Source organism: Nitrosomonas sp., from assembly GCF_022842015.1.
In the GTDB taxonomy this organism is placed as follows: domain Bacteria; phylum Pseudomonadota; class Gammaproteobacteria; order Burkholderiales; family Nitrosomonadaceae; genus Nitrosomonas.
The window spans coordinates 1-46,510 of record NZ_JALHQJ010000014.1 but is presented as its reverse complement, the minus strand read 5'-3'; the positions used below and the strand labels follow the sequence as shown (position 1 = coordinate 46,510).

Annotated in this window: 54 protein-coding genes and 1 pseudogene; 17 read left to right on the top strand and 38 right to left on the bottom strand. The window is 43.5% G+C overall.

The annotated features are described in order from the left end of the window. Positions 1-342 precede the first annotated feature (342 nt). Positions 343-1,059, bottom strand: a complete 717-nt coding sequence (locus Q0C11_RS04180; protein WP_293006012.1) for a hypothetical protein — start codon at positions 1,057-1,059, stop codon at positions 343-345. Positions 1,060-1,436: 377 nt separating this feature from the next. Between Q0C11_RS04180 and gpmA the strand changes: the two genes are divergently transcribed. The 4 genes from gpmA to Q0C11_RS04160 all read left to right on the top strand — a co-directional run bounded on the left by gpmA (position 1,437) and on the right by Q0C11_RS04160 (position 5,739). Continuing rightward, entirely contained in the window at positions 1,437-2,186 is a 750-nt protein-coding gene (gene gpmA / locus Q0C11_RS04175; protein ID WP_293006010.1) for a 2,3-diphosphoglycerate-dependent phosphoglycerate mutase, read from the top strand. Positions 2,187-2,375: 189 nt separating this feature from the next. Continuing rightward, entirely contained in the window at positions 2,376-3,461 is a 1,086-nt protein-coding gene (locus Q0C11_RS04170; protein ID WP_293006008.1) for a peptidoglycan DD-metalloendopeptidase family protein, read from the top strand. 47 nt (positions 3,462-3,508) lie between these two features. Further along, the gene (locus tag Q0C11_RS04165) at positions 3,509-4,936 is read left to right on the top strand and encodes a S41 family peptidase (protein ID WP_293006006.1); all 1,428 of its coding nucleotides are present in this window, start codon (positions 3,509-3,511) and stop codon (positions 4,934-4,936) included. A 20-nt stretch (positions 4,937-4,956) separates the two neighbouring features. Next, the gene (locus Q0C11_RS04160) at positions 4,957-5,739 is read left to right on the top strand and encodes a molybdopterin-synthase adenylyltransferase MoeB (RefSeq protein WP_293006004.1); all 783 of its coding nucleotides are present in this window, start codon (positions 4,957-4,959) and stop codon (positions 5,737-5,739) included. A 10-nt stretch (positions 5,740-5,749) separates the two neighbouring features. Here Q0C11_RS04160 and slmA read toward each other — a convergent pair whose 3' ends face one another. Then, on the bottom strand, positions 5,750-6,355 hold the full coding sequence (gene slmA, locus Q0C11_RS04155) for a nucleoid occlusion factor SlmA (protein WP_293006002.1): 606 nt from the start codon (positions 6,353-6,355) through the stop codon (positions 5,750-5,752). Between the two features lie 94 nt (positions 6,356-6,449). Between slmA and Q0C11_RS04150 the strand changes: the two genes are divergently transcribed. From Q0C11_RS04150 to Q0C11_RS04140, 3 genes and pseudogenes are all read left to right on the top strand, one after another. Next, complete coding sequence (locus Q0C11_RS04150) at positions 6,450-7,649, top strand: RHS repeat domain-containing protein (protein ID WP_293006000.1); 1,200 nt, start codon at positions 6,450-6,452, stop codon at positions 7,647-7,649. 8 nt (positions 7,650-7,657) lie between these two features. Then, the gene (locus Q0C11_RS04145; RefSeq protein WP_293005998.1) at positions 7,658-7,945 is read left to right on the top strand and encodes a hypothetical protein; all 288 of its coding nucleotides are present in this window, start codon (positions 7,658-7,660) and stop codon (positions 7,943-7,945) included. A gap of 24 nt (positions 7,946-7,969) precedes the next feature. After that, positions 7,970-8,149 (top strand): annotated as a pseudogene (locus Q0C11_RS04140) (RHS repeat domain-containing protein); the annotation flags it as partial. Positions 8,150-8,161: 12 nt separating this feature from the next. Here the strand turns inward: Q0C11_RS04140 and rdgB are convergent. From rdgB to Q0C11_RS04120, 4 genes are all read right to left on the bottom strand, one after another. Further along, positions 8,162-8,764 (bottom strand): RdgB/HAM1 family non-canonical purine NTP pyrophosphatase, encoded by a 603-nt coding sequence (gene rdgB, locus Q0C11_RS04135; RefSeq protein ID WP_293005996.1) that lies wholly within the window; start codon positions 8,762-8,764, stop codon positions 8,162-8,164. A gap of 9 nt (positions 8,765-8,773) precedes the next feature. Continuing rightward, positions 8,774-9,496 (bottom strand): ribonuclease PH, encoded by a 723-nt coding sequence (gene rph / locus Q0C11_RS04130; protein ID WP_293005995.1) that lies wholly within the window; start codon positions 9,494-9,496, stop codon positions 8,774-8,776. A 27-nt stretch (positions 9,497-9,523) separates the two neighbouring features. Next, positions 9,524-10,330 (bottom strand): type I methionyl aminopeptidase, encoded by an 807-nt coding sequence (gene map, locus Q0C11_RS04125; protein ID WP_293005993.1) that lies wholly within the window; start codon positions 10,328-10,330, stop codon positions 9,524-9,526. Positions 10,331-10,392: 62 nt separating this feature from the next. Beyond that, positions 10,393-10,986 carry an SPOR domain-containing protein gene (locus Q0C11_RS04120; RefSeq protein WP_293005991.1) on the bottom strand — a complete coding sequence of 198 codons (594 nt, stop codon included), beginning with the start codon at positions 10,984-10,986 and terminating at the stop codon, positions 10,393-10,395. Positions 10,987-11,130: 144 nt separating this feature from the next. On the opposite strand from Q0C11_RS04120, the gene Q0C11_RS04115 reads away from it, so the two are divergent. Then, positions 11,131-11,808 (top strand): c-type cytochrome, encoded by a 678-nt coding sequence (locus tag Q0C11_RS04115; RefSeq protein ID WP_293005990.1) that lies wholly within the window; start codon positions 11,131-11,133, stop codon positions 11,806-11,808. Between the two features lie 106 nt (positions 11,809-11,914). On the opposite strand, the gene hemL is transcribed toward Q0C11_RS04115, so the two are convergent. The 3 genes from hemL to Q0C11_RS04100 are packed head-to-tail and all read right to left on the bottom strand — an operon-like array spanning position 11,915 to position 14,721. Continuing rightward, positions 11,915-13,195 (bottom strand): glutamate-1-semialdehyde 2,1-aminomutase, encoded by a 1,281-nt coding sequence (gene hemL, locus Q0C11_RS04110; RefSeq protein WP_293005988.1) that lies wholly within the window; start codon positions 13,193-13,195, stop codon positions 11,915-11,917. A 49-nt stretch (positions 13,196-13,244) separates the two neighbouring features. Beyond that, on the bottom strand, positions 13,245-13,853 hold the full coding sequence (thiE, locus tag Q0C11_RS04105; protein WP_293005986.1) for a thiamine phosphate synthase: 609 nt from the start codon (positions 13,851-13,853) through the stop codon (positions 13,245-13,247). A 4-nt stretch (positions 13,854-13,857) separates the two neighbouring features. Continuing rightward, the gene (locus Q0C11_RS04100; protein WP_293005984.1) at positions 13,858-14,721 is read right to left on the bottom strand and encodes a hydroxymethylpyrimidine/phosphomethylpyrimidine kinase; all 864 of its coding nucleotides are present in this window, start codon (positions 14,719-14,721) and stop codon (positions 13,858-13,860) included. A 52-nt stretch (positions 14,722-14,773) separates the two neighbouring features. Between Q0C11_RS04100 and Q0C11_RS04095 the strand changes: the two genes are divergently transcribed. Together Q0C11_RS04095 and gloA are read left to right on the top strand one after the other, a co-directional pair. Then, positions 14,774-14,962: a rubredoxin gene (locus Q0C11_RS04095; protein ID WP_292920032.1), complete on the top strand. Its 189-nt coding sequence runs from the start codon at positions 14,774-14,776 to the stop codon at positions 14,960-14,962. Next, positions 14,963-15,358 (top strand): lactoylglutathione lyase, encoded by a 396-nt coding sequence (gene gloA / locus Q0C11_RS04090; protein ID WP_293005982.1) that lies wholly within the window; start codon positions 14,963-14,965, stop codon positions 15,356-15,358. Positions 15,359-15,396: 38 nt separating this feature from the next. Here gloA and Q0C11_RS04085 read toward each other — a convergent pair whose 3' ends face one another. Together Q0C11_RS04085 and apaG are read right to left on the bottom strand one after the other, a co-directional pair. After that, a complete protein-coding gene (locus Q0C11_RS04085) occupies positions 15,397-16,101 on the bottom strand; it encodes an SAM-dependent methyltransferase (protein ID WP_293005981.1) in 705 nt (234 codons plus the stop codon). Between the two features lie 52 nt (positions 16,102-16,153). Further along, on the bottom strand, positions 16,154-16,537 hold the full coding sequence (apaG, locus tag Q0C11_RS04080) for a Co2+/Mg2+ efflux protein ApaG (RefSeq protein WP_293005979.1): 384 nt from the start codon (positions 16,535-16,537) through the stop codon (positions 16,154-16,156). 155 nt (positions 16,538-16,692) lie between these two features. Between apaG and rpe the strand changes: the two genes are divergently transcribed. The 5 genes from rpe to Q0C11_RS04055 all read left to right on the top strand — a co-directional run bounded on the left by rpe (position 16,693) and on the right by Q0C11_RS04055 (position 21,361). Further along, positions 16,693-17,370, top strand: a complete 678-nt coding sequence (gene rpe / locus Q0C11_RS04075) for a ribulose-phosphate 3-epimerase (protein ID WP_293005977.1) — start codon at positions 16,693-16,695, stop codon at positions 17,368-17,370. Positions 17,371-17,411: 41 nt separating this feature from the next. Further along, a complete protein-coding gene (locus Q0C11_RS04070) occupies positions 17,412-18,137 on the top strand; it encodes a phosphoglycolate phosphatase (RefSeq protein ID WP_293005976.1) in 726 nt (241 codons plus the stop codon). 8 nt (positions 18,138-18,145) lie between these two features. After that, complete coding sequence (trpE, locus tag Q0C11_RS04065; RefSeq protein ID WP_293005974.1) at positions 18,146-19,618, top strand: anthranilate synthase component I; 1,473 nt, start codon at positions 18,146-18,148, stop codon at positions 19,616-19,618. 514 nt (positions 19,619-20,132) lie between these two features. Beyond that, entirely contained in the window at positions 20,133-20,324 is a 192-nt protein-coding gene (locus Q0C11_RS04060) for a hypothetical protein (protein ID WP_293005973.1), read from the top strand. A gap of 311 nt (positions 20,325-20,635) precedes the next feature. Beyond that, positions 20,636-21,361 (top strand): RNA methyltransferase, encoded by a 726-nt coding sequence (locus Q0C11_RS04055; protein WP_293005972.1) that lies wholly within the window; start codon positions 20,636-20,638, stop codon positions 21,359-21,361. A 106-nt stretch (positions 21,362-21,467) separates the two neighbouring features. On the opposite strand, the gene argB is transcribed toward Q0C11_RS04055, so the two are convergent. Beyond that, a complete protein-coding gene (gene argB, locus Q0C11_RS04050; RefSeq protein WP_293005970.1) occupies positions 21,468-22,370 on the bottom strand; it encodes an acetylglutamate kinase in 903 nt (300 codons plus the stop codon). Between the two features lie 65 nt (positions 22,371-22,435). After that, a complete protein-coding gene (locus Q0C11_RS04045) occupies positions 22,436-22,945 on the bottom strand; it encodes a chemotaxis protein CheW (protein ID WP_293005968.1) in 510 nt (169 codons plus the stop codon). A gap of 101 nt (positions 22,946-23,046) precedes the next feature. Between Q0C11_RS04045 and Q0C11_RS04040 the strand changes: the two genes are divergently transcribed. Together Q0C11_RS04040 and Q0C11_RS04035 are read left to right on the top strand one after the other, a co-directional pair. After that, the gene (locus Q0C11_RS04040) at positions 23,047-23,622 is read left to right on the top strand and encodes a BON domain-containing protein (RefSeq protein ID WP_293005967.1); all 576 of its coding nucleotides are present in this window, start codon (positions 23,047-23,049) and stop codon (positions 23,620-23,622) included. A 22-nt stretch (positions 23,623-23,644) separates the two neighbouring features. Continuing rightward, positions 23,645-25,021 carry an FAD-linked oxidase C-terminal domain-containing protein gene (locus Q0C11_RS04035; protein ID WP_293005966.1) on the top strand — a complete coding sequence of 459 codons (1,377 nt, stop codon included), beginning with the start codon at positions 23,645-23,647 and terminating at the stop codon, positions 25,019-25,021. 96 nt (positions 25,022-25,117) lie between these two features. On the opposite strand, the gene cyoE is transcribed toward Q0C11_RS04035, so the two are convergent. The 25 genes from cyoE to Q0C11_RS03910 all read right to left on the bottom strand — a co-directional run. After that, positions 25,118-26,011, bottom strand: coding sequence for a heme o synthase (gene cyoE, locus Q0C11_RS04030; RefSeq protein WP_293005964.1), 894 nt, complete (start codon positions 26,009-26,011; stop codon positions 25,118-25,120). A 79-nt stretch (positions 26,012-26,090) separates the two neighbouring features. Next, positions 26,091-26,612, bottom strand: coding sequence for a hypothetical protein (locus tag Q0C11_RS04025; RefSeq protein ID WP_293005962.1), 522 nt, complete (start codon positions 26,610-26,612; stop codon positions 26,091-26,093). Between the two features lie 28 nt (positions 26,613-26,640). Continuing rightward, positions 26,641-27,363: an SURF1 family protein gene (locus Q0C11_RS04020; RefSeq protein ID WP_293005961.1), complete on the bottom strand. Its 723-nt coding sequence runs from the start codon at positions 27,361-27,363 to the stop codon at positions 26,641-26,643. 201 nt (positions 27,364-27,564) lie between these two features. Then, positions 27,565-28,422, bottom strand: a complete 858-nt coding sequence (locus tag Q0C11_RS04015) for a cytochrome c oxidase subunit 3 (RefSeq protein ID WP_293005959.1) — start codon at positions 28,420-28,422, stop codon at positions 27,565-27,567. A gap of 35 nt (positions 28,423-28,457) precedes the next feature. Continuing rightward, on the bottom strand, positions 28,458-28,667 hold the full coding sequence (locus Q0C11_RS04010) for a DUF2970 domain-containing protein (protein WP_293005957.1): 210 nt from the start codon (positions 28,665-28,667) through the stop codon (positions 28,458-28,460). Between the two features lie 30 nt (positions 28,668-28,697). Then, the gene (locus Q0C11_RS04005) at positions 28,698-29,225 is read right to left on the bottom strand and encodes a cytochrome c oxidase assembly protein (protein ID WP_293005955.1); all 528 of its coding nucleotides are present in this window, start codon (positions 29,223-29,225) and stop codon (positions 28,698-28,700) included. A 112-nt stretch (positions 29,226-29,337) separates the two neighbouring features. Further along, the gene (gene ctaD, locus Q0C11_RS04000; RefSeq protein ID WP_293005953.1) at positions 29,338-30,924 is read right to left on the bottom strand and encodes a cytochrome c oxidase subunit I; all 1,587 of its coding nucleotides are present in this window, start codon (positions 30,922-30,924) and stop codon (positions 29,338-29,340) included. Between the two features lie 12 nt (positions 30,925-30,936). After that, entirely contained in the window at positions 30,937-31,767 is an 831-nt protein-coding gene (gene coxB / locus Q0C11_RS03995) for a cytochrome c oxidase subunit II (RefSeq protein ID WP_293005952.1), read from the bottom strand. Positions 31,768-32,234: 467 nt separating this feature from the next. Beyond that, the gene (locus tag Q0C11_RS03990) at positions 32,235-32,414 is read right to left on the bottom strand and encodes a hypothetical protein (RefSeq protein ID WP_293005951.1); all 180 of its coding nucleotides are present in this window, start codon (positions 32,412-32,414) and stop codon (positions 32,235-32,237) included. A gap of 86 nt (positions 32,415-32,500) precedes the next feature. Then, complete coding sequence (locus Q0C11_RS03985; RefSeq protein ID WP_293005949.1) at positions 32,501-33,172, bottom strand: Bax inhibitor-1/YccA family protein; 672 nt, start codon at positions 33,170-33,172, stop codon at positions 32,501-32,503. 116 nt (positions 33,173-33,288) lie between these two features. Further along, positions 33,289-33,675 carry a hypothetical protein gene (locus Q0C11_RS03980; protein WP_293006016.1) on the bottom strand — a complete coding sequence of 129 codons (387 nt, stop codon included), beginning with the start codon at positions 33,673-33,675 and terminating at the stop codon, positions 33,289-33,291. Between the two features lie 76 nt (positions 33,676-33,751). Then, entirely contained in the window at positions 33,752-34,798 is a 1,047-nt protein-coding gene (gene ruvB, locus Q0C11_RS03975; protein ID WP_293005947.1) for a Holliday junction branch migration DNA helicase RuvB, read from the bottom strand. Positions 34,799-34,820: 22 nt separating this feature from the next. Further along, a complete protein-coding gene (ruvA, locus tag Q0C11_RS03970) occupies positions 34,821-35,402 on the bottom strand; it encodes a Holliday junction branch migration protein RuvA (protein WP_293005945.1) in 582 nt (193 codons plus the stop codon). Then, positions 35,399-35,917 (bottom strand): crossover junction endodeoxyribonuclease RuvC, encoded by a 519-nt coding sequence (gene ruvC, locus Q0C11_RS03965; protein ID WP_293006014.1) that lies wholly within the window; start codon positions 35,915-35,917, stop codon positions 35,399-35,401. Before ruvC ends, ruvA begins: the two co-directional genes overlap by 4 nt. A 24-nt stretch (positions 35,918-35,941) precedes the next feature. Continuing rightward, positions 35,942-36,670 carry a YebC/PmpR family DNA-binding transcriptional regulator gene (locus Q0C11_RS03960; protein WP_293005943.1) on the bottom strand — a complete coding sequence of 243 codons (729 nt, stop codon included), beginning with the start codon at positions 36,668-36,670 and terminating at the stop codon, positions 35,942-35,944. A 146-nt stretch (positions 36,671-36,816) separates the two neighbouring features. Next, positions 36,817-38,673 carry a glutamine--fructose-6-phosphate transaminase (isomerizing) gene (glmS, locus tag Q0C11_RS03955; RefSeq protein WP_293005942.1) on the bottom strand — a complete coding sequence of 619 codons (1,857 nt, stop codon included), beginning with the start codon at positions 38,671-38,673 and terminating at the stop codon, positions 36,817-36,819. Positions 38,674-38,733: 60 nt separating this feature from the next. Further along, the gene (glmU, locus tag Q0C11_RS03950; RefSeq protein WP_293005940.1) at positions 38,734-40,107 is read right to left on the bottom strand and encodes a bifunctional UDP-N-acetylglucosamine diphosphorylase/glucosamine-1-phosphate N-acetyltransferase GlmU; all 1,374 of its coding nucleotides are present in this window, start codon (positions 40,105-40,107) and stop codon (positions 38,734-38,736) included. Positions 40,108-40,386: 279 nt separating this feature from the next. Next, a complete protein-coding gene (locus Q0C11_RS03945) occupies positions 40,387-40,809 on the bottom strand; it encodes a F0F1 ATP synthase subunit epsilon (RefSeq protein ID WP_293005938.1) in 423 nt (140 codons plus the stop codon). Positions 40,810-40,827: 18 nt separating this feature from the next. Further along, complete coding sequence (gene atpD / locus Q0C11_RS03940) at positions 40,828-42,207, bottom strand: F0F1 ATP synthase subunit beta (protein WP_292919976.1); 1,380 nt, start codon at positions 42,205-42,207, stop codon at positions 40,828-40,830. 29 nt (positions 42,208-42,236) lie between these two features. Beyond that, on the bottom strand, positions 42,237-43,121 hold the full coding sequence (gene atpG / locus Q0C11_RS03935) for a F0F1 ATP synthase subunit gamma (protein WP_293005936.1): 885 nt from the start codon (positions 43,119-43,121) through the stop codon (positions 42,237-42,239). Positions 43,122-43,125: 4 nt separating this feature from the next. Next, positions 43,126-44,667 carry a F0F1 ATP synthase subunit alpha gene (gene atpA, locus Q0C11_RS03930; RefSeq protein WP_293005934.1) on the bottom strand — a complete coding sequence of 514 codons (1,542 nt, stop codon included), beginning with the start codon at positions 44,665-44,667 and terminating at the stop codon, positions 43,126-43,128. Between the two features lie 12 nt (positions 44,668-44,679). Then, entirely contained in the window at positions 44,680-45,216 is a 537-nt protein-coding gene (locus Q0C11_RS03925) for a F0F1 ATP synthase subunit delta (RefSeq protein WP_293005932.1), read from the bottom strand. After that, a complete protein-coding gene (locus Q0C11_RS03920) occupies positions 45,216-45,689 on the bottom strand; it encodes a F0F1 ATP synthase subunit B (protein WP_293005930.1) in 474 nt (157 codons plus the stop codon). Before Q0C11_RS03920 ends, Q0C11_RS03925 begins: the two co-directional genes overlap by 1 nt. Positions 45,690-45,729: 40 nt before the next feature. Continuing rightward, positions 45,730-46,002, bottom strand: coding sequence for a F0F1 ATP synthase subunit C (atpE, locus tag Q0C11_RS03915; RefSeq protein ID WP_013646518.1), 273 nt, complete (start codon positions 46,000-46,002; stop codon positions 45,730-45,732). A gap of 52 nt (positions 46,003-46,054) precedes the next feature. Continuing rightward, on the bottom strand, positions 46,055-46,510 hold a 456-nt coding region (locus Q0C11_RS03910), incomplete at its 5' end, for a FoF1 ATP synthase subunit a (protein WP_293005928.1).

Sequence of the window (46,510 nt, the reverse complement as noted above, 5' to 3'; positions counted from 1 at the left end):
ACGCTCGGTATGTTCGCGTGCGCCGACCCTATCAGAACCACCCCTAACAGCGCCGCAATTATCCCAGCCCATCGCTTGGCTCTCATCTCTCTCTCCTTTGGTTTTCCATAATTGTCTCCACTTATTTTCTTGACATCTTAAAGAGGTTTCCCCCTCTTGCTCCATAACCAACTACCCACCCCAACTTCCACAGATAGCTATTCTGCCTTAGACTACTTAGTCAACCTTGCACTGTCAAGGGTTTTTGACAGACAAAATAAAACACGCGAAACGGCTTAGCGCCAATCCTTTAATCGATTCAATAAATTGCACTGATCAGCGATATACGCAATTGCAACCAAATCATGCTGACGCTTCAGATGCCTTTTTGCGGCGCATAAAATAAAAAGCAGCACCGCCGCCCACTGCAATTAATAGCGCAATTTCCATTAATCCCAAACCACCACCGTGACTGCCATGCCCGCCACCTTTTCCAACATTTAGTGGAATCTTTACTACTGTCTTAACATTGCCCGCATCATCCTCTCTTTCCAACTGAATTGCATACTGACCTTTCTCCTGGATATTAGCTGCGATCACAATAATTCCTGATCGATGCATCTCTGGAGGCATATACACGATGCCATGTTCAGTGACTCCGTGCCCCGCATGTTCATCATGATTCATGCCCTCATGATCCGAATGATCCTCAACATCCGCTGGTTTATGATCAGCAGCACTATTATGCTGCCCCCCACCATGTCCGTCATGCCCTTCTTTCACTAAGCGAACTGCCAAAAGCATTTGGCGCGCCTGTTGCGGCAACTCAACGGTCAAATTCACTTTGCCAGTTTTAGGTAAATTTTCGCAGAATGAATGCATCGGTGGTATGCCGCCTTCAGGCACTTCATAAGCACTGAATGTTACCGGGAATTCACCCGTTTTAATCGCACAGCCGCCCGCATCATGATGCCCTTCATGCGCCAACATCAGCTGCGCGTGAACAGGCAACGCCAATAAAGAAGCCAAAATCACACCACAAAATTTTGTTGCCCAAATATTCCCAGAAACTACCTTCATATTTTCTCCAAAATTATATCTGCAAACCCAGTCTATTGATGTATGTCCAGTTATTTCAGCCGAACAACAAATAAATTAAGCTCGGGATTGTATAACAAAAAATTTAGAATATTAATCGAAATTAAAATATTTGTAGCTTAAGTAATTGTTGTTGAGTAATGGTATTTTTCAACAAATTCTTCTTTCTTCCTTTATCTACTTTACTGTCAGGTAGAATAAATCAACACTTTTTAAAATGAACAAAATTTACGTAAATTTCATATGCTCGCACAAAAGCACCAGCCATACACTGTGTTTCAAGCTAAAATTATAATAAAATACTAAAGTTTTTTAAGCCTTCATAAAATAATCAATCTGCTTTTCATTAAAAGGTAAATATGAAAAAAATTGTTCTCCTGCGCCACGGAGAAAGCACTTGGAATCAAGAAAATCGATTTACTGGCTGGACAGACGTTGATTTAACACCAAACGGCATTCAAGAGGCTCAAAATGCTGGACAGCTTTTACAAGAACATGGATTTACATTTGATATCGCCTATACATCCGTTCTCAAGCGTGCCATTCGGACTTTATGGATAGTGTTGGATGAAATGGATCAGATGTGGATTCCGATAGAACATACGTGGCGATTAAATGAACGACATTATGGTGCACTCCAAGGCCTTAGTAAAACTGAAACAGCAGCTCAATATGGTGACGAGCAAGTTCTGATTTGGCGGCGCAGCTATGATATTAGGCCACCCTCGCTAAGTATTGATGATCGGCGCTATGCCGGAACCGACCCACGCTATAAAAATTTGGCACGTGATGATATTCCTTTAACTGAGTGCCTTAAAGATACGGTTGCAAGGTTTTTACCTTATTGGAACAAAACAATTGCACCCCAGATCCAAGTCGGCAAAAGTGTGATCATTGTCGCACATGGAAATTCATTAAGAGCACTGGTTAAGTATCTAGATAATGTTTCTGATGTTGATATTCTCAATTGCAACATTCCTACCGGCATCCCGTTAATATATGAACTGGACGATAATTTAAAACCAATTCAGAATTATTATCTTGGAAATCCGACCGATATTCAGGAAGCAATGAAAATTGTAGCTAATCAAGGAAAGTCAGCTGTTTAAATACAGCCATCCGTTTATTCTGGTATATGCATAATAAATATTTTATTAATTCAAACAAAACATATCGCTCTGGAAACTAATACGTCTAATTTGATTCATCCGCAATGTGCTTATTCGGTACTGTTGGTATGTGTGTTGATTTTTATTTGTCCGCATTCAGCATTCTCAAGCAATCAAGAAAATCTCAAATTGTTACGTGAGCGCATCCAATTACTTCAAAAAGATTTAGCCAATAAAAAATCATTACAACAAGATACGACGAAAACATTACGTGACACTGAGCAATCAATCAATGACATCTCCCGCAAATTAACAAAACTCGTTGCAGATGACCGGCAGGCTGTTGAAGAATATAAACAATTACAGACTCGATATCATATAATTAGCAATGAGATCAAAACCGAGCAAAGTCGACTAGAAAAATTACTTTACCAGCAATATATCGGAGGACAACACAATTATTTACACTTACTGTTAAATCAACATGACCCTAATCAAATAGCTCGGAACGTCTATTACTACCAACAATTCGCACTTGCTCGTTCAGACAGCATTACAAATCTTAAAAAGAATCAATACGAAATTCTGACGCTCACTGAACTGAGTCGCCATAAAAAAGCAGAGATTACTGCCATCCAAACCCAATATCACAATGAACGCAAGAAGCTTGAACAAGAAAAAAACAAACAGCAAATTATGCTATCACAGGTATCTAGCAATATTAACCAGAAGCAACAAGAGATTAACAAGCTTAAGGATGACGAAAAACGCATCACTCATTTAGTTAATGAGATTAATAAATTCCTTGTCCAAGAAAAATCCAGCAGCGGCTCTCGAATTAACAATAAGCTCCCAGATGCTTCTACAACAAACACTCCATTCCCATCGCTCAAAGGCAAATTAAATTTACCTGTGCGCGGGAAACTTGTTAACACTTTTGGCGGTCAACGTTCAGGTAAGCATATAACGTGGAAAGGTCTTTTTATACAGGCGCCTAAAGGTAGTGACGTTAAAGCTATCTCAGGAGGTAGAGTTGTATTTTCTGACGGGTTGCGAGGCTTTGGTAATTTGATAATTTTAGATCATGGAAACAACTATATGAGCCTTTATGGTAATAATACAACACTCCATAAACAAGTAGGTGACATGATTCGCGGCGGCGATACAATAGCTACCGTAGGAAATAGCGGTAGTGATGCAGATTCAGGTTTATACTTTGAACTTCGTCATAGGGGTAAGCCTTTTGATCCTTTGACATGGATCAAAATAGAATGAATGCGGCAAACCATTTACATAAATTCGATCAGTGCGGAGATAGCATCATGAGTAATACAATCAAAAAATCAGGCCTAATTCTAATTGGGGTAATCGCTGGAGTGATGCTCAGTTTGAATTTCTCCGCCATTGCCAATAAAGAAAATATCGAGGCTATCCATCCACTACCGATTGAAGAGTTACGTACCTTCGCTCAGGTCTTTGGCCGCATCAAAAGCGACTATGTCGAATCCGTAGAAGACAAAAAACTGATAACTGAAGCCATCAATGGCATGCTTGTTGGTCTAGATCCTCATTCTGCTTATCTTGACAAAGACGAATATAAGGAACTACAAATAGGAACACAAGGTGAGTTCGGTGGACTAGGCATTCAGGTAACGATGGAAGACGGTGTAGTAAAAGTGATTTCGCCCATCGAAGACACCCCAGCATTTCGTGCGGGTATTCAAACGGGCGATTTGATCGTTAAATTGGATGACACGGTTGTAAAAGGCATGACACTTAATGATGCGATCAAGCTCATGCGCGGCAAACCCAAAACTTCGATAAAAATTACGATAGTGCGGGAAGGCGAGACAGAACCACTGGTTTTTAATTTAGTACGTGACATCATAAAAATTCAGAGCGTAAAATCGAAAATGCTCGAACCCGGCTATGCCTATATTCGAATCACACAATTTCAAGAACAAACTGGCGAAAATTTAGCACAAGCGATCAGAACTCTATTTGGTGAAAACAAGGGAGAAATGAAAGGTTTAATATTGGATTTGCGCAACGATCCAGGCGGGTTACTCAATGGAGCGGTTGCAGTCTCAGCCGCTTTTCTGCCGGAAAATGCGCTGGTTGTGTACACAGAAGGCCGTAGTCCCGATGCAAAAATGAAATTGCACGCCAATCCGGAATTTTATTTGCGCGGACCTGATAAGGATTATTTAAGGGGTTTACCCTCTGAAGTGAAAACCGTACCCATGATTACGCTGGTCAATGGTGGCTCTGCTTCAGCATCCGAAATTGTTGCAGGTGCTTTACAAGATCATAAACGCTCTGTCGTTATGGGGTCACAAACATTCGGCAAAGGATCGGTCCAAACAATACTGCCGTTAGGAAACAATACCGCGATTAAATTAACAACCGCGCGATACTACACGCCTAATGGTCAATCCATACAAGCGCAGGGCATTACACCTGATATTCTGGATGAAGCTGACAACGGTGATGATCAACGCCTACGTGAATCAGATTTGAATCGCCATTTGTCCAATGGCAAAAAAACCGAAAAGAAAGCAACTTCTGAAACAAAAAAAACAGAATCAAAACCTGCGGGTAACAAGAAAGATAAAAAGAACAAAGATACAAAAGATAATGCTCCTATCGAATTCGGCTCGGAAGAAGACCAACTATTAAAGCAAGCCATGAATCACTTTAAAGGTATTACCTCACCTTCTCCAAAAAAGAACGATGAAAGTGAGATCTAATTAAAAGTTGATAAAGGCTTGTGAATGACCATCAACTCCTTCGATACAGCCGCCATATCCTGCTTCCGCAAATTGACATTGCGGGGCAGGAAAAGCTTAATCACTCAAGCGCATTAATTGTTGGGGCAGGCGGCTTAGGTTCTCCTGTGGCGCTTTATCTTGCCGCCAGCGGGGTAGGCAATCTGACCATTTGTGATGGCGATCAGGTTGATCTGACTAACTTGCAACGACAAATTATGCATAACAGCCAATCAATCGGCCTTGCAAAAGTTCTCTCAGCCAAGCAATCACTGGCCAGAATCAATCCGGAAATCAATGTCACCACAATTCAAGAGCAAGTCGGTGCAGAAAAATTACTACAACTCACAGCAGAAGTTGATGTGGTGATTGATGCCAGTGATAATTTCAATACGCGATATCATATCAATCAGGCCTGCATCACAAATAAAAAACCCCTAATCTCTGGAGCCGCAGTGCGTTTTAACGGTCAGATCAGCGTATTTGACCTGCGTCATGACGACAGCCCTTGCTATCACTGCCTATACCCAAACACCGGAAGTGAAGAAGATATGCCTTGCGCAATCATGGGCGTTTTCTCACCTATCGTAGGTATAATCGGCTCAATGCAAGCCGCAGAGGCGCTAAAAATTCTGTTGAATATTGGCATAAGCCTCAATGGACGCTTGCTATTACTCGATGGCCTCACGATGAATTGGCATTCCACCCATCTACCTAAAGATCCGGCGTGTCCGGTATGCCAAACATCAGTATCAAAAAAGAACCATCATCAAACAATGAGTTGAATCTTCCACGCTAAAGAAGTTCTGATGGCAACAAAGTCAGTCGCTGAACTTCCCAGTCTGCCAGCGGATCACGCTCAAATTCACTTTTGACAAACTGATACCAGCGACCAATCACAAAGCACAACAATAAATTAGCTCGCGCCGTAACATTCACATTCACATTCCTATTTATCTGTCCCTCAGAAGCAGCAAACCGTAGCGCCTGCTTTAAAGTAGCCTCCAATCTATCGTGCAACTGGTTAACGCGCAGTTGCAAATGCTCATTTTCATTGATCAAGACATCGTTCACCAGAATCCGCGTCATACCCGGATTCTTACGTGAGAATCCTAACAATAGCAGCAATAAGTTTTCAATCTTTTGGGTAGCCGAATGCTCTTCTTGCAAAATCTTATTGATCAGCACAAACAGTGTCTTTTCGATAAATTCTATCAGAGCCTCGAACATTTGCGATTTATTGGGAAAACAACGATATACGGATGATTGCGAGATTCCCAGTTTCTTGGCCAATGCTGCAGTCGTTATCTTGAGTCTCTGCGGATGCTCCAACATCTCGGCCAGCGCTTGCAGGATTTGATCCTTCTTTTCACTTAATTTTTCTGATGCAGATGATTCCAATGAGATAACCACAAAAAGAGAACAAAGTTGGGAATATAGCAAAATACTAGATTGATGTGATAATTATCACAATCAGAACGTTGCAGGGCCGGTGATGAAAGCTTACAGTTTTGATGCTGCCGATAATCCGTCGAGTGATGGTGCTACTACTTTTACCTGGAATGTCGCTGGCAAACTTTCAACCACAGTTAATAATGGCAAAACGCACGCGTACAAATACAATGCCCTGGAACAACGCGTCAGCAAGAATGGCCCGTTGAGTTCGAAGTTTACTTTCTTCTATGACGAAGCCGGACAATTGATCGGCGAATACCGGGACAATTCCAGTACCGCGACACCGACGGATGACTGGCTGGTAAGACAGGAAACCATCTGGCCGGAAGACATTCCAGTGGCCGTAATCAAAAAATCGACCGCAACAGGACCAATTCAGATTTACTTCATTCACGCCGATCATCTTAATACGCCCAGAGTGATCGTGAACCAAAGCAACACACCAGTCTCGCGCTGGGAAAATACCCACGCGTTCGGTGCCAATCTGCCTGATGAAGATCCGGACTGTAATAGCCAATTATTCGAATATCACCCCAGATACCCAGGGCAGTATTTTGATAAAGAAACCAATCTTCACTACAATTACTTCAGGTATTATGAGCCGGAAACGGGCAGATATATCAGTCCTGACCCGATTGGGTTGGCGGGGGGAATTAATACTTTTGGGTATGCGTTGCAGAATCCGTTAAGTTTCGTTGATCCGACGGGTAAGGCGGTTCCTGTATTAATAGCTGCTTGTGCTGCTAATCCAGCTTGTGCAGCTGCGGTAGGTACAGGTATAGGCGCATTAACTAGTGCATTGTTTGATTTCGGATCACAATTGCTTAATAACGACGGCAATCTGCAATGTGTAGATAAAGGTAGCCTTGCACTTTCTGCTGGAATAGGTGCTATACCTCTTGGGGCCGTTGTGGCTATTGGTAGTAAAGTTCTAGGGCAGTTTGTTCCAAAGATTGGATTACCAGTTGTTAAATCTGCACAAAGTAAGCTAGGTTCTTTAGCGGATAGATTTGGTAGAAGCTCAGATAATATTTTAGAACAGGGATTAAAAGGAAGACGTTTCAGAGACGTAAATAATAGTGGAAATATCAATGTATTTTCACCCCGTCCAGATGGTAAAAATGGTTTTCTGAGAATAACTTTAGACCCTAAAGGTGAACGAGTTATCTCTGCTGGGTTGAATAAAGCTAGAGACGTTAATCGAGGAATAGATAGAGGCAGGTTTAACCCTCTTGAATAAGGAATGCTATGACTACGGCTGACTATATAAAGCAGATGCTGACCATGATAGATAATCTTTTATCAGGTATGTGGAAGATAGATGAGTTCCGAAGTAACTATTACGATTTCTATTTGGAAGAAGTACCTGACGATTTGTTATCTGATACAGAGTCTGAGTTTTTTGGAGGTGTGCAAGAAAAATTAGATTGGGTTGATGAATCTCCTGACATTGAAAGTCAGAATTCTGGCTGGTTAAATCATGAACAATTTGTAGAATGGGTAAAGCAGCAGAAAATCAAGTTTTACCCTGAATAGTTATTATAAGAAAACAATTACTTCCGGTATTATGAGCCTGAAACCGGCAGATATCTGTCCAGTGACCCGATCGGGCTCGCCGGGGGATTCAATACTTATGGGTATGAACTGCAGAATCCGTTTACAAAAATAGGGTCAGGTCCAGAACTGAGATTTTTTTGTTTTTGCAAAAAATCACTCTGCGGGATCGAGGAAATTTTGTAGGATGATAGTTATTCAAAATTTTCCGGCGCGTAAAATGGCAACCAGTTTTGCCAGCGCCTGGCCGCGATGGCTGATGCTGTTTTTTTGTTCCGCGGTTAATTCAGCAGCAGTTTTATCGAATTCCGGCACAAAAAAATACGGGTCATAACCGAACCCGTGCTCGCCCTTTGATTGATCAATAATTTCACCGTGCCACGATCCGTCGACGATGATCGGCTGTGGATCATCGGCGTGGCGTAGCAGAACGATCACGCAATAATAATAAGCACGCCGATCAGAGTGATTTTTCAGCGCTTTAACCAATTTCCGGTTGTTGCGTTCATCCGATTTCGGCTCCCCGGCGTAGCGCGCCGAAGAAACACCGGGCGCATGATTTAACGCACTGACACAAATCCCCGAGTCATCTGCCAGCGCTGGCAACCCGGAGTAGCGGCTGGCATGACGCGCTTTGACCAATGCGTTTTCAACAAACGTGCCGTAAGGCTCATCCACTTCACCCGTATCAAAATCAGATTGTGGCACCACTGCAATGGCCAGCGGTTCAAGTAATGCGCTAATTTCGCGCAACTTGCCCTGATTGTTGCTCGCGATCACCAGCTGATTCAATATATTCATAATTGCTGATTATTTCGCCATCAAAACTTTTTTCTGCAGTGCAATCAGTTCCTGGATACCCTGTTGCGCCATATCCAGCATCGTATCCAGTTCATTGCGGCTAAAAGCGTTTCCTTCCGCAGTGCCCTGCACTTCGACGATACCCAGATTTCCGGTCATCACCACATTCATATCCGTATCACACGAGGAATCTTCGGCATAATCCAGATCCAGCATTGGCACGCCCTGATGAATGCCAGCCGAAATCGCCGCGACATGATCCGTGATCGGCGAGGTTTCAATGAGTTGCTGATAAATTAATTTTTCCACGGCGTCGGACAACGCTACAAACGCCCCGGTGATACTGGCCGTGCGCGTGCCGCCATCGGCCTGGATCACGTCACAATCAATTTGAATGGTGCGCTCTCCCAATTGCTTTAAATCCACCACGGCTCGCAAAGAACGTCCAATCAGGCGCTGAATTTCCATGGTGCGCCCCGATTGCTTGCCTTTTGCCGCTTCACGCTGCATCCGGGTATTCGTTGAACCGGGCAACATGCCGTATTCGGCAGTCAGCCAGCCTTGCGCCCGGCCTTTGAGAAAAGGAGGAACTTGTTCGCTGATGCTAGCGGTGCAGATCACTTTGGTGTCGCCGCACTCGATCAATACCGAACCATCGGCGTGCTTGGTGTAATGGCGAATTATTCTGACCGGACGGATTTGTGCCGATGTGCGTTGATGACTTCGTATCATGGCTGGAATTTTATCCCGAATGAGAATCTAGTTAGAAAAACGATAAGTGGGTTTATCCGGAGCGCCTGCTGATACGGTTAGAACGTCATAACCCTCTGCGGTAACCAAAATGGTATGTTCCCATTGTGCTGACAAGCTGCCATCTTTGGTGGTAACAGTCCAACCATCCGGCAGATGGCGAATGGCCGCTTTACCTGCATTAATCATCGGTTCTACCGTAAAGATCATGCCAGGCTTCAATTCCATTCCGGTTCCGGGCCGGCCATAATGAAGCACCTGGGGGTTTTCATGAAAATTGGCGCCAATTCCATGCCCGCAAAATTCTCTGACCACGCTATATCCCACACCTTCCGCCAGTTTCTGAATGGCGTGCCCAATATCGCCCAGATGCTTGCCCGGTTTTATTTCATCGATGCCTCGCCACATCGCTTCAAGGGTAACCTCACATAAACGCTTCGCTTGGATAGAAGGCTCCCCAACGTAAAACATCCGGCTGGTGTCCCCATGATATCCCTCATAAATCACGGTAATATCAATATTAACAATATCCCCGTTTTTTAACTTCTTCTGCCCAGGAACACCGTGGCAAATCTGATTATTCACCGAGGTACAAATCGATTTGGGATAAGGCGTATGCCCTGCAGGCGCGTAATTCAAAGGCGCAGGGATTGTCTTTTGCACATCTACCATGTAATGATGGCACAGCGAATCCAGCTCCTCAGTCGCGACGCCTGCCACGACATGAGGTGTGATGTAGTCAAGCACTTCCGCTGCCAGCCGTCCTGCAATGCGCATTTTTTCTATTTCTTGCGGTGTTTTAATCAGTACCGTCATTATTAGTTGATTTGATTATTGAGTGATAAAATTAGAAATATCATTAATTCCTGCTGGGTATATTATAAGCGCTCACACTTGCCTTGAACCAATTGCGTATCATCAAATTGCTCCACTAATTTTTGCATCTGCTCCTTGATCGTTTGCGTCGGATTATGAATGATTATTTTCCTTAGCAAAACACTACGATCTTCTATCTTAGCATTGGCAATACCTTTTTTCTCGGCCTCTCTTAACTGTTTCAACGCATCTTTCTGATCATAAAACATACCCAAAGAAATTGCATTCTTCCATTGCGTTTCATCTTTGACACGAAAACTAACAATACCAAGATTTCTTAATTTGTTAATTTCGCGATTGGCATCTTCTTTATTCGGGAATGGTGGAATATATAGCCAAAACATAGTGGTATTACCCGACTCCTCCAGGCTGTAAAGTAACTCAGGGAATAATTCCGATAAAACTGTCTGAGCATATTGTATTTGCTCTTCATAAAAATGATCCCAGATCAAGCAATTTTCATGTGCTGAAACTAATACTATTTTTTCAGGATTCACTTGGGTCGGTATAATTCGATTTTGCTCTTTAGAAAAGAGCTGACTGCCTATCACGTAGGCTATATTCACTAACAGTAAAATAATAAAGATTATTTTCATTGAAAAATAAAATATTATAATTAACAAAGATCAGCTTAATTTTGTTGTTAACGTGGTTATGCCTTGTTAAAATGCACTGTTATTTTTCTAACATGTCTAGCCTAGCAATTTTTGAAAGACCTTTTAAAAAACGGAATAAGAAATATGAAAATGATTAAAATGATGATAATGCTTGCAGCATTTGCTATGGTTTTGCCAATTTCGGCTGAAACCACAGAAGATGCTGCTCCGGCTGATGCTCCAGTTACTCCTGCTGATGCTCCGGCCGCTCCTGCCACAATTGAAGAAATTGCAGCGGGTGTATGCGCTGGTTGCCACAATGCAGATGGTAACAGCGTTATTCCGATGAATCCTATCCTGGCCGGTCAGCATGCCGAGTATATCACCAAGCAGCTGATGGATTTTAAAGCAATCGGCGATGAACCACCCAAACGCAATAGCCCTGTTATGTCCGCCATGGTAACAGCGCTGTCACAGGAAGACATGGAAAAGCTTGGCACATATTATGCCAAACAAAAAACCATTCCAAGCCAAATAACAGCCAGTGAAAGATTGCTTGAAGCAGGCAAGATCATTTATCTCGGTGGAAACATTGAGAATGGCATCCCAGCCTGCGCTAGCTGTCATGGTCCCAATGGTTCCGGAATTCCGCCTCATTATCCTGCACTAGCAGGACAACACGCCGAATACACACTGACACAACTGGATATGTTTAACAAAGGTGAGCGCACCAATGACAATGAAGTCATGTTACAAGTAGTCAGCCGCATGAGTGCAAACGAGAAACGAGCTGTATCAGCTTATATCTCTACGATTCGTTAATTTAATTAACGAGAGTATCCATTAAAAGGTGGCATTCGCCACCTTTTTTAACTTTCACTTTACACAAATCGATAAAGCACCCACCGCAAGCGGCAAAAATTACTCATTACCAATCCTTAAATATTTTCTCTGCTGCAAATAATGTTTTATCCAATTCATCGTCTCCATGTGCTGACGACACAAAACCTGCTTCAAATGCCGACGGGGCAAAATAAATACCCTCCTCAAGCATGGCATGAAAGAATCGGTTAAAAGCTGATTTATCGCATTGCATCACCTCGGCAAAGCTGCCGGGTATATTTTTATTAAAATACAATCCAAACATACCACCAATGGATTGCGCACAAAAATCAACCCCATGACTTTTAGCTTTAGTAGCAATGCCATCGACTAATTGCTGCGTTCTGTTCGACAATCGATCGTAAAAACCGGGGGCTTGAATCAATTTTAACGTAGCCAACCCCGCAGCAACGGCTACCGGATTACCGGACAGCGTGCCTGCCTGATAAACCGGACCCAGTGGCGCCAAGCACTGCATGATATCGCGACGTCCGCCAAATGCCGCCATTGGCATGCCCCCACCGATGACTTTGCCCAATGCAGTCAGATCAGGTTTGATCTGGTACAACCCTTGCGCGCACCCTAGCCCGACACGAAACCCCGTCATCACTTCATCAAATATTAATACACTGCCGTTTTGCGTACACAATGCCCGAAGCTTGGTCAGAAAATCAGCTTGTGGAGCTATCAGATTCATATTGCCGGCAACCGGTTCGACAATCACCGCAGCAATTTCTTTGCCCCATTGGTTGAACGCGGCTTCAATGCCTACTATGTCGTTGTAGTCCAGAACGATCGTATGACCGGCTGTTTCCGCCGGGACCCCGGCAGAACTAGGATTACCGAAGGTGAGCGCACCCGATCCCGCCTTAACTAACAAGGAATCATCGTGACCATGGTAGCAACCTTCAAATTTAATGATTTTACTTCTACCAGTAAATCCCCGCGCCAGGCGAATGACGCTCATGCCTGCTTCGGTGCCGGAGCTCACTAATCGCACCTGCTCAATGGATGGAACCAATTGACAAATCAACTGTGCGATTTCCAGCTCCGCTTCAGTAGGCGCGCCAAAAGTTAAGCCATTCTTGGCCGCAGTCTGAACCGTCTTAACGACTTCCGGATGCGCATGACCCAAAATCAAAGGCCCCCATGAGCCGACATAATCAATGTACGATTTACCGTCCGCATCCCAGAAATAGGCACCTTCGCCACGTTGAAAAAAAACCGGTTCACCACCCACCGATTTAAACGCACGAACCGGAGAATTAACGCCACCGGGAATATATTGCTGAGATTGTTCAAATAATTGATGATTACGTGAAGTCATTTAGTTACTCATAGAAAGAATTGATAAAGATAACCCGGATTAAAATGTATTACAGATTTTGTGCAAATAATTGCGTATATTGCGCTGCTCTAAGCTTAATATTTTTAGCCTGATACAAATCGCTGCAAACGGCAATGACATCACAACCGCTATCAATCACCATTGCAGCATTGGTCAGCTGGATGCCGCCAATTCCGACCATTGACGTTGTTATCGTTTGCCTTGCTTGATTGATCAGACTCATCGAAACCGGTGTCGCATCCGGCTTGGTCACTGAAGGAAAAAGAGCGCCAAAAGCGACATAATCAGCGCCTTGTTTTTCTGCCTCAAGTGCCAGATTCAGATTGTTATAACATGATGCTCCAACAATTTTTCCTTGCTTCAACAGCTTTTTCGCATCATATACTGATGTATCGTCCCGCCCCACATGCACCCCGTCAGCATCAATCTCGATTGCAAGATCAATATGATCGTTGATAATTAGAGGAATTTCATACTCGCTGCACAACTGCAGCAATAATCTGGCTTGCTGCTTACGTAAAACGTTATTTGCTGATTTATTGCGATATTGAATACACCGCGCCCCGCCCACCAGAGCTTGTTGCGTCTTACTCAACAGATCATTGGTATCCTCAGAATCCGGAGTTATCGCATACAACCCTCTAATCCTCTGGCTTTTCAACGACCGTACCGACAATTTCGTCTTCACTACCTGCAATATCTTTAACCCAGAAAAGCCGGTTGGGAATATATTGCCCCATACCGGGACGGAACCCGGCTTGCAGTGCGTGCCAGGTGTAATCCTGCGCTTCTATGACACTTTCACTAATGGATAATCCATTGGCTAACGATGCGGCGATCGCCGATGCCAGCGTACAACCCGAACCATGATAAGTATGTTCGAGCCGATCCCACTGATCTGATCGCACAATACCATCAACGTCAAACAAGGTATTCGTCACTTTCGTTGTATTCTCGTGCGTGCCGGTTATCAATACATACCCACATCCCATATCCAACAATCGATGCGCACAAACATTCAAATCCAATCTGCCTTCATTACCGTCACTATCCTGCTGCGCTAGATGTCTTGCTTCCAAACTATTGGGCGTTAATATCGTAACCTGCGGCAGCAATAAATCACGCATCGCATCAATCATTTCTTCGTTAGCGAGTTCATCCCCGCGTCCAGAAGTCAATATGGGATCCATCACTAAAGGGATATGGGGATAATCAGAAATGACCTCCGCAATAGCAGCAATAATTTCAACGCTGCCCAGCAAACCGATCTTAAACGCGTGAACCGGCATGTCTTCCAACACGGCTCGCGCTTGGTCTACAACCCATTCGGAATCCAGCGGCATTACTTCATCTACGCCTGCTGTATCCTGGATAGTTATAGCCGTCATGACGGACAATGGATGACAACCCAAACTGGCAATAGTCAACATATCCGCCTGCAGACCTGCTCCGCCACTAGGGTCATTGGCTGCAAAAGAAAGTACGATTGGGGGTGGCTGTAACATGCATTAATACCGTAAAATATCATTTTAACCTAAAAGGACACTGCTATCTATCATGCCTACCGAAGAGAATGGTCAATATAATCGTTATATGTGTTTAATTTGCGGCTACATCTATGATGAAGCCTTGGGCTCTCCAGATGAAGGCATTGAACCGGGTACGCGCTGGGAAGATGTGCCAATCAATTGGACCTGCCCGGAATGCGGTGCACGTAAAGAAGATTTTGAAATGGTAAAAATTTAAATGCGTATCCTACATACGATGTTACGGGTCGGAAATCTTGAGCAATCACTGGCTTTTTATACGCAAGTTTTAGGGATGAAATTACTCCGCCGCAAAGATTACCCGGATGGAAAATTCACCCTCGCTTTTGTAGGCTACCAGGATGAAGCTAATGGCACCGTACTGGAACTGACGCACAATTGGGATACACCTTCTTACAACCTAGGCGAAGGTTTTGGTCATATTGCCATCGAGGTTGAGGATGCTTATCAAGCCTGCGAAAACACAAAAAAAATGGGGGGCAAAGTAACCCGTGAGGCTGGCCCGATGAAACATGGCACGACGGTCATTGCATTTATCGAAGATCCCGACGGCTACAAAATAGAATTCATTCAAAAAAAGTATCCTGATCAATAATCACTCAGATTACCGGGCAACACCCACACTGAAATCAGTCATCCCTGCAATAAAAAAATCGACGGTATTTTATTGATATCGGGTAAAGAATGTCTCCATTCTTTGATCGATTTGGTTGCAATCATCTCACGGTCAAATGTCAGATCGGTTGCAATGCACAAGTCGGTGCTGTCATTGCATACTTTGATGAGTTGTTCGAGCAATTTCTGGTTACGATAAGGAGTTTCAATGAAAATCTGCGTTTGCTTCAGATTGATCGATATTTTTTCCAACTCTCTTATTTTACTCGCTCTGGCTGTGTTCTCAACCGGCAAATAACCATGAAAGGCAAATTGTTGCCCGTTTAAGCCTGATGCCATCAGTGCCAGTAATATGGATGACGGCCCGACCAAAGGCACCACGGGAATATTTTTTTGATGTGCCAGCCTGACGAGTCCGGCCCCAGGATCCGCCACCGCCGGGCAACCCGCTTCGGACAACAAGCCCACATCATGTCCAGCCAAAATTGGATCCAGCAAAGACAACAAATCTTTTGCCCGTGTATGTTCATTCAGGGTCTGCATATTTAATTCCTGCAGAGGGCATTTGCAATGCAACTGTTTCAGAAATTGCCTCGCCGTCTTAGGGTGCTCAACGATAAAATGAGAAATTTCAGCAACACATTGTTGCACCGCCGCTGGCAACACCCAAGCAATATCGGCTTCGCTGATTGGCGCTGGAACCAGATAGAGCTTACCTGTCATCGGAATAGCGGAAACTTATAGCATCACACATAACGCTGAAAAAAAAGCCACACTAATGCAGCGTTCTGGGAACGCTCAGGATAAACTCCGGCACGGCCACATCAAAATGAAAACCATCTTCAGCCGCCATCTGGTAGCTTCCTTTCATCGATCCAACTGAAGTAGAAATCACCGTTCCACTGGTATATTCAAAGCTATCGCCCGGCTTGAGCAACGGCTGTTCGCCCACAACGCCCAACCCGCGCACTTCCTGAGTTGTTCCATCACCGTTATCGATAATCCAATGCCTGCTGATAAGCTGAGTTGCCACTGTCCCCTTATTCGCAATGGTAATAGTATAAGCAAACACATGCCGATCCGATTCTTCATCCGATTGATCGGGCAAATACATGGTACGAACATTGATATCAATTTCATACTTCTTCTCTTCGATCATCTTTTTATTCCAAACTGTTTTACGTTTTCAACAGTAGTTTACCAAGAAACAGCTGTGTGATTATCGGAAATATTATCCAATAACAATCACTCTTTTACGCGCAGCCTGTCATTTGCGGTTAAAATAACGGATTTGAATATTGAGAGGTTTTTTCCATGCACCGTCTAGCACCCAGCATTCTTTCTGCTAATTTCGCCAAATTGGGTCAAGAAGTCACCGATGTGATTGATTCAGGCGCAGATATTATTCATTTTGATGTAATGGATAATCATTATGTCCCCAATCTAACCATTGGCCCCTTGGTTTGCGAAGCTCTTCGCCCAGTCACTGATGCGATTATCGACGTGCATCTGATGGTACAACCTGTAGACCGCATTATTCCTGATTTTGCCAAGGCTGGCGCCAATATCATTTCATTTCATCCAGAAGCCTCAAATCACATCGATCGCACCATCGGATTAATTAAAGAACAAGGTTGCAAAGCAGGATTAGTGTTTAATCCGGCCACACCATTGCACTACTTGGATCACGTGCTCGACAAACTGGATCTGATTTTGATCATGTCAGTCAATCCAGGGTTTGGTGGACAGAAATTCATTCCTGAAGCACTGAACAAACTACGTGCCGTCAGAAAGCTTATCGATGCAAGTGGCAAAGACATAATGTTGGAAATTGATGGTGGCGTAAAAGTAGACAACATTGCCGAAATCGCTCGTGCCGGTGCCGATACTTTCGTCGCTGGTTCTGCGATTTATCAGGCTAGCAATGATGCCGACCCACATCGTTATGACAGCATCGTTGCTGCATTCCGGGCTGAGTTAGCCAAAGCTTAATCAACCACAACTTTACGAAAAAATCGCTTTCCACCATTCCAATGAATCATATCTCTTCTGGCAACACAGCTTCGGCTAAAAAAATAACATCCCCAATAGCGATCAAGGTCATCATGATTGATCTGGACGGCACATTGCTCGATACCGCTGAAGACCTTGCCTTATCCGCAAACCTGATGTTGAGTGATCTGGGCATGCCAGAACAATCGACAGCAACGATTCGCTCCTATATCGGGAAAGGCATACAAAAATTGGTCAAACGCACATTAACCGGGCAACTGGATGCAGAGCCCGATTCTGCTTTGTTTGCCAAAGCATTGCCGATTTACGAACAGCATTACGCTAAGAATTTGAGTGTAAATACGCGTCCCTATCCTGGCGTTGTTGAGGGTATACAAGCCTTGCAGCAAGCGGGCTATAAATTGGCCTGCATCACCAACAAAGCTGAAGCATTCACCATACCACTGCTACATGCGACAGGACTATTTGAAAAATTTGAAATCGTTCTGTCGGGCGATAGCTTACCCAAGAAAAAGCCTGATCCCATGCCGCTCATACATATTTGCAAGCACTTCGATGCACAACCGCATGAAGTATTGCTGATCGGCGACTCGTTGAATGATGCGATCGCCGCCCGAGCAGCCGGTTGCCATGTATTCTGTGTACCCTATGGTTACAATGAGGGACGCGATGTGTACGAACTGGATTGCGATGCAATTGTTGATACGCTGCTGGATGCATCAAAACTGGTTAAAAGAGTCGCTTAGAAACCTCGATGACCGAAGCCGAATTCAATCAGCTCGCGCAGCAGGGATACAATCGTATTCCTATAGTTTTGGAAACTTATGCGGATCTTGATACCCCTTTATCGATTTACCTGAAACTGGCAAACCAACCCTACTCCTATCTATTGGAATCGGTACAGGGTGGCGAGCGTTTTGGCCGGTTTTCAATTATTGGGCTCCCAGCAACAACGCGCATGGTCGTGTACGAAGACACGATCACTATGATAAATAACGGCACAGTAGAAACGGTCACTGTCAGTGACACCCTGGCTTATGTCGAATCCTATCTGGGGCAATTTAAAGCCGCTCCCTGTCCAGCCGGAAAATCCCGTTTCTGTGGCGGTCTGTCTGGTTACTTCTCATACGATACGGTGCGCTACATCGAGCACAAACTGAAGGGCCACACCAAGCCGGATAGCTTAAATACACCGGATATTTTGCTATTACTGTCAGAAGAACTGGCCGTGGTCGACAACCTCTCAGGAAAACTCTATCTGATTGTTTACGCCAATCCGACGCAGGAAAACGCTTATCAAACCGGGCGTCAACGACTCAAGACGCTGCTGGCAAAACTGCGTCAGCCGGCAACGATTCCAACCGAACAAGCCGTTGCCTCCGGCGCCGCAGTTTCAGAATTTCCTGAAGCAGCATTCAAAGCCGCTGTCGAGCGTGCCAAGCGCTATATTTATGATGGCGATATCATGCAAGTCGTGTTATCGCAACGCACCAGCAAACCCTATAACGCATCACCACTGGCTCTCTATCGCGCGCTGCGCAGCCTCAACCCTTCTCCCTATATGTTCTTCTATCATTTTGATGATTTTCATGTAGTCGGCGCGTCGCCTGAAATATTGGTGCGCCTGGAAGGCGACACGGTCACTGTGCGCCCGATTGCCGGCACCCGCCCTCGTGGCAAAACCCCTCAGGAGGATGCCGCATTGGCAACCGATTTGCTCGCCGATCCGAAAGAAATAGCTGAACATGTCATGCTGATGGATCTGGGTCGCAATGACATTGGCCGCGTAGCGCAAACCGGAACCGTCAAAGTCACGGAAAAAATGCAAATTGAAAATTATTCACATGTCATGCACATCGTATCCAATGTGGATGGCAAACTAAAGCCGGAACTCAGCGCGATTGACGTGCTGCGCGCCACATTCCCAGCCGGCACTGTAAGTGGCGCACCCAAAGTGCGCGCGATGGAAATCATTGACGAACTGGAAATCTCTAAACGCGGCGTGTACGCCGGAGCAGTTGGCTATCTTGGATTTAACGGCGATATGGATCTCGCGATTGCGATTCGCACCGCCGTGATCAAGGATGGCCAACTACACGTGCAAGCAGGCGCAGGAATCGTCGCTGATTCAATCCCTCAAAACGAATGGATAGAAACGCAGAATAAAGCCAAAGCCATTCTACGCGCGGCGGAACTGGCCGAGAATGGGTTGGATAGTAAAGTCTGAAAACGCCTCTGATCCTTTGGCCTTTATAGAATTTGCTCCTCATAGACAAGAATGTTTCTTACAGACTCTGAAATAGACCGGTATATTCATACCTACATTATTAATTCTCAATACTGAGAGATAATGTAATATCAAATGAAGAGCATACGAAACCATTTGGATAATACAACTTCGTGCGTGAGATAAAGTCGCGAAAAAAACAACGCATTTAATGCGTACTAAATGCGTCGGTTAATAGACAAGTATTGGTTACCCTGTCATCAATGCTTTAAAGGACTCACAAAGATAACAGGGAGAACTAACTAAATTATATGGAAAATAGCTAGTTCTAAGCAGATTGTGCATTAAATACGCAAATGAGTCTGTACGACAGCCCACAAAGTAGATTGCAATTATTCATCTCCTCGCGGCCTCCGGATTATTATTCATATCACCCTCATTGGTGAATAAACGCACAGACCTGAATGTTTAAAATTAAGATAATAGATTTCTTTCAAATTACTGGAAAACTATTATGTATGTAATTAACTTCGCAGAAACTACGCCACCCACGCCAACACCCCCGGAAATTATACCGCCGCAAGAACAGCCCCCGGAAATAATCCCCCCAGAATATGATCCTTCGCCAGAAATTCCGCCACAGCCAACTCCTCCCGAGAGAACCCCTCCTGAAAGATATCCGGACCGGCCATTTCCTCAAAAATAAACACCCCCCTTACCCGCTTCGGCGGGTTGCTTATATCTGCCGATGCAGAGGCAACCACACAGATTAATTTCAGCTCTTATAAGACCATGTGAGACTGGGAAGAAACACGAGAAAAGGCCTCAAATTGAGAATATTATCGATGTTCTACATATTTTTTGTTTCATAATCTACAATTCGTGACTTTGATCTCTTCTCGCATTACCTCATTGTTTGGTTTATTCTGTTAGAATCAGGCTGATTGAAGCACTAATGCACTAATTGATTATTGAAGCCTTACGCCTTTCGTGCTCGTCTGAATTAAATCCACCCACATGAATACAGCCTTTCCGCTTGATAATGTTCGCATCATCCTCAGCCACACCAGCCATCCCGGCAACATTGGTGCGGCGGCTCGAGCGATGAAAACAATGGGGTTGAGCTCGCTTTATCTGATTAATCCCCGGCTTTTCCCGGATAAAGCAGCCGATGACCGTGCGGTCAGTGCGCGCGATATTCTGGAGAAAATAAAGATATGCACTGAACTGGATGATGCGCTGGAAAGCACCGTGCTGTGTGCCGCAATTACCGCGCGGCCACGTGGTCTATCGCATGATATTTTCAATTCGCGACAGGGCGCGCGGGAATTGTTGCGCTATGCACGGCAGCAGCCGGTGGCCTTATTATTCGGTGCGGAAACTTCCGGCCTGACCACGGCGGAGGTGAGTAAATGTCAAATGATCATCCACATTCCCGCCAATCCGGAATTTTCTTCTTTGAATCTGGCCAGTGCTGTGCAAGTGATGGCGTATGAGTTGCGCATGGCGCTGATTGAACATGAGGAGCCTATTCCCCCGCTTGGATCACCGGCTAATTTCAATGAGCTGGAATTATTGTATGCCCACTTAGAGCAAGCAATGATTGCCAGTGATTTCCTCGATCCGCAAAAACCCAGGCTATTGATGCAGCGCATTCGCCGATTGTTTGGCCGCGCACGGTTGGAAAAGGAGGAAGTACAGATTCTGCGGGGTATTTTGACCGCTTTGGGTAAGCGCTGGTAAATACTGACATGCTTTGCGCTTGAAGAAAGCCGCCGTTAACCCACTGCTGTCATTCCAGATAAGATGAGAAATCTGTGTAGATTTTTGGCGAGGCTCGAAATGACAGTTAAGTAAATTCTTCCTGGTTTTCTTTGATCAACGTGCCGACACCTTGATCTGTCAAAATTTCCAACAGCAGCGCATGTTCCACGCGCCCGTCAATGATATGGCAGGATTTAACACCTTTCTTGACGGCATCCAGCGCCGATCCAATTTTCGGCAGCATGCCGCCTGAAATGGTGCCATCAGCGAACAATTCATCCACCCGCTGCGCTGTCAGCCCTGTCAGCAGATTGCCATCCTTATCCAGCACGCCAGGTATGTTGGATAACAGAATCAGTTTTTCAGCTCTGAGAATTTCTGCCAATTTGCCTGCGACCATATCGGCATTGATGTTGTATGACTCGCCTTCAGAACCTACACCAATCGGCGCGATAACCGGAATAAAATCCTGCGTGTCGAGTAGCGCGATGAGCGTCGGATCAATCGATTCAATCTCGCCGACCTGCCCGATGTTAATCCATTTGCCTGCGGTTTCGCGATCTGCCATGAGCATTTTTTTGGCGCGGATGAAAGCGCCGTCTTTGCCCGTCAAACCGACGGCTTTGCCGCCGTGACGATTGATCAGATTCACGATGTCCTTGTTGACTGATCCGCCCAGTACCATTTCAACCACATTCATGGTTTCGTCGTCGGTTACGCGCATGCCCTGAATAAACTCGCCCTGCTTGCCAACGCGCTTGAGCATGTCATTAATTTGCGGGCCTCCGCCATGCACGATCACCGGATTCATACCCACCAGTTTCAACAGCACCACGTCACGCGCAAATCCGTGTTTAAGATTCTCTTCCACCATCGCATTGCCACCGTATTTAATCACGATGGTTTTGCCATGAAAACGCTGAATATACGGCAAGGCTTCGGCCAGAATTTTAGCTTTATTTTTTGCAGTTGATTGGGAAATCGTCATGATTCTTTGCATCTCAATTCAAATAATTTTAAATACCAACGTAGTGCCACTATGCCAGACAGCAATCACTCACCACGAGCGATGTGCAAAAATTTCTCCTCACGGATCAACGCAAATAAGCTCAATTCCTGCCATAAACGGCCTTCCGTATCTTTGTACTGTTTGATAATGCCTTTGGGCAGTTTCTTCTTGGCAGTTCTAGTAGAGGTAAATTCAGATAAGCTTCTGATTCCCAGCATGCTGTTCACGATAAATCCGCCATACAGCTTATCACCGGGAGAAGCCAATAATATTCGCGATTTTTGATTGTACGGACTGGAGTCTTTTCCCAGATACACGCCCAAATCGGTAACTCCATAGAGATTGCCGCGCACATTAGCCACACCCAGAAACCAGGGTTGCGTCAGCGGAACATGTGCCAATTTTGGTATCGGTATAACTTCACTGACCTCAGCCATCGATATCAAATAACGATCCTCACCCACTGCAACACCAAGTACCGCTGATGAGGTTTCTCCGTTACCTGTGGTCACTCTAGTTTGGTTGATTGTTTGCTGCGATTCTTTTGTATTCATGTTGTTTGTTAACCCGCGCTTTGGCTAACGGATTGTTCGTCATCAGGCTATTTTACTGTATTATCAGAGTTGAAAATCTGAATTCTGTGGAGTTAAATCAAATGAAATATTTCAATTGTCAGTGGCTGCCTCTTTTACTATGCTTTCCTTTATTAACCGGCTGTCCTTTGTATTCGGTAAGCACTGCTTCAGGATCGAACTCGTATATCTCTGAAGATCGTAGAACCAGCGGTATTTTTATTGAGGATGAAGGTATCGAGCTCAAAGCTTCACGGCGCATCTATCAACAATTTAGCAATAATGTCCATATCAATGTGACCAGCTATAACCGGATCGTGCTGTTAACCGGAGAGGCACCTACCGAAGCCATCAAGACGAATATTGAAAGACTGGTCATGGGTGTCGATAACGTGCGTCGCATCCACAATGAAATTGCCATTGCCGGAAATACTACATTGTCATCCCGCAGTCATGACACACTACTGACATCCAAAGTGAAAGCGCGTTTCCTGGCTCAACGTAAGTTCCAGATCAATCACGTCAAAATTGTTACTGAAAATGGCGTCGTGTACTTGCTCGGAATGGTGACGCGCGAAGAAGGTGATAACGCCGCCCAGATTGCCAGCTCTACTTCTGGTGTACGCAAAGTTGTTAAAGCATTCGAATATCTTAATTAATGCTTACAGGTTAGTTTTTTCCATGTTGCCCGCTAACTTGATCGCCGAGCTACAACGTGCGTTTCCATCCGATCGCCTCTATACCGATCCGGTGGATTGCTATTCTTATGCCTATGATAATAGTCGCAAGATCTTTCCGCCGCACGCTGTGCTATTTCCCTTAACCACGGAAGAAGTGTGCCAAATTGTATCCTTGTGCAATCAGCATCATGTCCCGTTGATTCCCCGTGGCCGCGGTACCGGTACAGCAGGTGGCAGCTTACCAGAGTTTGGTGGTATCGCCTTATCGCTGGAACGCATGCTGAACATCATCTCGATTGATCCCGCCAATCGAGTAATCGTGGCTGAACCCGGCGTGTTGAATCAAACCGTGCAAGATGCCGCCAAACCGCATGGTTTTTTCTGGCCACCAGACCCTTCAAGCGCTCAATTTTCGAGTATTGGCGGCAATATTGCCACCAGCGCCGGTGGACCGCATGCCGTAAAATATGGCACCACACGTGAGCATGTTTTAGGCTTGAAGGCCGTGACCGGTGCAGGAGATTTGATTACAACCGGCTGTTACACTACCAAAGGCGTGGTCGGCTATGATTTGACTCGACTATTGATTGGTTCCGAAGGAACGCTGGCCGTCATTACCGAGGCTACACTCAAACTTGCAGCGCTTCCCAGCACTGTAGCTGGTATTACAGCGCATTTTAACGATCTCTCAAGTTGTACTCAAGCCATTGTCAATATTATGGCGCTTCCGCAATTGCCAAGTGCACTTGAATTTCTTGATGCTGGATCGCTCAATCTTATTCGTGGCCGCTATCCGGATATGTTACCGATGAATACCCATGCCATGCTGATGATCGAGGTCGATGGCTTTGGCGGAGACATTACCACTTCAATTGCCGACATCCTTGAGGCATGTCGCAGCGATGGATTAATTCGCGCACAGCAAGCAAACGATACGACAGCACTATGGCGAGCACGAAAAGCATTATCACCATTGTTGAAGGAAATTGCCCCGAAGAAAATTAACGAAGATGTGGTGGTGCCGGTAAACACCTTGCCGCAATTTTTAGCAGGCCTGACAAAACTTAGCAATCAGTATCAATTACATAATGTCAATTTTGGCCATGCAGGCAATGGAAACATTCATGTCAATCTGTTAATCAATCCTGACGATGCAGAAGAAGTAGCTCGTGCTGAGCGCTGCCTGGATGAAATATTTGATTTAGTGATTAAGCTGCGCGGCACACTATCGGGCGAACATGGTATCGGCAGCGAGAAGCGAGCTTTTGTATCGAAAGAGATTGATCATGTAACGCTGGATTTAATGAAAAACATTAAGCAGCTATTCGACCCAAACAACATTTTGAATCCGGGAAAGTTATTCCCGGCTAAGACTTAAACTTCGTTTTTTTATTTCTGCGCTTGCAATACCGGGATTATTCCAATTTCACAGCAAGTATTGCAAACGCAGCATCAGTTTCTTTATTACATTAATCTAGAAAAAGAAGTAGTGATCTACCAATAACGCGACAAACAGTAGGGCCAGATAAAGGATCGAATAACGGAATGCATCTCGCGCCAACTGATCACTGTAGTTACGATAAATTTCTATCGCGTAGTACATGAAAACACCATTGAGTAGAATAGAACTGACTAAATAAATCAAGCCACTCATTTGCGTGATATAAGGCAACGTAGTTACCAAACACAGGATAATGGTGTAAAGCACTACATGCAATTTTGTAAATTGATCACCGTGGGTAACTGGCAACATAGGCATGCCAATTGAGGCGTATTCTTTTTTTCTGTAGAGTGCAAGCGCCCAAAAATGCGGTGGTGTCCAAGCAAAAATAATTAGAAATAACAACAGCGCATCACTGGTAACTTCTCCGGTTACTGCTGCCCATCCCAATACCGGAGGCATTGCGCCTGATGCGCCACCAATAACAATATTTTGTGGCGTTAATGGTTTCAGGATCACCGTATAAATAATGGCATATCCCACAAATGTCGCCAATGTTAGCCACATTGTGAGCGCATTAACCCAGTAATACAGAATGAAAAGTCCTAATCCTCCAACCAACAACAGAAAGAACAAAGTTTCGGGAACGCTGACTTTACCTTGTGGCAAGGGTCTACCTTTAGTACGTGCCATTACGGCATCCATTTTTTGCTCTACAAGACAATTCAAAGCAGCGGCGGCACCTGCCACTAATGCTATGCCTAGAGTAGCTAATAACAAGATATCGATTGGTACAGCGCCTGGAACAGCTAAGAACATTCCGATTACCGCTGTGAAAACAATCAACGATACTACGCGTGGTTTTGTCAATCGATAAAATTGATTAATTCGCGAAGCCGTTTCATGCCAAGCTATACTAGTAGCCATGTCATTATCTCCTATGTTTATCTCAAAATATTTTCGTTGTTTTGTAGCATCAACCTAACGCATGAAACATTAGGTGTGTTCAGTGTTCTATTTGTGAAACGTGTAGCAATCGCTTCAAATCGTGTCCCATTTTAGTGCCATCCACATCCTCAGGGAAACGCATCATTAAATTTCCAATTGGATCAATTAAATAGATATGCTTTGTTTGCGTTTCTTGAGTCTCGATATACCCAAGTATTTCGCTATCTTTTGCACTGACAAAGTAAGTGCCTTCATATTGCTTAATCAATTCATCGTCTGGTCTAACTTCGTCATTGATTAACCAGAGCCGCTCAATTCTATGCTTTTCCTTACCTTGTACTAAGCGAACTTGACGCATGAAATAAAGTTTATTAATGCAAGTCTCGTCACATTGTCCAGAATCCACCATTACCAAAGTCCATTTACCATGAAGATCTTTCATGCGAAGTATCGTATTATCATTCTGATTGACGCCTATTCCTGTGACTTTGACAATAGGTATCAAATCGCCATAGTGTGTGCTTTTTGGTCTATATTCCGTAAAATACAAGACATATGACACAATTACCGGAGCAGACATTAAAGCAAGCAATAATAATAACTTACGTCTATTTGACTTCTGAAGTTGTACGTTTGACATTCAATACTATAAAAATAACTATCGTTGTAATTGCTAATGAAAACCATTGTACTGCATAGCCAATATTTTTCGATGCACCGGAGTCTGGCTTATCCCAGGCGCGTATCAATCCGTCTTCAATTGCATCTTTCTGTAAGATCATAATGGGCTGCATTCTCAAGCCCGTTATTTCTTGATATCTATCCAAGCTAAATCTGCCCCAGACTGGCCCTTCCTCTATTGCACCAGAAATTTCAAATGTTCTTATCTCTGGTGATACCACCGTGCCGGTAATTATGACTTCTCCCAGATCTGTTGTAATCAGAGGCAAAACGGATCTGTCATTCCCAGTTGCTATCCAACCTCTATTGATAACCACATGCAACAAACTATTCTTGATTCTCAAAGGGCTAAGAACGTGATACCCAGCACGCCCCTGATAGGTTTTATTGTCCAGAAATATCGTATGATCTACGAGATATTCACCGCGTATTTCAACATCACGATATTGATAATCAGCTAATTTCACTGAACTTCCCGGCAAAGTAACTGCGGGTTGCATCGCATACTTTTCTAGTTGCTCATGCTGCGCACTTTTCTCATCAGCTCGAGACAGTTGCCACTTACCCAACTCGACAAAAATTATTACAAACAAAATAGTCAATACAATTGACCATAATTTTGGTTTAAAGCGGTATCCCATTACAATCATTTTTATCTACTTAAGTACTTGAGATGTACTGCTTTGTCTTATTAGGTTCTTGCAACGAATCAGTTTATGGAATCAGGACAAACCTTCTTAATAATTCACTTGAACATTAAGTTGATCCCAGCTTCGCTGGCAACTTGGGCGATAAGTTTATATTTCCTAAGTTTCGTAAAGCTGGAATCTTGATTCGTCGGTGTCGGCTACTTACATCAGGTAAACAAATATAAACAACCCCAACCATACCACGTCAACAAAGTGCCAGTACCATGCCACGCCTTCGAATCCAAAATGATTCTCCGGTGTAAAATGCCCTGCGGCACTACGAAAATAAATCACGATCAACATGATTGTACCGATGGTCACATGGAAACCATGAAAACCTGTCAGCATAAAGAATGTAGAACCGTATGCACCGCTAGTCATCTTTAGGTTAAGATCATTATAAGCGTGCACATATTCATAAGCTTGGCAACCAATAAATAAAGCACCTAATGCTATCGTCGCCAACAACCACAGTTTTAACCCGTCTCGTCTATTTTCTTTCAATCTCCAATGCGCTATCGTACATGTAACACCTGAAGTTAAAAGTAACAATGTATTGAAAGCAGGCAATCCCCATGCACCCATCGGTGTAAAGGCTTCATGTTCGCCAGGGCCGGAGGTTGGCCATGCACCATCATAAGTAGTCCAGAATTCATTTCCTAGTGCAGAACTTTCAGCCTCCAACCATGGTATGGACAAATTTCGCATGTACCATAGAGCACCAAAGAATGCACAAAAAAACATCACTTCTGTCAAGATAAACCAACTCATTCCCCACCGAAATGATTTATCGACTTGTTGATTATATCGTCCACCTTCACTTTCCCTGGCGACAGTACCGAACCATCCAAATAACATATAAATCAGGATAGCAAAACCGATTCCTAACAAACCGTAACCAAGCTCAATTTTATTCATGGTTAGGGCCGCACCTGATCCCAAAAACAATACCGCAGTCGATCCAATGATCGGATACATCGACGGCGCTGGGACATAATAGTGTCCAGACTCTTGACTCATTCTTATCTCCTCCAACTTTATGATTTATTCAATTTCTAACTAAGAACCAATTTCACCAGCAACACCACACCCAGCACAAAAAGCAATCCCCCAATAATTCCACCTACGACGACATGAATTGGTTTCAATATTGCCGCATCATTTTCAAGATCACTCTTTTTACGGATTCCTATAAAGGCCGCAAATACTGCCTTAGCAATTTGCCAAATACTTACGTTAACTTCTTTTTCAGCAATTTTATCCATCCCTTAGTTTCCTTATAACTATGACTCACTTCAGCTACCGGGTAATTCAAAAAAAGTATATGAAATAGTCACTGTATCTATATCTGCAGGCAGGTTTGGTTCAATCACGAATTGCACTGGCATCTGTCTGGTTTCATTTGGCTTAAGAACCTGTTTTGTAAAACAAAAACACTCGAATTTTTTCAGATGCTTATCCAGAAAACGTGGGCTATAACTAGGTATCGCCTGCCCATTAATCTCTCGATCTGAATCATTTGTAATTTCGTACATCACGTTAACTGGCTCACCTGGGTGAATGCGAGCGCTAGTTTGCAGTGGTTTAAATTGCCAGGGTAATCCTCTTGTGTTGGCATCAAACTGAACTGTTATCCAGCGCTCTTCGTCCACCCAGTTATCCTTCACCCGTACGTCAGCCTGTAACAGATTGTTAATTCCGGTTACTTCGCAAAATTTTTCATAAAACGGCACCAAAGCATAACCAAAAACAAACATAACTAACGTGAAAATTAATAATTTTTTCAACATTAATACATTAGCTTTTGACTTACTAGTTACCATTGTTTGAAAATAACCACTAAATAAATGGCGAGCACCATAATTAACAGAATTATTCCTGTTCTAAGCTTCTTACGTTTTAATTCTGAGTCTTGTGACATACGTTTTCACTGCCTTAATTAACAACAGGTGGCTTCTCAAAACTATGGTATGGCGCAGGTGTTGGCAAATGCGTCCATTCCAGTGTTTTCGCACCTTCCCATGGCAACTGCGGTGCTTTTTCTCCACTGCGGATACAATTAATCATAATGTAAAGGAAAAGCAGTTGCGTCAGTCCAAACCCAAATGCACCAAGGCTAGAAATCATATTAAAATCAGCAAATTGCAAATTGTAATCTGGAACTCTACGTGGCATACCTGCCAAGCCCAAGAAATGCTGAACAAAGAAAGTTAAGTTAAAGAAGAACATGGACAACCAGAAGTGCCACTTACCTAACGTTTCATTGTACATACGACCGGTCCATTTCGGTATCCAGTAATAAGCGCCAGCAAAAAGTGCAAACAATGCACCTGACACTAATACATAATGGAAATGGGCAATCACATAATAGGTGTCTTGTACTTGTATATCAATTGGAACAATCGCACAAATCACACCGCTAAATCCGCCAATCACAAACAGGAAGATAAAGCCGACTGAAAACAGCATCGGTGTTTCAAATGTCATCGAACCACGCCACATGGTCGCCGTCCAGTTAAAGACTTTCACCGCGGTTGGAACTGCAATCAGCATCGTTGCATACATGAAGAACAATTGACCGACTGCCGGCATGCCTGCAGTGAACATATGATGCGCCCACACAACGCAAGATAAAATTGCGATCGATGCAGTTGCATAAACCATTGATGAATAACCGAATAATGGCTTGCGTGAGAAAGTTGGAATTATCTCAGAAACAATGCCGAATGCAGGCAAAATCATAATGTAGACTTCCGGGTGCCCAAAGAACCAGAAAATATGCTGAAATAAAACTGGATCTCCACCACCGGCGGCATTAAAGAAACTTGTTCCAAAATGGCGATCTGTGAGTAGCATTGTTACTACACCAGCCAGAACAGGCATAACCAGAACCAGTAAATAGGCAGTAATCAGCCATGTCCATACAAACATAGGCATCTTCATCAACGTCATGCCAGGCGCACGCATATTTAAGATGGTTGTGATGATATTAATTGAGCCCATAATTGAGGAAGCACCTAAAATATGAACTGAGAAAATCATCATATCCACGCCCAGGCCGCCCTGTGTCGAAAGTGGTGGATAGAATGTCCATCCTCCCGCTGCGGCACCACCTGGCACAAAAAATGATCCAATTAGCAAAGTAGCTGCCACCGGCAATAGCCAGAAGCTCCAGTTATTCATCCGTGCAAAAGCCATATCGGGCGCACCAATCATCAATGGTACTTGCCAATTAGCAAACCCCACAAAGGCCGGCATAATGGCACCGAATACCATGATTAGCCCATGTAACGTAGTAAATTGATTAAATAACTCAGGTTCTAGTATCTGAATGCCCGGCTGATATAATTCAGCCCGAATACCCATAGCCAAAAATCCACCCACCAAAAACATCGTAAAACTGAACCAAAGATACATCGTGCCAATATCTTTGTGATTGGTCGTTGTAACCCAACGCATTATCCCACTGGGATGATGATCATCATGTTCGTGACCATGTGTGTCACCGTGTACTGCTGCCATAGCTATCTCCTTTTACTTATTTTCTACATGCATTGATGTCTTGACTGCAGACGCGCTTAATTGAGCTGTCACCCATTGCGCATAATCATCTGCTTCCATGACTTCTACCACGATTGGCATAAATGCGTGATCCTTACCACACAGCTCGGAACACATCCCGCGATAGATTCCAGCCTTATCTGCCGTAAACCATGTATCGCGAATAAAGCCCGGAATCGCATCCTGCTTAACACCCAACGCTGGCACTGACCAAGCATGAAGCACATCATTCGCAGTTATCACAACGCGTACTTTTTTACCAACTGGAACGACCACATGATTATCAACCTCTAACAAATAGTGTTCGCCCTTAGGTTCTTTATTCTCAATTTGTGCTCGTGGCGTCGAGATTCTACTAAAAAAGCTAATACCTTCACCTTCGCCTTGCAGATAATCATAGCCCCACATCCATTGGTAGCCCGTTGCTTTGATCGTCATATCCGGACTCGAAGTATCCTTCATGGCGATAACAGTCTTGGTTGCAGGCCATGCCATAACTACAAGAATAATACAGGGTATTATAGTCCAGATAACTTCTGCTGCAGTGCTGTGATGAAAATTTGCTGCCTTGTGCCCCACAGACTTTCGGTGCTTAAGGATGGAATAAAACATAACACTAAATACACCGATAAAAATGACCAAACATATCCACATAAGCCAAATATGCATATCATAAGTTTCTTTTGCGATGATACTTTGCGGCTCTGGAAAATTATATCTAGATCCCAGAGATCCCACCGCCATGCTTGAGTACAAAGCGAGAGCGGACACCCCCGCCAGGGTTACTACTGATTTACTTCCCATATTTCCCCCTACATGATTACAAATTTTACAGACTTCAGGCACGACTATGAATGCGACAAACCTGAACCATTATCTTGTTCAGCCAGTTCATGAATTTCATACGTTACAATCTTGTTTTATTAAGACCACACCTTGATTGACGATAATCATATTTCTTTGGCCGAATTTCCTTATTATCCGCAACTTAGATTTTCTTAGTTATAGATACCTTCTACATGCTAATTAATCAAGTGGAAATTCTAGCATGTCACTGTTGCTCAAACAAGGAAAATTCATGATTTTTATAGGAATATTCCCATACTTATAATATGGTATTGCCATAATAGGACAGCTAAAAAACATTGCGCGAAATAAAAAAAATCTTCTTAATTCGCAATGAAGCTTACTGCTTTTTCTTAAATTCATCTCAAACGAATTTAAATCACGGAACCTCAAAACCTGAAATTAATCGCTTCCAGGAAAGTAGATCAAACCAATTTAATCAGCAACATGATAAACAGGACTACCGCAGCAATTGGAATGACGAAACTCATCCAATCGGAAGATGTGCCTTTGGGACTATTTTTTATCATATGCCGAGTTCTTGGAAACAAGACAACAATAAACATGACTAGCGCCAAAGCAGCAATGATTTGCATCCAATCCATGATTAATTCCTCACATTGAAGTTCTTTTATCCAAAACAAAACCCCGGTTTAACCGGGGTTTTATGGATTATTCTAAAATCCGGAAATTAATCGTCATTGCCCATAATACCCAGTATTTGCAGCAGGCTAATGAAGATGTTAAAAATTGTCATATATAAACCAATAGTGGCCAGCACGTAATTGGTTTCACCACCATGAATAATGCGACTGGTGTCATGCAGAATAAAGCCACTCATGATCATAATGACAACAGCAGATATCATCAATGACATAGCCGGTATTTGCAGGAATATATTAGCTAGGGCAGCTAGCAGCACTAACAAAAATCCTACCATCAAGAATCCACCGAGGAAACTGAAATCTTTCCGTGTAGTCAGCACATATGCAGACAGACCCATGAAAATAGCTCCAGTTCCGACGAACGACAGCGTAATGATATTTCCACCATTAGGAAGAGACGCATACATAGTTAATATAGGCCCCAGTCCAAAACCCAGCAAGCCAGTAATCAGAAATACAATTCCGATTCCAGCAGGTGAGTTTGCAAAACGTGGCAATACAAACATCGCAATAACCATAGCACCAATGACTGATATCAAATAAGTCATTGGAGGCATATTCATCATCATTGATATGGCAGCAGTAAATCCGCTGAATAACAATGTTAAAGACAAAAGCATATATGTGTTACGTAATACTTTATTTGTTGCTATCGCAGAAGGTGATCTTTGCGAAACGGTTGATAAATTTTGATTCATTATTAAATAGCCTCCACTGTGAATTTATAACAAACTATTCTAACGATCGATAAGACTACTATATGAAGAATATAGTTCAAAGCATAATATCATGAATTATGCCGTATTTTTAGACCCTACTCGTTTGAAACTTTTGCCAATGTAAAATTATACACAAGAAAAAACCCTCCTCGCTCGATTAAAGTAATATTTAGACTAATTAGTCCTGCGTCAAAATTAGCAGCACCTGAGTAATTAATGCGTTTTTCTCCAACCAGTGAGAATGCACTAACAGTACGAGAAAAATTAAGTTCTTCGATGGATTGAAATCGACCGAAACTGCGATACAGATCCATCAGCTGATCAAGCTGTTCGTCGCTTATTGTTTGCCTCGCTTCTGGTGCCAAGTGAAGCAGCAGCGCTTGTTTTTCCCAACTTGAAATTTCGGTTAATATTTGGGCAATTGCGGGTTCTGCACTTTTACTGTAAAAATCTTTTTCACGACTGGTATAAAAATACAACATAGCCACTAGTGTCAGCAATACGGCTACAATGAATCGCAATGTTTGAATCTGCATAGGTTGTAAGCAATAGAGTTAGTTATAAATTTCTTTCTTCCCAAAGTTCGCTACTTAATCCACTATTTGACTGGACAATACCAAAATGCTGATAAGCCGCTGTCGTTGCCATACGTCCTCTTGATGTGCGTTTCAAGAATCCTTGCTGAATTAAGTATGGCTCTAACACATCTTCAATCGTGTCGCGCTCTTCACTAATCGCAGCAGCGAGATTATCAACACCAACCGGGCCACCACTAAATTTTTCCAATATGACTAATAGCAATTTCCGATCCATGACATCCAGCCCGATCGCATCAACATCCAACATGCTCAAAGCAGCATCCGCCACAAGGTGAGTAATATGCCCATCTGCCTTTACCTGGGCATAATCACGCACGCGGCGCAGCAAACGATTAACAATGCGTGGCGTGCCACGCGAACGGCGAGCAATTTCTAGTGCACCATCGGATGAAATTTGTACTTTCAATAACCCGGCAGAACGAATAACTATCTTGCCAAGTTCTTCCGGCGTATAAAACTCCAGGCGTGACACAATGCCAAAACGATCACGTAGTGGGTTCGTAAGCATGCCAGCACGTGTCGTCGCTCCCACCAAAGTAAATGAAGGCAAGTCGAGCTTCACAGATCGAGCTGCCGGCCCCTCTCCTATCATAATATCTAATTGATAGTCTTCCAAAGCCGGATAAAGAATTTCTTCTACTACAGGTGAGAGGCGATGAATCTCATCGATAAACAGAACATCATTAGGCTCCAGATTGGTTAATAAAGCCGCCAAATCTCCCGGACGCTCCAGTACCGGACCAGAAGTTTGCCGCAAATTAACACCCATTTCTCTGGCAATAATATGCGCCAGTGTCGTCTTACCTAATCCGGGCGGCCCGAATAATAAAACATGATCCAGCGCTTCGTGTCTATTCCTGGCGGCTTCTATAAATATCTGTAGTTGTCCGCGAATTTTTTCCTGACCGATATACTCCTCAAGTTGTTTAGGACGTAATGCCCGCTCTAATATTTCTTCTTGCGAAGATGAGGAAATAGCAGTTATAAGCCGATCGGTTTCAATCATTCATTACCCTCGTGATTTTCTACTATCTCTCTTTAGATAATAATTGCAACGCTTGGCGTATGCCATCGGATACCATCGCATCCGAAGAAATCTGCTTAATAGCCCAACTGGCTTCACGATCGCTATAGCCCAATGATAGCAATGCATTGAGAATGTCACTCCCACTGGTTGACGACGCAGCATGATCAGAATTGAGAACTGCCAAGTCCAATTTATCCCGCAATTCAAGCAATAAACGCTCGGCCGTCTTTTTTCCAATACCAGGCACTTTTACTAATCGCGCACTATCTTGAGCACTCACCGCACGATGCAGATCGGGTACGCTCAAGCCAGATAGAAGTGCTAATGCTGTTCTTGCGCCTATACCGGAAATTTTTACCAACATTCGAAATGTCTGACGCTCCGGCTCTGTCGCAAAACCAAACAGTAAATGCATATCTTCACGTATTACAAGGTGGGTATACAAAGTAACTTGAGTTCCGACTATGGGTAGGTCATAAAAAGTACTCATCGGCACATCAATCTCATAACCAACTCCCTGCACTTCCAGCAATACCTGGGGCGGATGTTTTTCTAACAATGTACCTGTTAATCGCCCAATCAAACTAACCGCCCACGCTTCATTCGATAGCCGGTTGTCGCAATTCTTCCCAAGCCAAGCCCTCCATTCGCATGGCAAATGGCACAAGCCAAAGCATCAGCGGCATCGGCACCTGGGCTTCCGGTCAGTTTAAGTAATCGCACCACCATTTCTTGTACTTGATCTTTTTTTGCATGACCATTTCCAACAACTGCTTGCTTAACTTGCAATGCAGTATATTCAGCCACCATCAGATTATTTATGACTGCTGCACAAATTGCCGCACCACGCGCTTGCCCCAGCAATAATGTTGATCTAGGGTTGATATTGACAAAAACCTGCTCTATGGAAACGTGTTGTGGACGATATAACGCAATAATTTCGGCTAAATTATCTAAAATCAACTTAAGACGGAATGGCAATTCACCTTCAGAGGTTTTAATGCTGCCACTGCTAACGTAGGTTAAATCGCTTCCATTCTTATCTATAACACCAAAACCAGTGATACGTAATCCAGGATCTATGCCGAGAATACGGATTTTATCACCTCATAATAGCTTAGTTTATGACTCTTCAAGTACGACCGTAGTATATACATTCTGTACATCGTCCAAATTTTCCAGCGCGTCTAATAATTTCTGCATTTTTACCGCATCATCACCCGAAAGTATGATTTCATCACCTGGCTTCATAGTTACTTCAGCCAATTCTGCCTTAAATCCCGCATTCTCCAAAGCATCTTTTATATTTATGAACTCATAAGGAGCAGTAATTACTTCGATACTACCGTCCTCGTTACAGATCACGTCTTCAGCCCCGCTCTCCAACGCTGCTTCTATGATCCCATCCTCATTCGTTCCAGGCGCGAAAATTAACTGGCCACAGTGTTTGAACAGAAAACTAACGGAACCATCCGTTCCTAAGTTCCCACCAAATTTGGTAAAAGCATGGCGCACATCAGCCACGGTTCGAACACGATTATCCGTCATGCAATCCACCATCACCGCAGCACCTGCTATTCCATATCCCTCATAACGAATTTCTTCATAATCAACGCCATCTAGTTCACCGCAACCCCGTTTAATCGCACGCTCAACGTTATCTTTTGGCATATTCTGGTCGTATGCTTTATCTATCGCCAAACGCAAGCGCGGATTACTATCTGGATCTCCGCCACCCATTCGAGCAGCCACTGTAATTTCCTTGATAAGTCGAGTAAATACTTTACCGCGTTTGGCATCTTGCGCTGCTTTCTTATGCTTAATATTTGCCCACTTGCTATGACCAGCCATTTATTAACACCCTTAACTAAAGTAAGCTGATATTACCACCCTACATTCTATGGATAAAGTATCTAGCTTCGTAGCAATACAGATAAAATAAATTATTCAATGGCATGCAATAATTTTAGCTGCATACAGTCCATTTTCTATTAATGTTATTCAACAGTCACGGCTTTCGCCAAATTCCGCGGCTTATCAACATCCGTGCCTTTCACTAAGGCCACATGATAAGCCAATAACTGCAGCGGTATGGTATGTAGAATCGGGCTCAACAAGCCTGCATGCTCAGATAAACGAATGATATGCAGATTTTTATTCTGCGTCATTTGAGAATCCGCATCTGCAAATACATAAAGTTCACCACCCCGAGCATGCACTTCTTGCAGATTTGATTTAAGCTTGCCAATCAACTGATCATTAGGTGCTATGGCTACGACAGGCATCTCATTATCAACCAAAGCCAGTGGCCCATGCTTCAACTCTCCTGCTGCATAAGCTTCAGCATGAATGTAAGAAATTTCTTTGAGCTTAAGCGCTCCTTCCATCGCAATAGGATAATGAACTCCGCGCCCAAGAAATAGTGCATGACGCTTTTGTGCAAAACTTCTTGCCCAGATCTTCACCTGCGGTTCGATTTGTAATGCCTGTTGCAGGGCCATCGGCAAATGGCGAAGCGCCATAATCATCCGTTGCTCATCCTGAGCGGATAATTTATGGCGCATCTTTGCCAATGTCACTGTCAATAACAATAGTGAGGCCAATTGTGTAGTAAATGCTTTCGTCGAGGCTACTCCAATCTCTGGGCCCGCACGTGTGAGAAAGCACAAATCAGCTTGTCGTATCAATGCACTTTCTGGCACATTACAAATGGCAAGACTGTATTGATGACCTAACTTCTTAGCGTAACTTATTGCCGCCAGAGTATCGGCAGTTTCACCAGATTGAGAAATGCCAACTACTAAGGTAGCTTGATCCGCCAGGGGATTACGGTAACGGTATTCACTGGCAATCTCAACATTACAGGGAATTCCGGCAACAGTTTCCAGCCAGTGCCTTGCCACTAAGCCTGCATGATAGCTTGTTCCACAAGCTAGAATTTGAATATTGTTAGTTTTGGAAAATACTTTCTCAGCTTCGCTACCAAATAAGTTGGGGGAAATTGATTGCGCATTAAAAACCATCTCCAAGGTATTTGCCACAGCGCTGGGTTGCTCGAAAATTTCTTTCTGCATGAAATGCGCATAGGGCCCCAATTCAATTGACTCACTTGATAGATTACTTTCGTGAACAGGACGTTTAATTTCTCTTACAAAATTTGTATTTAGGCAATTGACAATTCGATATTCACTGCAAGTAAGTTCAGCCACATCGCCTTCTTCCAAATAAATCATTTTTCTAGTTGCCTTTAGCAAAGCAGATGCATCAGAAGCCGCATAATTACCGCTTTCACCTAATCCCAATAACAATGGCGCTCCATTACGTGCCACAACAATTCTCTCTGGCCGAGTTTCCTCCATGACCGCGATCGCATAAGCGCCGTGTAGCTCAGCAATTGATGCGCAAACCGCTGTCACCAAATCACCGGCATGCTTAAGATTAAAAGCAATCAAATGCGCAATTACCTCAGAATCAGTATCGGAAATAAATTCAAATCCCTCTACCAGCAATCGTTCGCGCATTATCTCATGATTTTCAATTATCCCATTATGGGCGATGGCGATTCGGGCAGGAGATTCTGGTGTTCCAGAAAAATGAGGATGCGCATTACGCTCAGAAGGGGCTCCGTGCGTCGCCCAGCGAGTATGTGCTATACCAGCGGAGCCCTGTAGATTCTTTTCACAAACAAGCTTTTGTAACTCGGTTACACGACCCGTTGTGCGCAATCTTTGCAAACCATTGCAAGCTACCACGAGACCAGCGGAATCATATCCTCGGTATTCTAAATGTAATAACCCATCTAATAACACCGGAACGATATTACTGTTTGCTACTGCACCCACTATTCCACACATATCGCATTTTCCTGCTACTCAAACTGGCAAATAAATACTGCCGGGACGATAAATGTGACTCTATTTTTTGATTTTTGAAGGACGTCTCCACCCAACAATGCTGACTTGTTTCGATCTGGACAAGGTAAGTTGATTCGCTGGCGTTTCTTTGGTAATTGTTGTTCCAGCTCCAATTGTTGACCCTTTTGATATCTTAACAGGCGCAACAAGCTGCGTGTCAGATCCGATAAAAACATCATCCTCGATGATAGTAGTGTGCTTGTTAGCGCCATCGTAATTACAAGTGATTGTTCCGGCACCGATATTGACATTCTTCCCTACGCAAGAGTCGCCAATATAGCTTAAATGATTCGTTTTGCTCCCCACACCAATCTGGCTATTTTTAACTTCAACAAAATTACCAATCTGCACTTCACTGGCAAGTCGAGTGCCAGGACGAATGCGAGCATAAGGGCCTATCTTGCAATTCTCACCAATTTCTGCATCTTCCACCATGCTATAGGGATGAATAATACTTCCAGCCGCTACCGTTACATTCCTGAGTATGCAATGAGCGCCTACCTGCACATGATTACCTAGCTTAACAGTCCCTTCAAAAATACAATTAATATCAATTTCAACATCTGATCCACAAATGAGTTCACCTCGTATATCAATTCGCAATGGATCAATCAAACTAACCCCTTCATCCAACAACTTATTAGCACAGTATTTTTGAAAGTGCCTTGCAAGTTCTGCCAATTGGAGCTTGTTATTAACACCAATTACTTCCCAAAAACTTTCAGCCTGTGACGATGCAACATAAACCCCATTTTTAACAGCCATCTCAATGATATCTGTTAAATAATATTCATGTTGAGTATTTTCATTTTTGATTGTAGGCAACCATTCATGTAAATAAACATTGGGCAGAAGCATAATACCGGTGTTAATTTCATGTATATCTTGTTGTCCTGCGCTAGCGTCTTTTTGTTCAACAATCGCAGTAACTGCCCCGGTTTCGATATCACGCACGATTCTACCGTAACCAAAAGGATTTTCTATTACTGTGGACAACACAGCGCAGTTTTTCCCATCTGCCACGACCAATAATTGACGCAATGTTTGAACACTTACTAATGGAACATCTCCATAAAGAATAAGTGTCAAGCCGTCATCACTAAGTTGAGATAGTGCTTGCATTAGCGCGTGCCCGGTACCCAGTTGTTGCTCCTGTATCACCCACGTCAAATCATCCCCGATGATCGTTTGTCTTATTGTTTCTCCGCCATGACCTATGACCACGCAAATTTTATTAGGTGATAGCTTTCGCGCTGTATTAATTACATGCGTCAGTAACGGTCGACCCGCCAACATATGCAATACTTTTGGAAGAGAAGAATGCATACGCTTTCCAGCACCTGCTGCGAGAATTACTACATTTAGCTTCAGCATAATTTTTAATGATTTCGAAATAAATATAGCGATCTAATTGAATGAATAATAATTTTCCAGTAATTTCTTATAATAGTCTTTGCAAGTTAACTCACCACTGATTTTAATATTTATTATTTTACAAGTGGTTAAAACTAGCAGAAGTTTAAACAGAAGGCACAAAAAAAGCGATATATATCGCTTTTTTTGTGCCTTCTTTATTTTAAATAATATTACGGCAAACTAATGAAGTAACAATTTAATACTTCGGTTCACTTGTATCCGGTTACCTTACATTGGCTAATGTCCACGTTTTCTTAGTTTATCAATCGCCGCAAGCTGTGCCATTGCTTCTATCAATTCGGCCTGCGCTCTAACATAATCCAATTCTGATTCCTTATTTTTCATTGCCTCTTCAGCGGCCCGTTTGGATTCAAGCGCTTTAGCTTCATCAAGATCACGGCTTCGCACAGCAGTATCAGCTAGTATAGTAACAATATCTGGCTGGACTTCTAGCATACCTCCAGACACATATATTAATTCTTCTTCTTTCAACTGAGCTTTTATGCGCACCATTCCAGATTTTATTTTTGTCAGCATCGGTGTATGACGCGGATAAATACCTACCTCGCCCATTTGTGCTGGTGCAACCATAAATTCCACAGGCCCTGAATAAATTGATTCCTCAGCACTAACTATATCAAGATGAAAAATGGTACCCATCGCTATTTTCTCAGAGTTTTATTGAAGTGTTTTCGATTTTTCGATTGCTTCTTCGATACTACCAACCATATAAAACGCTTGTTCTGGCAAATCATCATATTCGCCTCCAACAATACCTTTAAAACCTTTAATAGTATCTTTTAGAGACACATATTTCCCTGGAGAACCAGTAAATACTTCTGCAACATTGAACGGTTGAGACAAAAATCGTTGAATTTTACGAGCACGACTCACAGCAAGTTTATCTTCTGGAGACAACTCATCCATACCCAGAATTGCAATAATATCTCTTAATTCTTTATAGCGCTGTAAGGTCTGCTGCACTGCGCGAGCAGTATTGTAATGTTCCTCCCCTACAACTTGTGGATCAAGCTGACGTGAAGTTGAATCAAGAGGATCCACAGCCGGATAAATGCCTAAGGAAGCAATATCGCGAGACAATACCACCGTTGCATCCAAATGACCAAATGTTGTTGCTGGTGATGGATCGGTTAAATCGTCAGCTGGTACATATACAGCCTGTATTGAAGTAATTGATCCAGTTTTAGTAGATGTAATACGTTCTTGTAGTCGTCCCATTTCCTCAGCAAGAGTTGGCTGATACCCAACCGCTGACGGCATACGCCCAAGCAAAGCGGAAACTTCTGTTCCAGCCAAAGTATAACGATATATATTGTCTACAAAAAACAATACGTCACGGCCTTCGTCACGGAACGATTCCGCCATTGTCAACCCAGTTAACGCTACACGCAAACGATTTCCGGGCGGCTCATTCATCTGGCCATAAACAAGAGCCACTTTATCCAGCACCTTAGAATCTTTCATTTCATGATAAAAATCATTCCCTTCGCGTGTGCGCTCTCCCACACCTGCGAATACCGAATATCCACTGTGCTCAATCGCAATATTACGAATCAATTCCATCATATTAACCGTTTTGCCAACACCCGCACCGCCAAATAATCCGACTTTACCACCCTTAGCAAACGGACAAATCAAATCTATCACTTTGATACCAGTTTCGAGCAGCTCTGTTGATGCCGAGAGTTCATCAAAAGCAGGAGCTTCACGATGTATCGACATATGCTGCTCGGCACCGATATCCCCCATTTCATCAATTGGACGGCCCAAAACATCCATGATACGTCCTAACGTTTTGATTCCAACAGGTACATGAATCTGTTTTCCGCTATTTTGCACCATCATTCCACGACGCAATCCATCTGATGAGCCCAGTGCAATTGTGCGTACCACGCCATCACCCAACTGTTGCTGTACTTCGAGCGTAAGCTCAGAACCTTCCATCACTAATGCATCATATACTTTTGGGAGAGATTCGCGCGGAAACTCCACATCAATCACTGCACCAATACACTGAACAATTTTTCCTTGACTCATTGTTGTTCCCTAAACAAATACAAAAATTTTTAAACAGCTGCCGCGCCGCCGACAATTTCAGACAGTTCCTTCGTAATTGCCGCTTGCCTGGATTTGTTATAAATCAATGTCAATTCATCAATAACATTACCAGCGTTGTCGGATGCAGCTTTCATCGCAACCATCCTTGCGGATTGCTCTGACGCCATATTTTCAGCCACAGCTTGATATATTAAAGCCTCAACATATCGAACCATAATATCATCTATGACCGGCTTCGCTTCTGGCTCATAAATATAATCCCAAGATGTTTTTGACGGTGCATCGCTTTGATTATCGCTTTGCATAACCTCATCAGTTAATGGGAGTAGTTGTTCCATAACTGGCTGTTGCTTCATGGTATTGATAAAGCGATTATAAAAAATAAACACTCGATCAAACTGATCCTGTGTATAACCGTCCAGTACCACCTTAACTGCGCCAATGAGTCTCGCTATATCCGGTGTATCACCAAGCCCTACAACTTGTGAGGTAATATTCGCACCAATCCGACTCATAAAGCCTAGGCCTTTGTTACCAATACAACAAGCCTCTATCTGCTCTCCCTCGTTACTCCATATCTTCATCTGACTCAAAGTCTTACGCAACACATTCGTGTTCAATCCACCGCACAAGCCTTTGTCTGAAGTAATAACAATAATTCCAATTTTTTGGACCGTATCCCGCTCGATCAAGAATGGATGTCTATACTCGGTATTTGCCCGGCTCATATGCGCAGCAACATTTCGAATTTTTTCTCCGTAAGGTCGCGCTTTTTTCATACGTTCTTGAGCTTTACGCATTTTTGATGCCGCCACCATTTCCATGGCGCGTGTAATTTTTTGCGTATTCTTTACACTCTTGATCTTATTGCGTATTTCTCTGCTGCCAGCCATTTGTTTAATAAGTTCCGCTTTGCTTAAATTCTACAATTGCTGCTGTCAACTCCTTTTCAGTTCCAGCATCAAGCTCTTTGGTTTTCTCTATATTGTCTAGAATTTTTCCATGTTGGTTGCGAATGTAGCTTTTCAGCGCAGATTCGAATGCTAAAGCACGACCAACTTCCACATCATCGAAATAGCCATTATTAATGGCAAACAAAGTAAGAGCCATTTCCGAAACACTGAGAGTTGCATACTGAGATTGCTTCATAAGCTCAGTCGCCATTTTCCCACGCTCTAGCTGTTTTCGTGTCGCTTCATCTAAATCAGACGCGAATTGAGCAAATGCAGCTAATTCGCGATACTGCGCTAGAGCCAAGCGTATGCCGCCGCCTAGCTTTTTGATCACCTTAGTTTGCGCCGCCCCACCTACACGAGAAACGGAAACACCAGCGTTAATTGCCGGACGTATACCAGCATTAAATAAATCAGACTCAAGAAAAATTTGCCCATCAGTGATAGAAATCACATTCGTCGGCACGAAGGCAGTTACATCCCCAGCTTGGGTTTCAATGATCGGAAGAGCGGTTAAAGAGCCTGTCTTACCTTTAACTTCTCCATTTGTCGCCTTTTCAACATAAGCCGCACTTACTCGCGCCGCCCTTTCCAGCAAACGTGAGTGAAGATAAAAAACGTCACCCGGATATGCCTCACGACCTGGAGGACGTCTCAAGAGCAATGAAATCTGCCGATATGCCCATGCTTGCTTAGTTAAATCGTCATAAACAATTAATGCATCCTGCCCTTTGTCTCGGAAATATTCGCCCATAGTGCAACCTGAATAGGGTGCAATAAATTGCATTGCCGCTGATTCTGAGGCTGTCGCTGCCACCACAATGGTATATTCCATTGCACCATGCTCTTCGAGTTTACGCACTACGTTTGCAATTGATGATGCCTTTTGACCGACCGCGACATAAATACAAAACATGTTCTGGCCTTTCTGATTAAGTATCGCATCAATTGCAACAGCGGTCTTTCCTGTTTGACGATCACCAATGATCAATTCACGCTGACCGCGACCAATTGGCACCATAGAATCTACAGACTTCAATCCGGTTTGCACTGGCTGATCAACTGATTGACGCCAGATCACACCTGGCGCGATTTTCTCAATCGGCTCCGACCTTACAGCTGTAATAGGCCCTTTTCCGTCTATCGGCTGGCCCAGTGCATTTACAACACGCCCTAACAAGCCTTCCCCAACAGGAACCTCGAGGATGCGACCGGTACATTTGACTATATCGCCTTCACAGATATGCTCGTATGCACCCATAATAACTGCACCTACGGAATCTCTCTCAAGATTCAACGCCAAACCAAAAGTATTGCCTGGAAATTCCAGCATTTCCCCTTGCATTACATCTGATAGTCCATGTATGCGCACAATACCGTCTGTTACAGAGACAATAGTTCCTTGCGTACGAACCTCTGCCGTATCCGCAAGTCCCTCAATCCTTTTTTTAATCAGTTCGCTGATTTCGGATGGATTTAACTGCATTTATTTTAACTCCTAGCTTTTAAGGGCAACAGCCATAGCTTCTAGTTTCCCACGAACTGATGCATCTAAAGTTTCATCACCAATTTCCACTTTAACGCCACCTATCAGTTCAGGATCAACACTCACTTGAGCTTCTATTTTTCGATTAAATTTTTGCTCTAAATTAGCAACTAATTTATTAATTTGATCGCTTTGCATTTTGAATGCACTGATGATTTTAGCTTCCAAAACACCTTCATACTCTGCTTTTAATTGCTCAAATAATTGACTTACCTGAGGCAACACCAACACCCGTTTATTTTCCGCCATCAGCATAATAAGATTTCGCGCTTGGGGCGTGAATTTATTTCCACCAACCTCTTGAATCAACTCACCTAACTGTTTAACTGATATCAGCGGATTACCGATAAGGAGCTTTACTTGATTGTCTTGCGCTATTGCAGCCGCAAGCTGCAAAATTTTCGACCATTGAGACAACTCCTTGCTTTCAACAGCAAGTTTATATGCCGCCTCCGCATACGGCCTTGCTACAGTAATTGCTTCAGCCATTATTTCAAATCTTCCCGTATTGCCACAAGAAGATCAGCATGCGCCTTAGCATCCACTTCGCGACGCAATATTTTCGCCGCCCCTGCGACCGCCAATTCAGCAACCTGCTGCCTTAGCACTTCTTTTGCACTAAAAATTTCATGCTCAATATCTGCTTTTGCGCCAGCAACGATTCGGTCACCCTCTTCTCTTGCCATTTTTTTCGCCTCTTCAACAACTTCTGCAGCACGTTTTTCAGCTTGCGCAATTATTTCCGAAGCGCGCTGCTTGGCATCCTTCAACACATCCGAAGAACGTTGGCTTGCAATCTCCAATTCATGACGACCACGCTCACCAGCGGCCAAACCGTCAGCAATCGTCTTTTGTCGCTCTTCTATCGCGTGCAGCAATGGCGGCCATATATACTTAATAGTAAACCAAATGAAGACTGAAAAGGCTATCGCCTGAGAAATTAAAGTAAAGTTAATATTCATGACAAGCCTGTATTATCTGATCTAAACAGCAAAAACATTATTACTGAATTACTGCCAGCAATGGATTACCAAATGCAAACAACATCGCCAAGCCAACAGCAATAATAAATGATGCGTCCGTCAAGCCTAATAAAAGAAACACCTTACCCTGCAAAGTTGGAATCATCTCAGGTTGACGCGCCGCGCCTTCAAGAAAGCGGCTACACATAACCCCAACCCCTATACACGCACCAGCTGCACCAAGACCGATCATCAAACCAATACCTATTCCGGTATATGCCTGAATCATTGCTAAATACTGCAAATTCTCCATTTTAATTTCCTTCTGTAAGATTAAAAATATGCAACAAAAAAAGATCTAGAATTTAATGCGACTCATGCGCCATCGATAAATATACAACCGTCAACATCATGAAGATAAAAGCTTGCAAAGTAACGATCAAGATATGGAATATTGCCCAACCCGCCCCCAATATTGCGCCAAAGATTGTACCAGACACACCGGTTGCCGCCCACATGCCCAATAATAGAAAAATAATCTCGCCAGCATATATATTTCCAAAAAGCCGCAGAGAGTGAGATAGAGGTTTTGATACGTATTCAATAAAATTGAATAGTAAATTCAACAACCATAACAATGGATTTTTTCCAAAGGGCGTGCAAAAAAGCTCATGCATCCAGCCACCAAATCCCTTGACCTTTACATTAAAGAAAAGCATGAGCAACCAGATTGATAAAGCCAACGCAAAAGTTGTATTGATATCTGTTGTTGGCACTATCTTCCAATTGTGCAAACCAAATGCATGCTCCATAATCCATGC

Coding starts and splice junctions, on each gene's coding strand:
- Q0C11_RS03990 (WP_293005951.1), bottom strand. CDS start 32,414: ATGGATTGGATGCAAATCATTGCTGCTTTGGCGCTAGTCATGTTTATT.
- Q0C11_RS03985 (WP_293005949.1), bottom strand. CDS start 33,172: ATGAATCAAAATTTATCAACCGTTTCGCAAAGATCACCTTCTGCGATA.
- glmS (WP_293005942.1), bottom strand. CDS start 38,673: ATGTGTGGAATAGTGGGTGCAGTAGCAAACAGTAATATCGTTCCGGTG.
- rdgB (WP_293005996.1), bottom strand. CDS start 8,764: ATGAATATATTGAATCAGCTGGTGATCGCGAGCAACAATCAGGGCAAG.
- gloA (WP_293005982.1), top strand. CDS start 14,963: ATGCGTATCCTACATACGATGTTACGGGTCGGAAATCTTGAGCAATCA.
- Q0C11_RS04045 (WP_293005968.1), bottom strand. CDS start 22,945: ATGAATACAAAAGAATCGCAGCAAACAATCAACCAAACTAGAGTGACC.
- Q0C11_RS04020 (WP_293005961.1), bottom strand. CDS start 27,363: ATGATTGTAATGGGATACCGCTTTAAACCAAAATTATGGTCAATTGTA.
- Q0C11_RS04040 (WP_293005967.1), top strand. CDS start 23,047: ATGAAATATTTCAATTGTCAGTGGCTGCCTCTTTTACTATGCTTTCCT.
- Q0C11_RS04015 (WP_293005959.1), bottom strand. CDS start 28,422: ATGAGTCAAGAGTCTGGACACTATTATGTCCCAGCGCCGTCGATGTAT.
- atpG (WP_293005936.1), bottom strand. CDS start 43,121: ATGGCTGGCAGCAGAGAAATACGCAATAAGATCAAGAGTGTAAAGAAT.
- apaG (WP_293005979.1), bottom strand. CDS start 16,537: ATGATCGAAGAGAAGAAGTATGAAATTGATATCAATGTTCGTACCATG.
- Q0C11_RS04010 (WP_293005957.1), bottom strand. CDS start 28,667: ATGGATAAAATTGCTGAAAAAGAAGTTAACGTAAGTATTTGGCAAATT.
- Q0C11_RS04055 (WP_293005972.1), top strand. CDS start 20,636: ATGAATACAGCCTTTCCGCTTGATAATGTTCGCATCATCCTCAGCCAC.
- atpD (WP_292919976.1), bottom strand. CDS start 42,207: ATGAGTCAAGGAAAAATTGTTCAGTGTATTGGTGCAGTGATTGATGTG.
- Q0C11_RS04165 (WP_293006006.1), top strand. CDS start 3,509: ATGAGTAATACAATCAAAAAATCAGGCCTAATTCTAATTGGGGTAATC.
- hemL (WP_293005988.1), bottom strand. CDS start 13,195: ATGACTTCACGTAATCATCAATTATTTGAACAATCTCAGCAATATATT.
- Q0C11_RS04100 (WP_293005984.1), bottom strand. CDS start 14,721: ATGTTACAGCCACCCCCAATCGTACTTTCTTTTGCAGCCAATGACCCT.
- Q0C11_RS03945 (WP_293005938.1), bottom strand. CDS start 40,809: ATGGGTACCATTTTTCATCTTGATATAGTTAGTGCTGAGGAATCAATT.
- Q0C11_RS04070 (WP_293005976.1), top strand. CDS start 17,412: ATGAATCATATCTCTTCTGGCAACACAGCTTCGGCTAAAAAAATAACA.
- Q0C11_RS04180 (WP_293006012.1), bottom strand. CDS start 1,059: ATGAAGGTAGTTTCTGGGAATATTTGGGCAACAAAATTTTGTGGTGTG.
- trpE (WP_293005974.1), top strand. CDS start 18,146: ATGACCGAAGCCGAATTCAATCAGCTCGCGCAGCAGGGATACAATCGT.
- rpe (WP_293005977.1), top strand. CDS start 16,693: ATGCACCGTCTAGCACCCAGCATTCTTTCTGCTAATTTCGCCAAATTG.
- Q0C11_RS04120 (WP_293005991.1), bottom strand. CDS start 10,986: ATGAAAATAATCTTTATTATTTTACTGTTAGTGAATATAGCCTACGTG.
- Q0C11_RS03960 (WP_293005943.1), bottom strand. CDS start 36,670: ATGGCTGGTCATAGCAAGTGGGCAAATATTAAGCATAAGAAAGCAGCG.
- gpmA (WP_293006010.1), top strand. CDS start 1,437: ATGAAAAAAATTGTTCTCCTGCGCCACGGAGAAAGCACTTGGAATCAA.
- Q0C11_RS04115 (WP_293005990.1), top strand. CDS start 11,131: ATGAAAATGATTAAAATGATGATAATGCTTGCAGCATTTGCTATGGTT.
- Q0C11_RS03980 (WP_293006016.1), bottom strand. CDS start 33,675: ATGTTGTATTTTTATACCAGTCGTGAAAAAGATTTTTACAGTAAAAGT.
- coxB (WP_293005952.1), bottom strand. CDS start 31,767: ATGGGAAGTAAATCAGTAGTAACCCTGGCGGGGGTGTCCGCTCTCGCT.
- argB (WP_293005970.1), bottom strand. CDS start 22,370: ATGACGATTTCCCAATCAACTGCAAAAAATAAAGCTAAAATTCTGGCC.
- Q0C11_RS04145 (WP_293005998.1), top strand. CDS start 7,658: ATGACTACGGCTGACTATATAAAGCAGATGCTGACCATGATAGATAAT.
- ruvB (WP_293005947.1), bottom strand. CDS start 34,798: ATGATTGAAACCGATCGGCTTATAACTGCTATTTCCTCATCTTCGCAA.
- Q0C11_RS04005 (WP_293005955.1), bottom strand. CDS start 29,225: ATGGTAACTAGTAAGTCAAAAGCTAATGTATTAATGTTGAAAAAATTA.
- ctaD (WP_293005953.1), bottom strand. CDS start 30,924: ATGGCAGCAGTACACGGTGACACACATGGTCACGAACATGATGATCAT.
- Q0C11_RS04150 (WP_293006000.1), top strand. CDS start 6,450: ATGAAAGCTTACAGTTTTGATGCTGCCGATAATCCGTCGAGTGATGGT.
- Q0C11_RS03925 (WP_293005932.1), bottom strand. CDS start 45,216: ATGGCTGAAGCAATTACTGTAGCAAGGCCGTATGCGGAGGCGGCATAT.
- Q0C11_RS04085 (WP_293005981.1), bottom strand. CDS start 16,101: ATGACAGGTAAGCTCTATCTGGTTCCAGCGCCAATCAGCGAAGCCGAT.
- Q0C11_RS04035 (WP_293005966.1), top strand. CDS start 23,645: ATGTTGCCCGCTAACTTGATCGCCGAGCTACAACGTGCGTTTCCATCC.
- glmU (WP_293005940.1), bottom strand. CDS start 40,107: ATGCTGAAGCTAAATGTAGTAATTCTCGCAGCAGGTGCTGGAAAGCGT.
- atpA (WP_293005934.1), bottom strand. CDS start 44,667: ATGCAGTTAAATCCATCCGAAATCAGCGAACTGATTAAAAAAAGGATT.
- atpE (WP_013646518.1), bottom strand. CDS start 46,002: ATGGAGAATTTGCAGTATTTAGCAATGATTCAGGCATATACCGGAATA.
- Q0C11_RS03920 (WP_293005930.1), bottom strand. CDS start 45,689: ATGAATATTAACTTTACTTTAATTTCTCAGGCGATAGCCTTTTCAGTC.
- cyoE (WP_293005964.1), bottom strand. CDS start 26,011: ATGGCTACTAGTATAGCTTGGCATGAAACGGCTTCGCGAATTAATCAA.
- Q0C11_RS04095 (WP_292920032.1), top strand. CDS start 14,774: ATGCCTACCGAAGAGAATGGTCAATATAATCGTTATATGTGTTTAATT.
- Q0C11_RS04060 (WP_293005973.1), top strand. CDS start 20,133: ATGTATGTAATTAACTTCGCAGAAACTACGCCACCCACGCCAACACCC.
- Q0C11_RS04025 (WP_293005962.1), bottom strand. CDS start 26,612: ATGTCTGCTCCGGTAATTGTGTCATATGTCTTGTATTTTACGGAATAT.
- map (WP_293005993.1), bottom strand. CDS start 10,330: ATGACGGTACTGATTAAAACACCGCAAGAAATAGAAAAAATGCGCATT.
- rph (WP_293005995.1), bottom strand. CDS start 9,496: ATGATACGAAGTCATCAACGCACATCGGCACAAATCCGTCCGGTCAGA.